The organism is Kitasatospora sp. NPDC059827 (genome assembly GCF_042731675.1).
Classification (GTDB): Bacteria; Actinomycetota; Actinomycetes; order Streptomycetales; family Streptomycetaceae; genus Kitasatospora.
The window spans coordinates 57,672-104,806 of sequence record NZ_JBHWIV010000026.1 but is presented as its reverse complement, the minus strand read 5'-3'; the positions used below and the strand labels follow the sequence as shown (position 1 = coordinate 104,806).

The following is a 47,135-nucleotide window of genomic DNA, read 5'->3' as shown; positions in this document are numbered from 1 at the left end:
ATACACCACCTCTCTACTTTCTATATTTATATCAACTGTATTTTTTTTCACTACCTATAAACACCCGGTGCTGGGGGGGGGGGGGGGGCGGGGGGGGGGGGGGCCGGGGGGGGGCGGCCGGCCCGCCCACGCCGTATCACCGCGTCACTGTCCGCCGCCTGCCGGGCGTACTCGCCGGCCGGCGTGATCCTCCCGTCCTGCACCGCCCGGTCGAAGTTCCGCTGGAAACCAGGGGTTTCGGCGATGTCGTCGAGCGTCCGGCGGGTGAGGGCGATGGTGGCGCCATCGGCCACCACCTGGTGTGGCTCGCCGAGGTCCTACGCGCCATCGGCCTGGAGTACCCGGCGTAGCCCCTCAGCCCTCAGCCCTCAACCCCGGCGACGGCGGGCGAGGGTGGCGAGGCCGAACAGCAGCCCGCCGGCCAGGAAGAAGGGCTCGTAGAGCAGCGTCGCGAACCGCCCCATCGCATCGAAGTCACCCGTCGTCCGGGAGCCGGTGGCCAGGGCGAACCAGTCCGGCACGGACGGCAGCGAGTGCACCAGCAGGACGGCGGTGATGCCCCAGAGCGCGATCCCGAGCAGCTTGGCGGGCAGCTGCCCGCCCCACGGCCGGACGATCGCCAGCGCGAGCACCGCCGCCACGGCACACCCCGGGATCGCGAGGATGTCGATGATCAGCAGCGGGGTGTTCCCGGTGACGGACAGCCCGTCCGGCAGGCCGATCCGGCCACCGAACAGCCAGTAGAGGTGGACGAGGGAGAACGCGGCGGCCCACACGGCGGCGGCGTAGGCGGCGGGGCGCAGGACGGTCGTCTTCATGCCTCCACGGTCCCGGCACGCGCCCGGTCGGCGCATCGTCCCGACGGCCCGGCCCCCTCCCCCCGGCAGGGGAGGGGGCCGCACCCCGCTCGTCCGTCAGGAGCAGTCGAAGCAGTGCGCGAGGGGCCGGTCCGGGCAGTCCGGGCACTCGAACAGGTAGACGCCGCCCATGTCGCCGATCGTGAGGTCCGGCGCGCACTGGACCGACTTCCGCTCCTCGTACGGGACGTCCCAGATCTCGCCCTCCGTCGGGGTGTCCTCGACGGCCAGCCAGGTGCGCCATCCCTCACCGTCGAACTCGCGGCTGTTGACGGTCAGGAGGTGCCGCATGGTGCGGTCGCACGACGGGCAGTCGGGCCAGTCCGGTTCCTGCGTCCAGGTCGGATAGCCGCCGACCTTGATCCCGCTGGACACCGAGAGGTGGTACCAGTACGACCAACCGGTCTCCTCCTCCACCTGCTCGAACCTGGCCCTCAGCGCGTCGGCGACCTCCTCCGGCAGGTCCCGGTTCGGGTAGTCGGTGACGACCTCCGGGTGCAGGACGCACGGATCCGGCAGGTAGTCGTCGTCCGCACCCTCCGGGCGGGAGGGCGCCACCGGTGCGAGGTCCGGGCGGGCACTGTCCCACCGGAACACCTCCGGGCGGGGCACAAAGTCCGGATCGTGTTCCAAGGGGCACCACAGCAGCTGCAACAGGTCGGTGCCGGGCGGCAGTTCGAGCCCGGGCACATCGGCGGCGAACAACTGCAGGACGGGCACCAGCGGGACCGGGCCCTCCGTGGTCCTCGGCGGGGAGTACGCCGTCCGCGGATGCTCGTCCGCGCAGTGCGGCCACGGCTCGGAGGACGGCCACAGCACCGGCCCGCCCATCGAGCTCTCCCGGGGCCCCGGCGCGCCGGGCCGCGGATGCAGCCGGGTGGCCGGCCGCCGGAACGCGGCCACCTCGGGGAACAGCGCCTCCACGTCGAGCGGACGCGGCGGGGTCGTACGAGCCATCGAACGGCCTGTCTACGGGGGAACAAGATCCACCCGTGTCTACCGCCGCCCCTCACCCGACGCAAGGGCCACCTGCCGCGAGCACGGTGAGGTGGGGGCCGACCCGATCGGGGTCAGCGCAGGACGTTGCCCGGGTCGTCCAGCCACGGGCGGTGTTCGCCGGCGACGGTCACGGTCATACCGAGCCGGGTGAAACCGGGCTTGCCGCTCCGGACCCACCAACCGTGCGCCGCCGTCACCTCGTCCCACAGGCTGCGCGGGCCGGACTGCGACACGGCGTGCGGCCCGTCCCGGTCGGCGAAGCGGCAGTGGGCGTAGGAGGTGCCGTCCCAGACCTCGGCCCGGCCGGTGCCGAACCGGTCGTAGTCGGCCCACACGCTCCGCCGGAACAGACCGGGCAGCCGCAGCCCGACGGCGAAGGCGCAGTCGGTCCGTTCGGCCACCTCGTCCGGGTCGATGCCGGAGGGCCCGTGCCGGACGTCCTCGATGCCGAACTCACCGCAGTCCGGGCGCTGGTCGCGCACCCACATGAACGACACGTCCTCGACGAACGGGCCGCTCGCCGACCGCCCGTCCTCGGCGACGGTGAGCCGCAACAGCGCCCCGTTGCAGAACGGCGTGCCGTACGGCACCAGGATGACCCCGCCGGGCGCCGTCTGTTCGATGATCGCCGCCGGGAGCCGCTGGACGGCGGCCGTGAACTGCACCCGGTCGTACGGGGCGCCCCCGGGGTGCCCGAGGGTGCCGTCACCGGCCAGCACGGTGGGCCGCAGGCCCGCCGCGTGCAGCCGCTGCCGCGCCCGGCCCGCCAGTTCGGGGTCCAGCTCGACGCTGGTCACCCGCTCCGCGCCGAGCCGGGCGGCCAGCAGGCCCGCCGTCCACCCGGTGCCGGTGCCCAGCTCCAGCACCCGCATGCCCTCGGCCACGTCCAGGTGCCGGAGCATCTGCGTGACCACCGTGGGCATGGAGCTGGACGACGACGGCGTGTCCGTCCCCTCGTAGACCTGCGTCACCAGGGCGAGGTCGGAGGCGACCAACTCGGCCCAGCGGTGCGGCTGTTCCGCGCGATCGAGCCACTCGCCCTCGTCCAGGATCCGGTCCGGGGTGAACAACTCGCGCGGGGTGGCCCGGAACGCCTTCTCCCAGTCCGCCGACAGCGCGCCGGACTCCCGGAGCGCATCGGCCAGTTCGTACCACGTCATGACGCCCCCTACGGCTTCGACGGCTTGGGCAGGTTCTTGGGCGGCGCGTCCCGCTGCCCGTCGTGCGGCGCTGTATCCGGCTTCCCGGAGTGCCCGCCCCCACTACCCCCATCGGCCTTACCGGGACCGTCCCCACCCGATCCGCCGCGGTGCTTTCCCATGTGCGTTTCCTCCTGCGGATGAGATATCCAACCAGCGAGGAGCACATTACGAGAATTCCGGGCAGCCACTCACCGATATTCCTGACATCGACTAAAGATCTCAGGATGTCCCTCGACAGCGCTCCGCCCATTCGCACAGCCGGACGCGGGCAGCCTCACCGAACAGTGCACAGCCCTCGAACGCCGCGAAGATCTCACGATAGTGCAGGAGATCCCGCGGATCCCGGAACACCATCCGCCCGGTGAACGACTCCATGGTGACGAGGCGGTCGTCATACATCGTGAACGTGTTCATCGGGCCACGGGTGAGAAGTGTGCCGTACGGGATCACGCCGATCCGAACAGCCGGAAGATGGGAAAGCGACACCAGGTGGTCCATTTGGACCGCCATCGCCGGAGGTGGAATCAGCGCCCAGTTCGCCGCCTGCTCCGTCAAGAGGAAAGTGAACGACTTCGATTCGTCGTGGAGCACCACCTGGCGCTCCAGCTTGCGGCTCGTGACAGCCGCCCTGTCGCCCGGAGAATGACTCAGGCTGGCCCGGATGTACTCGGGCGTCGCCAGCAAACCGGTGATCATCGCCGGCAGGAAGTACCGCAGCTCTGTCGCGTCCCTCTCCAGCGACACCAGCTCGGCCTGGCGCTTCTCGACGCCCCGCCGCCAGGAAGCGCGCTTGTCCTGCCATTCGGTGTTCGCGATCCGCGCCAGCGCGGAAACCTCCTGGAGGACGGCGGCAGGCACATCGAGCGCCCTGAGGATGAGCTCAACGTCGACCAGGGTCGGGGTCACTCGTCCGGTCTCGATCTTGCTGATCTTGCTCTGTGACATGCCACAACGCACCGAAAGCCGGTCTCCTGTGAGACCGGCCTCCAGTCGGAGCCTTCGCAGCGTTTCAGCCAGATCCGACCTCGATCTGCCGAGCTGATCGGGATCGAGGGTCACCCATGCTCTTTCAGGTACTCGGCGAAGGAAAGGGAATGCTCGATGGCGAGTCCCTTCCACTCCTGGTACCGACGCATGTCACCGGTGACCAGCTCCCGATTGATCTGGGTTCCATCCGGGCGGAAATTGAGGTGGACCGCCGAGGAGTCGTCGAACAGCCACCAGTCCTGGTTCGGCAGCCCGAAATCCCGGTCCGTTGCGTCCAGGATTCGAATGTCCTCCCCCGCTGCGATGTTCCCGGGGATTCCCCAGGCGAATTGGTACCGCTGGTAATCCGTCAGAGGCCGACGGACCACCCGGACCCGCCCGATCGCACGACCCGCAGAGACGAAACCGCGCACGCGCTGGTGCCACGCGGTGTTGTGCTCGACCGGCTTCGGCTCCCCGCGCAGGAAGCGCGAGAGGCTCTCGGCTTCCTTGGGCATCGTGTAGGTCGGCTGCATTTCGAGGCGGAACGCCTCACGCCGGTAGCCGTCGAAGTGCGCCCGCCACTGCTCACCATCCAAGAGCACGGACGGCCTCCTCCAGGACGTGCCGCGGGATCTCGACGGCGGACTCCCCCGCCGGCACGTTCAGGCCCACGAAGTGGTCGCCCTGGACGACGAAGGTCTCACGGTCGGTGGCGTACACATTCGGGCAGTCGTCGTCGTCACAGGTCGGGCCGTCGAACTTGCCCGTGAGCCTGGTGAGTTGCGGTCGCTCGGCCATGCTGACCCCTCTCAGGTCGGGTACTTCCCAACCTGCTGCCGCCGAGGCTAGAGCGGCCCGCCGAGCCCTGTCCACGCCGCGCTGCGGATATTCCCGACCTGGAATTGAGGATCTTGCCCCACGGTCAATGCATTCGAGTATCGAGTGGGTGTCGGTCGGCTCAGTCGCCGTGCTCGGCCCACCAGTCCGCGAACGGGACGGCGTTGGCCATCGCGAGGTCGCGGTAGGCCTTGAACTCGGCGATCCGGTTGTTGTCGGTGTGGAACTCGGAGCCGAGGTACCGACCGTTGGCGTCGTAGCTCATCTCGGCGGCGGTCGCGTCGTCGAAGAGCCAGAAGTCCGGTGCCTTGGGGACGGGGTTGATCCGGTAGGTGGTGTCGAGGATGAAGAACTCCTCGCCGGCCGCCATGTTCCGCACGTACCCCCAGCCGAGCTCGAAACGGAGATAGTCCGTGAGCGGACGCGAAAGGATGTGCACCCGGTACATGCGCTTGCCGGCCCGGGCTGCGTTGCCCACAGTCCCGACCCAGCCGGAGTTCTTGAAGTCTTCCGGCTGCTCCTCGCCTGCGAGAAAGGCTTGATAGGCAGCAACTCCGCCGGACCGGCTGTAGTCGTCCAGGGTTTCAAGCCGGAACGCCTCCCACTCGAACTCCGAGAGCCAGTCTCCAAGGGTCCTGGATGAGGTTGTCACGGTTGTCTCCTCGCTCGCCCGGTCCTACGGCGATGCTCCCGAGTCGAGCCGGGTGGAGGCAAGAGGCGGGCGAAAGCTCGGCGGCGGCTGGGTAGTGTGCGGGGGATGTGGAGAGAAGCGGCTCTTGGGGCCTATTCCGAGGTGGGGTTCCGGGAACCCGTGCAGGTGGCGGCGCTGGCTGAGGCGGAGCGGCGGCTCGGGTTCGGGCTGCCCGGTGAGTTGGGGGAGTTGTTGCTGGAGAGCGACGGGGTTGTCGGGCGCACCTGGGTGGACACCGTCTGGTCGGTCGAGCAGATCGTCGAGCAGAACCTGCTGTTCCGGTCCGACCGTTCTTTCGCCGAGTTGTACATGCCCTTCGACGCCCTGCTGTTCTTCGGGGACAACGGCGGCGGGGACCAGTTCGCCTTCGTGCGGACTCCGGTGCGTCCGGACATCTTCGTCTGGGAGCACGAGTCTGACAGCCGCCGGTGGGTGGCACGGGACTTGCGGGACTACCTGGGCCGCTCGCTCGCCCAGGGCGGCGACGACTGGTACCAGTAGCGCCAACAGCGGTGCGGCACAGGAAGTCGGTCGGGCCGACTTCCTGTGCCGCGGGGTGCTGCCGCGATCGGGGTCACGGCTTGGGGATGGCGGTGGTGACGGCCTTGGTGCGGGTGAGGAAGGCGATCGGCAGGACCGCGAGGGCGGACAGGCCCTGGAGGACGGCGTACCAGGGCGGGCAGATCCCGGGGATCAGGTCCACGGCGATGACGGCGATCGGCATCACGGTGGCGACCGTCCGGATCCGGTCCAGGGCCTTGTAGTCGCCACCGGCGGCCCGGGCGGTGATCCGCAGGAGCACCGGGGCGAGGGCGGGGAAGATGATCCCGCGGATCCACATGAAGGGCGTGCTCGCATGCCCGGTGGCCGCCATCACGACCACGACCGCGAGGGTGATCACACCGATCGCGCCGAACAGCGTGATGCACTTCTTCGCGATCGAGAAAGCCTCGTCGGTGCGGGAGTTGCCGAGGTTCGCGGTCGTCGTGGTCGCCATTGTTCCGTCCTCCGTGTCGTGGTGAGAACGAATCTACGGAGACGGCGGAGGACGGAACACGGGTCTGGCCCCACACCTGGGGTGGGGCCAGACCCACCCCAGGTCAGTCGAGCGGGCCGAGCGGGATGTCGAGGTAGGACTCGGCGCCCTCGGGGGAGGTGATCTCAAGGCTGGTCGGGACGGAGTTGGCGTCCGCGAAGAACTGGTCGTGGGTGTCGATGACCAGCTGGAGCACCCGGCCCTCGGCCAGGACGTAGTGGGCGGGCTGGAGCGGGAAGGTCACCGTGGTGACCTGGCCGGCCTGCTGGTCGGTGAGGGTGTACGGGGCGTTGCTGATGATCTGGGCCTTGCCGGTGACCGGGTCGCAGTCCAGCAGGTAGGCCACGATCGTGGCGTCCATGGCCCGCGGCTTCACGGTCACCCGCAGCTCCAGGTCGCCCTGGACGCGCATCCGCCGGGTCAGCGGCGCGGTGGTCCAGATCGCGGCGAGCTCGCGGTCGATCCCGTCGGTCTTGTAGACGTGCGGCAGGCCCATGCGCTCGGCCAGGCCGGTCTGGACCAGCTTCGGGGCGACGACGACCTCGGTGTCCCGGCCGGTGGCCTTGACGGCGCGGCTCCAGCCCGACTGCGGCTGCCCCTCGGCGAGTTGGGCGTCCCGCCGGCCGGCGACCGGGCCGGTGAGGTGGAAGCGCCTGCGGGGCAGGACGTAGTCCTCCCAGCTGTCGTGGAAGAGGTCGGACAGGAGGTTGTGCATGTACTCCGAGCGGACGCCGAACCGGGGCTCGCGACCGTCACCGGCGTGGCCGCCGAGGTGGTAGTCCAGCCAGCGGTAGGCCATCTCGGTGGGCTTGGCGAAGAGGCCGGCCAGACCGGCCAGTTCGCCGTTGCCGTGGTCGCCGACCTGGACGAGCAGCGACTTGGGGCTCGTCAGCTTGGTGAAGAGGTCGACGACGGCGGGCACCGAGAAGATCGTCTCGTGCCAGGCGGTGGTCAGCAGGATCGGCGTACCGGCATCGTTGTACGACCGCAGGTACTCCCGAGGCGAACGCACCCGGGCGAACTCCCGGACCTCGTCGTCGATGGTGTTGTTGCGGATCTTCTCGATGACGCCGCGGAACTCCTTCGAGCAGCGCTCCTCCTTGAAGAGCTCCACCAGCGCCTCGAAGGCCTTGAGGTGGCGGGTGCCGTTCTCGTACAACGAGGCGAACAGGTCGCCCCACGCGCTGGTGCCGGCCACGACCTTGATCCGCTGGTCGTTGGCGGCCGCCAGCAGGCTCGTCCCCGCACCGTAGGAGGAGCCGAAGAACCCGATCCGGTTGGAGTCGACGCCCTCGTTCTGGACCAGCCAGTTGGTGAGCTCGGTGGCATCGGCGACGTCCTGCGGCCCGGCGACGTGGATTTCGCCTCCGGAGGCGGCCAGGCCGCGCTGGCTGTAGGCGAGGACGATGTATCCGCCCTGGAGCAGCCGCGGGAACATGCCGAGGTAGGCGCGGTGCCCGATGTTGATCAGCGGGGCGGGCAGGACGACCGCCGGACACGTCTGCCCGGGCGCGAGGTTGCGCGGGACGCTGAGGGACGCGTCGATCATCGTCCCGTCCGACATGGCGATCGACAGTTCCCGGTACTCGGCGATCTCGGCGCTGGTCTCGTAGGTGTCGGCCAGACCCCACTGGTCCAGGCGTCCGATCCGGCGCGGCGACGGGTCGAGAAGTGCCTCGCGGATCGCGTCCAGCCTCGCGAGGTCGTCGGCGTTGAGGACGAACGGGTTCTCCGGGAAATCGGAAACGGGCATAGCTGTAACCGCCTTTGGTGGCAAGGGTGGTGACGAACTGTCGTAGCCATGCTCGCTTCGCGGCGATCATCCGGGGCGGGGGTTCGAGGGCAGCCACTCGAACGGGTGAACGGCGCGTTCTAAACCTCCGGGATCGGAGGAGGGCGGAGCCCGTCACACGCCGGCGGCCTCCTGCGGGGAGCAGGAGGCCGCCGGAACGATTCGCTCAGGGGTTGGTAATGAGGTGGTCGAACTCGCCCGCCTTGGCGCCTCGGAGGAGTGCAGCGAACTTCGGGGCGGTGGTGCGGACGATGACATCGCCCTCATCGGATTCGCGAAGTTCGATCAGCCCGTCGACAGTGCGAACCTCAACGCAGTCAGCATTGGAACCTGAGTAACTGGACTTCTGCCAAACAGAGTTAGACATACTTGCTTTCCATGTCTTTCTTGATGGATCGAATGAAATCTCGCGACTCGCCTACCGTGAGGGCAGCCGAGTCAATCTGGGCAAGTAGCGACCGGAACCGAGCTGTGTGAGCTGGTGCATCAAAGAGAAAGTTACCGACGCCCGAGTCCGCCTGGACCGTGTCGAGTTCCTGCACCGGTCCTTCGGCGTAGGTGAAGTTCTCATTCGGGAGCGGGATCGTATCGGCGTCGAACAGGACGACTCGAACTGAGATATTGGACTGACCGGAAACATCCACCAAAGCACCGAGTTGCTCGGCATGGATCCTGGCTCCGCCGAACTGCATGCGCAGCGCCGCCTCATGGATGTACGCGGTGAACGGGGTCGCTTCGGACCGGACGATGTGCTGACGCCGCAGGCGGAAGGCCGCTCTCAGATCGACCTCGTGACTCGGAAGCGGCGGATAGGAGCGGGCGAAGACGGCCGAGGCATAGTCGTTCGTCTGGAGCAGCCCGTGGATGAAGGCCATCGTGTAGGCCGAGAGCCCCCGTGCGTGGCCTTCGATCTCGGCGACCTCAAGGAAGTCCTGTGACAGGCGACCGCGGTACTCCTCCCACCAGCCACCTTTATCCCGGTCCGTAATGATGCCTGCCAAGGCTTCGATCAGAGGCTCGTTGACGCACATGCACAGCGCGGCGATCGTGCGCAGGCGTTCGACGCTGACACCGGTCTTGCCGCTCTCCATCTGCGTCACATGAGCGGGATTGATGCCCAGCGCACGGGCGAGTTGACTGCCGCCAAGCCCCGCTTGCTCCCGCATCCTACGCAGCTCTGCGCCCAGGCGGAGTTGACGGAGAGTTGGGTTCGGTCGAAGCACCATGGAGTCTCCTCTGCAGGTCGTGGGACCAGTCTGCCTCAGAGGCGCTGCCACGTTAGAGGGAACTTCTAGCACTCCGGCACAAATCTGTACCGGGGCGCGCTATCGTCGTTCACAGCTCGATCCGACGGATCGTCAGTAATGCCTGCATCAAGGGCAGTAGGCGCCTGCTGCCCTCCCGCGCGCCGCAGAGCAGCCGCCGCCCCGGCCTGGCTCACGGCGACGTATCCGCCGTCTCCCCTCTCCCACACCACAGCCTCCCGGAGGTTCCCGTGTGCACCCGTAACACCCCCGCCCCCTCGCTCGCCCTCGCCCTCGCCAGGCAGGCCCTGCGGGACGCCCTGGCCCGCAGCGGCTGGAACCCGGACACCATCCACGACGCCGAACTCGCGCTCACCGAGCTGATCGTCAACGCCTGGCGCCACGGCGCCACCCCCGCGCCCGTCGTCTGGTTCTCCCTCCTCGGCCCCACCCTCCACGTCGCCGTCTCCGACGAGAACGACGCCCTCCCCCAGCCCCGCACCCCCACCCAGCTCGCCGAGACCGGCCGGGGCCTCCAGCTGGTCGAGGGCCTCACCCACCGCTGGGGCGTCGACCCCCAGAAGCACGGCAAGACCACCTGGTACGAACTGGACGCCGCCTCGTGACCCGCGACCCCATCGCGCCCGACGACCCCCGCATGCGCGACTACACCCAACCCCAGATCACCACCCTCCTCGGCGAGTTGCACCGCCGCGGCCTCCCCCACGGCCTCCTCTGGGGCTCCGCCTCGCCCGGCGAGACCACCCTCGACGGCCGCATCCTCATCGACTTCGGCAACGCGCCCGTCAGCACCCTCCTCAACCTCCTCCATCTGCTCCGCGACCTGGAGCGCGACGAGGCCTGGCACCGGTGAACTACTTCATCGGCGCGATCCTCCTCGCCCTCCTCGCCCTCGCCCTCACCACCGTCGCCCTCGGCGTCATCACCACCCTCAAGATCCAGCCCCCCGAGGACCGCGACTGAAACACGCGAAGGCCCCCGCCTGGGAAGGCGGGGGCCTCGCGGGCGACCGCCGTCAGCCGAGGTAGGGGACCGCCCTGCACTCCAGGAAGTGTTGAAGTCGGAGACGCTGGGTGTGGTGCAGCGGCAACCCCTCGATGTCGCTCGGGGCGACGAACCGCAGGTCGGTGGACTCGTCCGAGATCCGCAGCTCACCGCCCGTGATGCGCGCGGTGAAGCACACGTTGAACTGCTGCCGGACCTCGCCGTCCGAGTACGCGATCACATGCCGGGGATCGGTGTACGTGCCGACGAGCCCAGTGATCTCGACGTCGAGGCCGGTCTCCTCGCGGACCTCCCGGACGGCCGTGGCCGGCAGTGATTCGCCGAGATCCATGGTTCCGCCCGGCAGCGCGTACAGACCGTTGTCGGTGCGCCGCTGGAGCAGGATGCGCCCTTCGGGATCCGTCACAACGGCAGACGCCGCCACGACGAGCCGGTTCGGCTCGGGGGCGTCGGGATCGTCGTAGTACTCGGTCCGTGCCACGCGATCACCTCCCTTCAACTGGTAGTGACGAATCAATCAAGGTGGGCCAAGGCGCCCGCAACAAGGGAACGCACTGCCGCGCCTCGCGCGGCCCCCTGTGAGAGCCGATCGAAGGCGCGGGCATAGAGCTCGACCTGGCTGGGCTCCGTAAGCGTCGAGGCGGCGTCCAGTGTGTCCGCGTGGACCCTGGTGTCATCGAAGATGGTGAAGGTCGGCATGGGCCAGACACTCCGTCGACCCGCGAACGGGATGATGCCGACGGCGACGTTCGGAAGGTCCATGACCCCGAGCAGGTGGCCTAGTTGCGCCGCCATGGCCTCGGCGCTGCACACGCGGTACCGCAGCACGGACTCCTCCAGCACGAACGAGAACCGGTGAGCGCCATGGCTCAGCACCGTATTGCGCTTCATGCGGGCCGCCACGGCGTCACGCACGTCATTCGGGGTTCCCCGGAAGGCAGCGATGGAGGAGAGCAGGGCGGTGGCGTATCCAGGTGTCTGGAGAAACCCCGGGATCACGTCGGAGACGTAGACCCGGAACACCTTGGTCTGCCGGTACAGGTCCCCAGTGGACTCCTGTAGGCGACGCAGCCCGCTCCGCTGGAGTCGCTTCCACTGCGCATGAGCTTCATCGGACGGCCTGTTGGCGGCGATCAGGTCAAGGACTTGACCGCCGGCGTCGCAGGCTCGGCACCACGCCATGATGTCTGCGTCGGAGGGAGGGGTCTTGGCGTTCTCGATCCGGGACGACTTCGATTCCGACCAGCCGCACCTGACTGCCAGCTCTCGCCCGCTGATCCCCGCATCCTTCCGGATCTCGCTCAGCCGACCGGCGAGGGCTTCGCGAGCCTTCTGAACCTTCGGAGAGGGACGCAGAGTCATGGAGCTGGCCTTCGTAGTGGTGCATCCGGATCAGCGCACCGTCGATCTTGCCAGGAGCCGAAAGCGGACTTCCCGCACTGCAGGGTCCACCACATGCTGGGGCGGTGGTCCCGGCTGGTTTCGGAACCGATGTCAACGAAACTCTACGGCCACGGTCGGTTCGCTGCTCCAAAGCTTGCTCGGACTTGCACAAGCTCTCCGCACGGGTGATAAGCGTTCAATATTGCTGCCTGGAAGCTTAGTTGGCATGCAAGTTCGTGCAAGTTCATGGAGGCCGACACCTCACCCTCCGTAACGTCACCTGTGCCGATAAAGGCAGATGGCAGAGGGAATCACCTCGGCCGAACTGACAGCGGAAGGGGAATCACATGGGCAAGCGCGGAGGCGGGTCCGGCGACGGCAAGGGTGGCGGGCAGCAGGACGACAGCAACAAGGGCGCCGGGCACGGCGGCGGTGGGTCCGACGAGGGTGGTAACACCTCCGACGGCTCCTCCCCCGCGGGTGGCGGCGGCAAGTGACCGGCGAAACGCACGAGGAGGCGGGCCCTGCGGGGCTCGCCTCCGCGCTGGTGGCCGGCGGCGCGCTCTCCTCGGACTGGCTCCCCTCCTTCCGGGCCGTACCCCGCCAGCTGTTCGTCCCGGATCGCATCTGGCCGGGCATCGCGGACGGCACTCGACAAAACCCCGTGGTGTACCGGTCGCAGGACCCCGACGCGTGGCGGCGGGCGGTCTACTCCGACATCCCGCTGACCACGCAGTGGGACGACGGGCAGCACCACGGGGACGGACTCGGAACCACCCCGACCTCGTCCAACTCCATGCCCACCATGGTGTTCTCGATGCTCCAGGACCTCGACGTGCGCCCGGGAAACAGGGTGCTGGAGGTCGGCGCCGGCACCGGCTGGAACGCGGGCCTGCTGGCCCACCGCCTGGGGAATCCCAACGTGGTGACCGTCGAGTACGACCCAGACGTCGCCCGGGGAGCCCGCGCGAACCTCCGCCTCGCCGGACTCGCACCCACCGTCGTCGAGGGCGACGGACGGCACGGTTGGCCGGACGGCGCCCCCTACGACCGGATCATCGCCACCTGCTCGCTGCTGGAGATCCCCGGGGCGTGGCTGGCCCAGTCCGCGCCCGGCGGGATCATCGTGGCACCGTTCGGCACCGAGTACGGCGGCGAGCAGATCGTCCGGCTGACCGTGAACGAGGACGGCACCAGCGCCAGCGGCCGGTTCACCCGGAGCTCCGCGTTCATGCGGCTGCGCCAACAGCGCACCGACCGGCCGCCGTTCGAGGACTACCTGCACGGGAAGCCGTGGCCCGCCGATGCGGTGGGGAGCACCACGACCCTCGCCCCTCCCGACACCGGCGGGTGGTTCGAGCAGTTCGTGATCGGGTCGGCCGTGCCCGGCGCCTTCTGGCGGGCCGAGCGCTACGACGACGGGGCGTACACCCTCTGGCTCTACAGCCGGGACACCCGGTCATGGGCATCCGCGGACCACCGGCGGGGCCGCACCGAGTACGAGGTGTACCAGTCCGGCCCTCGCAACCTCTGGGACGAGGTGGAGGCCGCCTGGCGCTGGTGGGACGACCAGGGCCGGCCGGGCCTCGACCGCTTCGGCCTCACGGTCGCCCCGGTCGCCCCGGACGCCCCGGCCGCCCCGGGCACCCACACCGTCTGGCTCGACTCCCCGGAGAACCCGGTGCCGCTCCGGGGCTGACGTCCGCCACGGCAGGCCCGCCCACAGCCGGACCGGACCGGTCACCTCGCACAGGAAGTCGGGTGGGCCGACTTCCTGCGCATCCACGCGTGTTCAGGTGGTGCCAGTGGCCGCCACAAGGCAGGACCCCGGGCAGCACTTCGCCCCGCTGGATGAGTCCAGCGGGGCGAAGTGGCCTCCGGCGGTACCGGGTCAGCCGCCGGACGGGCTCTTGGGGGCACCTCCGCCGAAGCCGCCTCCGGCACCGGCACCGGCGGCGCCCTCGACGAGCTGGGTGGCGTTGTAGCCGCCGCTGGAGTCGGGCGTGCCGACGACGGTCACGCTCTGGCCGGGCTGGAGGTCGGCGACCTTGCCCTGCTTGTTGAGCTGGACCTTGGTCGAGTCCCCCGTCGTCACCTTGATCGTGTTGCCGTTGGCGTCGGTCAGGTACACCGTCGAGCCGTCGACGGCCTTGACGGTGCCGCGCGCGAAGCCGCCCTGGCCACCGCCCTGGCCGCCCGGGCCCTGACCGCCCCGGCGCCCACCGCCCTGAGCGCCACCCTGTCCGTACCCGCCCGCCGCCTGGCCGCCCGCCGCGGCGGCCCGGGGAGCGGAGGACTTGCCGCCGGAGGAGGTCCCGCCCTGCCCCTGCTGGTACCAGACCCCGCCCGCGAACGCCCCGGTGGCGATCACGCCACCGGCCAGCACCAGCGACAGCCACGGCAGCTTCCGCCGCGGCGGCGCCGCCAGCTCCGCGCTCACGTCGCGCGCGTCGGGCGCGGTGGCCAGCAGGGCGACCTGTTCGTCGTGCTCCATCGAAGAAGTGCTCCTACTCGTGCCGGAGGGCGTCGATCGGCCGCAGTGAGGCGGCCCGGTTGGCGGGGTAGCTGCCGAAGAACAGTCCGATGGCGACGGCGATGCCGAAGGCGCCCAGGACGGACTCGGGGATGACCACCGGCTTGATGCCGACGATGCTGAAGTGCGAGCCGACGATCCCCGCCGCCACGCCCAGCCCGGCCCCGATCACCGACAGCAGTGTCGATTCGGTCAGGAACTGCCCGAGGATGACGGCCCGGGGCGCGCCGAGCGCCTTGCGGATGCCGATCTCGCGCGTCCGCTCGGTGACCGTCACCAGCATGATGTTGGTGATCCCGATCCCGCCGACCAGCAGCGAGATCGCGGCCACCGCGCCGAGCAGCACGGTGAAGGTCTTGGTCGTGCTCTCCCGGGCCGTCAGCAGCGAGGCCTGGTTGGTGATCCGGAAGTCGGCCTTGGTCGGGTCGGTGATCGCGTGCGTCCCGAGCAGCACCCGGGTGATCTCCGACTGAGCCGCCGTGGTCGTGTCGGCGGACGACGCCTGGACCAGGATCTGGTTGACCGCCCCGAAGCCGGTGAAGGCGTTCTGCACGGTCGGCAGCGGCGCGATCACCACGTCGTCCGGGTCGGTGAACCCGCTGCCGCCCTTGGCGGCCAGCACGCCCACCACCGTGAACGGCGTCCCGCCGAGCACGATCTTCTTCCCGACCGGGTCCTCGGCGTCGAACAGCTGCTTGGCCGTCGTGGCGCCGAGCACCGCGACCTTGCGCGAGCCGAGCACGTCGTCCTCGGTGAAGTAGTCGCCGTGCGCGACCTTCTGGTTGGAGGTCTCGAAGTACGCGGGGTAGGTGCCCACGACCGAGCCCGGGCTGTACGAGATGTTCCCGTACAGCGCCGTCGTGCTCGTCGTCACCACCGGCGCGACGGACTTGATCGCCGACGAGTCCGTGTCGCTCGCCAGCGCCTTGGCGTCGGCGACCGTCAGCTTCTTCACCGAGGAGGTGGCCCGCGAGCCACCGGCCGCCGAACCGGCGCTGACCGTGAGGGAGTTGGTGCCGAGCGAGGTGATCGAGTCCTTCACCGCCTGGGAGGAGCCGTTGCCGACCGCCAGCAGCAGGATCACCGAGGCGACACCGATCAGCACCCCGAGCATGGTGAGCGCGGAGCGCACCTTGTTGGCGGCCAGGCCGCCGACCGCGAAGCGGAGCGTCTGCCAGAGGATCACGCCGACACCCCCTGTCGGCGCAGGGCGGGCGGGGGCCCGTCGACCGGCGCCTGCCGGACGTCGCTGACGATCTGCCCGTCGACCAGGCGCAGCACCCGCTTGGCGTGCAGGGCGACCTCGTCCTCGTGGGTGATCAGCACGACGGTGCGGCCGGTGGCGTTGAGCCCGTCGATCAGGCCCAGCACCTCCTCCGTCGAGCGGCTGTCCAGGTTGCCGGTCGGCTCGTCGGCGAGCAGCATGGCGGGCGCCGTGACCAGCGCCCGGGCCACCGCGACGCGCTGCTGCTGGCCGCCGGAGAGCTGGTTGGGCTTGTGCCCGGCCCGCTCGCCGAGGCCGACCAGGGACAGCGCGGCCATCGCCCGCCGCCGGCGCTCCGCCGACCGGACGCCCGCGTAGGCGAGCGGCAGCTCGACCTGGGCGAGGGCGGTGGTGCGCGGCACCAGGTTGAAGGACTGGAAGACGAAGCCGATCTTGCGGTTGCGGACCAGGGCGAGCTGCTGCTCGTCGAGGTGGCCGACGTCGGTGCCGTCCAGCAGGTAGCGGCCGGAGGTGGGGATGTCGAGGCAGCCGAGGATGTTCATCAGGGTGGACTTGCCGGAGCCCGAACTGCCCATCACGGCGACGTAGTCGCCCTGTTCGATGTCCAGGTCGACGCCGGCCGGTTCGTCCGTCCCGGGCCGGGACGGGCCGCGCAGGGCGTGCACGGTGGCGTCGCCGTGCCCGTACGACTTGGTGAGCCGGCTGATCCGGATCACCGGCACGGGTTGCGCGGGGACGCGCTTGTCGATGACGTGCTGCATGCTCAGCCCTTACCGCCGCGGCCGCCGCCACCGGCGCCACCGGCACCGCCGCCGCCGCCCGGGATGCCGACCGCACCGCCGTTGCCGCCCCGGCCACCGCCGCCGCCACCGCCGCCCAGGCCCGGGAACGAGCCGTTCGGGAAGCCGTTGGTGCCGCTGGTGGTGGGGAGTTGGACCTTGTCGCCCTCCTGGAGACCGGAGGTCACCTGCACGGTGCTGTCGCCCTCGACGCCCACCCCGACATCGACCCGCTCGGTGGCCCCGCCCTCGTGCACCACCGTGGCGGTCCGCGAGGTGCCGGTGCCGGACAGCGCCGAGGTCGGCAGCGAGAGCGCGTTGTCCGCCTCGCCGGTGATCACCTGGACGGTCGCGCTGAGGCCGGTGCGCAGCGTGCTGGTGTCCCCGCTGAGCTGCAGGGTGGCCGCGTACTGGACGGCGGAGGAGCCGGCCGCGCCGCTGCCGCTGCCGCTGCTCGACGGCAGCGAACTGACGGACAGGACGGTCGCGTTGAGCTTGGTGTCGGACTGGGCGTTCAGCGTGACGGTGGCGGCCTCGCCCTTCTTCAACTTGAGCGAGTCCAGCTCGGAGAAGTTGGCGGTGACCTGCATCCCGGTCGGGTTGGTCAGCACGATGAAGCCGCTGGGTGATCCCGAACTCGCGCTGCTGCCGCTGGACTTGGTGGCCGAGGAGGAGGAAGTGCCGGAGGCCGTGGCGCCCACCGTGTCCCCGACCTTGGCCGAGACCGAGGCGACCGTGCCGTCCACCGAGGCGGTGAGCGTCGTCCCGGTCAGTGCCGCCTGGGCGTTGGTGAGGGTGGTCTGCGCGGTGGCGACCTGCTGCTGGGCCTGGGCCACGGCCGCGTCGTCGACCTTGGTGGTGGTGATGGTGGTGGTCTGCGGGGCGGGCGTACTGCTCCCGCCCGCCCCGCGACCCCCACCGGAGCCGCTGCCGCCGCTCGCCGGGGGTGTGGCCCCGGGCAGCGGCTCGGTGGTCGTGGTGGTGACGCCTGCCTGGGCCTTGGTGAGGTTGGCGTTCGCCGTGGTGAGCGCGGACTGGGCGGCGTCCACCTGCTGCTGGGCCGCCGTGGTGTCGACCGTCGCCAGCACCTGGCCCTTCTTGACGGCGTCGCCGACCGCGACCTTGACCGCGGTGAGCCGCCCGCCCGTGGCGAAGTCCTGGGCGGCGTCGGTCGGGGAGGCCAGGGTGCCGGTTCCAGACACCGTGGCCAGGACCGTTCCCTTGGTGACGGTCGCGGTACGGGCGACCGGCTTGGCGGCGGCCGTGCCACCGCTGCCGTCGAGCGTGGCGTACACCAGGGCCGCACCGCCCAGCAGGGCCACGCCGAGCGCGGAGTTGACGAGGACGGCACCGCGCCGCCGTGGGAGCACCTTCATGGCGGACAGCTTCGCCGGGCGCTCTTGCGCTGCCCTGGGCGGCGGCTGGGAGAAGACTGACCGGCCGGATCCGGACATCCCTCCCATATCCACCGGCCCGCGCGGGCGGCTTGGGCGGGGCGTGGGCGATCGTTGGCCGAACTCCCAGCGCCCTCCCAGCAATCCCCGGCCATCCGGGAGGGCTTCCTCAGACGGCCCTCAGAAGACGGCCCTCAGACCGGACTGGCCCACACCCGGCCTCGGAACGCGCCCCCGCGCCCCGGGACGCCGCAGGGGCGCACCCCGACCGGAGTGCGCCCCTGCGGGCGGGACGGCGACCGGCCTCAGCCGTCGATCTCCTTGCGGAAGCCCTCCGCCACCGCCAGGAAGATCGAGTTGCCCTCGGTCTCGCCGATCGAGATCCGCACGCCCTCCGGGAACGGCCGGACCATCACCCCGGCCGCCGCGCAGGCCGCCGCGAAGTCCTGCGAGCGCTCGCCGAGCCCGAGCCAGACGAAGTTGGCCTGCGAGTCCGGGACGTCCCAGCCCTGGGCGCGCAGCCCGGCGACGACCCGGGTGCGCTCGGCGACCAGTGCCTCGACCCGCTCCAGCAGCGCCTCCTCGGCGCGCAGCGAGGCGACGGCGGCGTCCTGGGCGAGCTGGCTGACGCCGAACGGGACGGCGGTCTTGCGCAGCGCGTTCGCGACCGGCTCGTGGGCGATCGCGAAGCCGACCCGCAGGCCCGCCAGGCCGTACGCCTTGGAGAAGGTGCGCAGCACGCAGACGTTGGGGCGGTCGCGGTAGAGGTCGATGCCGTTGGGCACCTCGGCGTCGCGGATGAACTCGATGTACGCCTCGTCGACGACGACCAGGACGTCGCCGGGGACGGCGTCCAGGAAGCGCTCCAGCTCGGCGCGGTGGATCACGTTGCCGGTGGGGTTGTTGGGGTTGCAGACGAAGACCAGCCGGGTGGCCGGGGTGACGGCGGCGAGCATCGCGTCCAGGTCGTGGTCGCCGTTGTCCTTGAGCGGGACCGGGACGGGCGTGGCGCCGGCGATCTGGGTGATGATCGGGTAGGCCTCGAAGGACCGCCAGGCGAAGATCACCTCCTCGCCCGGGCCGGCGGTGGCGAGCACCAGCGACTGGGCGACGCCGACCGAGCCGGTGCCGAGGGCGATGTGCTCGGCGGGCACGCCGAAGCGCTCGGCGAGGACGGCGGTCAGCTCGCTGACACCCATGTCCGGGTAGCGGTTGAAGGAGCCGGCCGCCGCGACCGCCGCCTCCAGGACGCCGGGCAGCGGGTCGTTCGGGTTCTCGTTCGAGGACAGCTTGTAGGCGTCGGCGCCGGCCGGCTTGCCGGGCTTGTAGGTGGGGATGCCGTCCAGGCTCGGGCGCAGGCGCGGGCCCGGCGCTGAGGTACCACTGCTCACGGTCGTACTCCTTCGTCTTCTCTGCCGGTCCGCCCGCCCTCGCACGGTCGGGATCGCCGCCGTGCCGCGGAACCTGGCCACGCCCCCGGGAATCCCGGAACGCGCCCGGACCAACCCCGGTCGGGTGCCTTGCACGATACCGACCGCCCTCACCCGTAGGAGTGAGATGCCCGGACGGGTGACAGGCGCAGATCAGCCATTCTGCCCGGTTCCTTTGGCACATGTCAGAGGTAAGACGGCTGGATTCGGGAGGGGATCGAAGGGGTGAACCCCGGCTCACTCATGGAGAAACGTATCTCCAAAGGCTCCCGATGCGCCGGTCACAGACCCTTGTCAGGAGCCATACGATCGGTCCGCCATGACAGCAGCAGCCAACCAGAGCGGTCGGCGTCCCACCACCTCACGGCGTCTGGAGCGGGCCGGCATCCGGGATGTGGCAGCAGCCGCCGGAGTGTCGATCACCACCGTCTCCGATGCGCTGAACGGAAAGGGCCGCCTGCCCGACGAGACCCGCAGCCGGGTGCGCGAGGTCGCCGAGCGCCTCGGCTACCGCCCCTCGGCCGCAGCCCGCACCCTGCGCACCGGACGGTCCGGCCTGATCGGGCTGACCGTCACGACGTACGGCGAAGAACCCTTCACCTTCACCGAGTTCGCCTACTTCGCCGAGATGGCCCGGGCCGCCACCAGCGCCGCCCTCGGCCGCGGCTACGCGCTGGTCGTGCTGCCCGCCTCCTCCCGCCACGACGTCTGGGGCAACATCGCCCTGGACGGCACCGTGGTGATCGACCCGCCCGACCAGGACCCGCTGGTCAGCGAGCTGTACCGGTCCGGCGTGCCGGTGGTCAGCGACGGCAAGCCCGGCAACTGCCCGGTCACCGCCTGGGTCGACAACGACCACGAGGCCGCCGTGCTCGGCATCCTCGACCACCTCTCCGAGGCCGGCGCCCGCCGGATCGGCCTGCTCACCGGCACCAGCACCGACACCTACACCCGGCTCTCCACCGAGGCCTACCTCGGCTGGTGCGCCAAGGTCGGCCAGGAGCCGGTGTACGAGGCCTACCCCGCGCACGACCCGGCCGCCGGCGCCGTCGCCGCCGACCGGCTGCTCGCCCGCCCGGACCGCCCGGACGCGGTGTACGGCCTGTTCGACCCCAACGGCACCGACCTGCTGGCCGCCGCCCGCCGGTACGGCCTGCGGGTCCCGGACGACCTGCTGCTGGTCACCTGCAGCGAGAGCGACGTCTACGCGGCCACCGAACCGCCGATCACCACCCTCTCGCTCAAACCGCGCAAGATCGGCACCACCGTGGTCAACCTCCTCATCGACGCCATCGAGGGGGTCGACTCCGGGACGGGCGTGGACATCGCCCGGCTCTTCCCGCCCCGCTTCCGCACGGCCGGCAACGGCCCGCCCCCCGGCACCCTGATGCCGACCGAACTGATCGTCCGCGCCTCCTCCCAGCGCCGGAGCCCGCGCACCACCGTCAGCCCGCCGCGCGCCCCGGGCGAGGTGTAGCGCAGCGGGCGGGAAGGCGGCGAACAACCGCCGGTACGCCCACGAAAAACCCACGAGACCCTACCGAGCCGGGGCAAAACGGACCCTGCGGGACCGCCCGGCTGACGCTCCGGAGGATTGGATACCCACCAGGTGACGACGGCGGGAGAGTGGTCTTCCTATGATGGGCGAATGACACCCGAGGACCGCTTCCCCGGACCTGAGCACCCCCACTCAGGCCCCCGCCACCAGCCGGACCTCGACGTGCTGCCGTACGGCACCTACTACGAACCCGAACCCGCCCAGGGCTACCAGGACACCCCGTACGAAGCGGAGACCTACAGCGGCTACGGCGGCGCCCGCTACCTGGAACAGCACTGGCACGACGGCCAGGGGCACGGCCACACCGTGCACGCCCAGGTCGGCTACGAAGGCGGTTACGAACCCCAGGAGCGCGGCGGTTACGGGCAGCAGGACCACACCGGCTACGAGCCCACCCTGCCCGACCAGCCCTCCCCGGCCCTCCAGCTCGCGGACCAGCTCGGCGACCAGCTGCCCGACCAGCTCGGCGACCAGCTCACCGACCGCGACGACCCGCCGACCATCGAGCTCGGCCCGCCGCTGCCCGACCCCTCCGCGCCGACCTACCCGTACCCGGCCCCTGGCCCCGGCGAGCCCCCCGGCCCGGTCTACGTCGTCGGCGACGTGCACGGCTACCTGGAAGAGCTGCGCGCCGAACTCCACCACCAGGGCCTGATCGACGACGGCGGCCACTGGTCCGCCGGCCGCGCCCGGATCTGGTTCCTCGGCGACTTCACCGACCGCGGCCCGGACGGCATCGGCGTCATCGACCTGGTCATGCAGCTCGCCGCGGAGGCCGCCGCGGCCGGCGGCTACTGCCGCGCCCTGATGGGCAATCACGAACTGCTCTTCCTCGGCGCCGCCAAGTACGGCGACGAGCCCGTCCAGTCCACCGCCGGCACCGCCTCCTTCCTCGCCGCCTGGCGGCTCAACGGCGGCCAGCAGAACGACCTGGACCGGCTGGAGGCCCACCACATCAGCTGGCTCTCCCGGCTGCCCGCCATGGGCCTGGAGGACGGCCACCTGCTGCTGCACTCCGACACCACGGCGTACCTGGAGTACGGCGAGTCCATCCCGGACGTCAACGACGCGGTGCACAGCCTGCTCGCCGACGGCGGCGTGGACGAGTGGTGGGACTGCTTCCGCCGGTTCACCAAGCGCTTCGCCTTCCGCGGCGACGCCGGGCCGATGGCCGTCCACGAGCTGCTCGACACCTTCGGCGGCAGCCGGGTCGTGCACGGGCACAGCCCGATCCCGTACCTCACCGGCGCCGTGCACGCGGACGACGGGCAGCCGCCGCACATCCCGGGGCCGTACGTGTACGCGGACGACCTGGCGGTGGCGATGGACGGCGGGGTCACCATGGAGGGCCGGCTGCTGGTCGCACGGCTGCCGATCTGACGACCTGACAGCACGACAGCACGACAGTCATCGGCACCACTGGAACAGTTGTTCCCGGCGCTCGCGCCCCCACGCGCGCGCGGGCCGGGGCGCGAAATTCCGGAAACCGACTGTCAGCACGGGCACACCCGCCCCTACCATGAGGCACACCACACCCGGCCGCCCGTCCGGCGGCCCGCCTCCGCGCCCGCCCCGGCGCCCTGAGGGTGTCCCGCGTCCTCGATGCGGTCCCGCGTCCTCGCCGCCGGGCCGGGGGTCCGCATGAACGGGGTCCCCATGTCCAACCCCCCGCCGCTGCTAGCCGAGGACCGCCCGGAGTACGAGCGCCTCCTCGCCGAAGCCCTGCGCGACCGCACCGTCCTCACCGCCCTGCGCGCCCCCGGCGCACTCGGCACCGACCAGCTCCGCCTCCTCGCCCTGCGCGACGCCGATGCCATCAACACCGCCGCCGCCACCGAGTACGCCCACTACACCGCGCTGCGCGAGACCCTGCGGGCCACACCCCCGCCGCCTGCCGACGTCGAACCGTACGCCCCCGGCCTGCTCAGTCAGCTGCGCTCCGCCGACGGCGGCGCCGGGCTGTTCCCCGTCCTCACCGTGCTCACCCCGATCCTCGCCTGGGCCGCCGCCCTCGTCCTGCTGCTGGTCGGCTACCTGATGCGCGCCGCCGACTCCGGCCTCGCGCTCGCCCGTGCGATGGTCACCGCCGGCTGGGTGGCGCTCGCCGCCGGGGTCGCCGCCATGGCCGTCGGCGTCATCGGCCTGCTGCTCACCGCCCTACGGGACGGCGCCGCCGCCGTCCCGGCCGGCACCGACCCCGAGCTGGCCGCCGAACTCGGCGCCGCCCGCGCGGAGTGGCGCACCGCCCTGCGCGAACGCGGCCTGCTGCCCTACCTCCACGGCCACCTGCCCGCCGTCGCCGGCCGCCCGGCCCCCGGCTACACCAGCCCGGACTTCACCAGCCCGGACTTCACCGGCCCCGACGCCACCGGCCCGGAACCCACCCGCCCCGACTTCACCAGCCCCGGCTACAGCCCGCCGGCCTTCACCAGCCCCAGTCCCGACGGCATCACCGACCCCCAGGGCCGCAGCCCCCGCCCGGCCGCCTTCACCCCGCCCGACTTCACCGGCCCGGGGTACACCCCGCCGGACTTCACCGGCCCGGACGAGGTCGGCTGACCGGGCTCGGAAGCCGTCGGCAGCCGCGCCGGGCGCCCTACCTCCCTGCCGCGGCGGCCACCTCGGCCACCTCGGCCGCCGCCCGGACGAACGCGCGCACGCGCTCGGTGGTGTTGCCCGGGAGCCAGACCGGGCCGCGTTCGATCGGCGGGGCGTCGTGGATGGGCACGTAGGCGAGGTCGGGGCGCGGGTAGTACCGGCGGCAGTGCTCGCCGACCGGTAGGACGCCCCGGCCCAGGGCGACCAGGCTGAGCATCTCGGAGAAGGTGCTGCCGGACGGGCCCTTGGGCACGGCACGGCCGGACGGCGTGCGGTCGGGGGTGCGGTCCCGCTTGAAGCCGACCGAGGTGACCGCCGGGTACTGCACCACCGGGTGGTCCCCGAGGACTTCGAGCGACACCGAGGCCTCGGCGGCCAGCGGGTGCCCGGCCGGCACCGCCAGGAGCCGCCGCTCGCTGAGCAGGACCGGACCGACGGCCATGCCGCCGAAGGGGTAGGAGGCCAGCAGGATGTCGATCGAGCCGTCCTCCAGGCTGGCACGGGAGTTGGAGAGCTGCACCTCCCGCACGTCCACCCGGCACTCGGGGTGCCGCTCGCCGAACAGCGCCACCGCCCTGAACAGCACCGGCGCCGTCCACTCGCCCAGGAACGCGACCCTCAGCCCACCCGTCACCCCCCGCCCGGCATCCACCGCCCGGCGCACCGCCTCCTCCATCGCGGCCACCACCGGGGCGAGGTCCGCGGCCAGTTGCCGCCCGACCGGGGTGAGCCGGACGGACCGGCTGGAGCGGTCGAACAACGGCACGCCGATCCGGCGTTCCAGCGCCTTGACCACCTGGCTGACCCGCCCGGTGCTGAGCCGCAGCCGCTCGGCGGTCCGCCCGAAGTGCAGCTCCTCGGTCAGTGCGAGGAAGACCTCGGTCTCCAGCCGTTCCAGCATGCCGCCCCACCCCTTCGACCCGGCATCGTTTAATCGGGCTCAACGATCGTACGGTGATCCGCCATTGATGATCGCCCCGGGCCGGAGGATCGTTGACCCCGTCACCGCACGAGAACCCACACCACCGGAGCCGATCACCATGCGCGTCGTCGCCCTCGACCACCTGGTCCTCAACGTCGCCGACATCGAGCGGTCGCTCGCCTTCTACACCGGCCTGCTCGGCCTGGCGCCCGTCCGGGTCGACGAATGGCGCGCCGGGAAGGTCTCCTTCCCCTCCGTCCGGGTCAGCGGTGAGACGATCATCGACCTCTTCCACCGCCCCCGCCACGAGTCCAACGTCGACCACATCTGCCTCACCGTCGAGCCCCTCGACTGGCAGGAGGTCGTCGACTCCGGCGTCTTCACCGTCCTCGACGGCCCCGGCCCCCGCTACGGTGCCCGCGGCACCGCCACCTCCCTCTACGTCCAGGACCCGGACGGCAACACCGTCGAACTCCGCTGGTACCCGCAGGACGCCACCAGTTGAAAGAGCAGGGTGCCGCCCCGGACCCTCGGGGGAGGACCGGGTCGGCACCCGCAGTACGCCTCAGAACCGCTCGCCCGGACCGCTCGTCCGGGCAGGTCGTCCGAGCCGCTCGTCCGGGCAGGTCGTCCGAGCCGCTCGTCCGGGCCGCTCAGACGACCTTCAGATGGGGCAGCCAGTCCACCTGGACGATGACGCACACCACGCCCCCGGACCCGTCGAGGCCCAGCCACACCGGGTGGGTGCCGTCGCTGTCGGTGGCGAACGCGAGCAGGTCCGCGCCCGACTCCTCGTCCACGGTGCGCAGGAAGAAGCCGGAGTCGGAGTCGAGGTCCTCACCGGCCTCCTCGTCCCGGTCCACCAGGGCTCGCCGGAACCGCTCCTGGAGGACCGGCCAGGCCCCGGCGTCCGCGAAGCACCCCGTCGCGCCGTCCGTGCTGAACCCGTACGCCTCGCCGTCCCGCAGCAGCCTGAGGTCGTGCCCCTCCCCGAGGGCCATCGTCCAGGAGTCGACGGGTCCGTCGCCCACCCGCAGCCGGAGCGCTGGTGTCTCAGTGCGCTCGACCCAGGCACCCTCGAACTCGCAGTGGTACCCGAAGCCGATCCTCGCCACCTCGGTCGGGTAGCTGCCGGGCGGGACCTCGACCGTGATGTCCGGCCGCCCGGTGTCGAGCGGATCGGCCACCGCCAGCCGGCCGCTGGGGACCCGCAGGCGTGGGCCGGCCGTCGGCTCCAGCACCACCATGTTCTCCCGGTGATCGCTGGTGGTGAGCCGGGTGCCGGGCACGAACAGGGCGGGGAGGTCCCCCGGCCCGCCCGGGCGCGGCGGGAGCCACGGCTCCGCCGCGGCTGCGGACACCGGCTCCGTGAGCGACGCCGCGGTGGGCCGGGCCGTGCCGTCGAGCCCCCACCGGTCGGCCGAGAGGAGCGGCCAGTCGTCGAAGTCCGGCCGCCGGAGCCAACGTTCCTCCTCGGAGGCCCCCGGCACGGTCACCGTCCTGGGCCCGGCGTCCCCTCGGGGCCGGTGCGACACCCGGCCCCGTCCGCCCGGGAACAGCTCGACCGCCATCCGGTCGGCGGTCCGGTCGAACTCCGGTGCCTCCGGGCCCGAGTAGCCCCAGCGCTCGTGGTACCTCCGCAGCAGCCGGCCCTCCTCCAGCAGCCGCAGCTCCAGGTGCTCCACCCGTCGCCCGTGCTCGTCGTACACCCACACACCCGCGTAGTGGTCCCGCCACGACACCAGCCGCACTTCGAGGGGCACCGAGCGACCCGCGCTCCGGTACACCACGACGTACGGCAGGCCCGCCGCGTCCCGGGCCCGCGCCTCCTGCGGCCGCAACGCGCCCACCGCGGCACCCGCCGCGAAGTCCCACCCCTCGGCATGACCCAACTCGACCACCGGACTGCTCACCCGCACGCCTCCTCGCTCATCCTTCCGAGCAAGTTACCGAAGCCCACGGACAGCCCGGTTCAGTGCAGGAGTTCCGCGGCCGGGGTGTGGTTCCCGGTCGCCGAGGCGCCGGCCATCGCGGAGGCGGCCGTCGCCGGCGTGGTGCCGGGCGGCACCACCAGCAGCAGGAAGTGGTCCTGGAGGCCCCGGGTGACGCTGATCGTCGCGTCGCTGCCGGTGAACCAGTTGATCTTGATCGTCACACCGTTCGCCGCGACCGACCGGGGCACGCCGTCCCAGGCCGAGGTGTCGAGGCCGACCCGGACGATGCGCCCGTAGTGGGCGCCGAGCGCGGTGATCAGGTCCGGCAGTTCCGCGAGGACGTGGTTCGAGCGGGGCCACCAAGCTCCGTCGAACACGCCCTCCCGCGACATCGTCGGCTCGAGTTCGAGCCGTGGCAGCAGCGGGACACCAGGCACCGACCACGGCCCTGGAGAGGCTGAGATGGGGAGAGGAATCGGCATCATAGGGAGCCGCCCGTCCGGTCCACGAGGGACCCTTCACGACCCAGGGCGACGTCGGCGCTGATGCCGGTGTTCGGAATGTCCTCGGTTACCCCCCACGCTACTCCGCCGCAGCCTCCCCCGGAGCGGGGCCGACCACGCCGGCCCGCGTCCTCCCCTCCGGGACGCGGGCCGGCGCGGTCGCCGCGTCAGTCGACCAGGGGGAGGTACACCTTGTTGCCCTGGGCGGCGAACTCGGCGGACTTCTCGGCCATGCCGGCCAGCGCCTCGGCGTCGAAGTCGGTGGTGACGGCGGTGGAGCCGTCCCCGTGCTCGTCGCGGATCTTCTGGGAGATCTTCATCGAGCAGAACTTCGGGCCGCACATGGAGCAGAAGTGCGCGGTCTTGGCCGGCTCGGCGGGGAGGGTCTCGTCGTGGAAGTCGCGGGCGGTCTCCGGGTCGAGGGCCAGGTTGAACTGGTCCTCCCAGCGGAACTCGAAGCGGGCGTCGGAGAGGGCGTCGTCCCAGGCCTGGGCGCCGGGGTGGCCCTTGGCGAGGTCGGCGGCGTGGGCGGCGATCTTGTAGGTGATCACGCCGGTCTTGACGTCGTCCCGGTTGGGCAGGCCCAGGTGCTCCTTGGGCGTGACGTAGCAGAGCATCGCGGTGCCCCACCAGGCGATCATCGCGGCGCCGATGCCCGAGGTGATGTGGTCGTAGCCGGGGGCGACGTCGGTGGTGAGGGGGCCGAGGGTGTAGAACGGCGCCTCGTCGCAGATCTCCTTCTGGAGATCCATGTTCTCCTTGATCTTGTTCATCGGGACGTGGCCCGGGCCCTCGATCATCACCTGGACGTCGCGCTCGCGGGCGATCCGGCCGAGCTCGCCGAGGGTCTGCAGTTCGGCGAACTGGGCCTCGTCGTTGGCGTCGGCGATGGAGCCGGGCCGCAGGCCGTCACCGAGCGAGAAGGTGACGTCGTAGGCGGCCAGGATGTCGCAGAGTTCCTCGAAGTTGGTGTAGAGGAAGTTCTCCTGGTGGTGCGCCAGGCACCAGGCCGCCATGATCGAGCCGCCGCGGGAGACGATGCCGGTCTTGCGGCGCGCGGTGAGCGGGACGTACCGCAGCAACACGCCCGCGTGGACGGTCATGTAGTCGACGCCCTGCTCGCACTGCTCGATGATGGTGTCGCGGTAGACCTCCCAACTGAGCTCCTCGGCCCTGCCGTCGACCTTCTCCAGCGCCTGGTAGAGCGGCACGGTGCCGATCGGCACGGGGGAGTTGCGCAGGATCCACTCGCGGGTGGTGTGGATGTTGCGGCCGGTGGAGAGGTCCATGACGGTGTCGGCGCCCCAGCGGGTGGCCCAGGTCATCTTCTCCACCTCCTCCTCGATCGAGGAGGTGACGGCGGAGTTGCCGATGTTGGCGTTGATCTTCACCAGGAAGTTGGTGCCGATGACGGCCGGCTCCACCTCGGGGTGGTTCACGTTCACCGGGATGACGGCGCGGCCGCGGGCCACCTCGTCCCGCACGAACTCCGGCTCCAGGCCCTCGCGCAGCGCCACGAACTCCATCTCCGGCGTCACCACGCCCCGCTTGGCGTAGGCGAGTTGGGTGACGGCGACGCCGCCGCGGCCACGCAGCGGGCGGCGCGGGCGGCCGGGGAAGACCGCGTCCAGGTTGCGCAGGTTTCCGCCGCGCGGGGAGGTGTGCTTGATCCCGTCGTCCTCGGGGCGCGCCTCGCGGCCGTCGTACTCCTCGACGTCGCCGCGCTGGCGGATCCAGGCGTCACGCAGGGCGGGCAGCCCGCGCCGCACGTCGGGCTCGTACGCCGGGTCGGTGTACGGGCCGGAGGTGTCGTACAGCGGCACGGTCCGGCCGTTGGTGAGCTGCACCTCGCGGTACGGGGCCCGCAGGTCGGGGCGGGATCCGTCGCGGTAGGCCTTGCGCCAGGCCGGGGTGGGGTAACCGGTGCGCTCGCTGCTGGGGGTGCTGCGGGCAGGCTGCGGCTGTGCTTCGAACGTGGTCATCTGACCTTCACTCCCTACGCCGGCATTACCCGGTCCAGGTTCCTGCGGTCGACGCAGCCGTCGGTCCGTCCGTCGACGGTCCGGTCAGCGTCCTCTCAGCCCGGTGCTCCGAGCTCCCGCGTCGCAGGCGGTGTTGCCTGCACATGACGCCAACACGGTAGCGAGCCGATCGCCGCAGGTCCAGACGGTCCCCGAAACGGATCCGCGGGGGGAAAGGCCGAGGCCCGGCCCCCGCGAACGGGGTGCCGGGCCTCCGGAGGTGCTCCGCGCGGTGCGCGGAGCGGGGTCAGTTCCTGGCGGCCTTCTTGACCAGGATCACCACGGCGGCGGCGATGCCGACGACCACCAGCAGCTTGATCACGATGCTCAGCAGGGCGCCGACCACGCCGAACACGAAGGCGATGACGTTCCAGGCCAGCACCAGGACCAGCACCGGGATGACGATGTTGCGCACCCAGGAGGGCAGCGACTTCCAGAGCTCAGCCATGTCGGTTCCTCTTCTCCCCTCGGGTCGGCCGCCGTCCGGTAACCGCATCCCGCTTGCTTTCGATGCTTCGAGCTTACGGCGGCGGAAGCGGCGGAACGAGGGCCTTCGGCCCGGAGAGAACCCCTAGATCACCCCGATCCCACCCCCCGGGGGGACCCCCGAGAAACGGCGGGGGACGGGTCAGACCGGCCAGCGCTCGCCGCGCCAGGCGGCGTCCCAGAACATCCACTCGTAGCGCGAGGTGGTCGTGAAGTGCTCGACCACCCGGCGGCGTTCGGCCGCCGAGAGCTCCTCGCCGAGCCGGTCGGTGAGCGCCAGCACCCGGCGGACCACGGACTGGAAGGCCTCGTCGCCGTAGGTGGCGATCCACTTGGCGTACAGCGGGTCCGGGGAGCCCTGGGCGAGCAGCGCCTCGCCGACCCGGGCGTAGATCCAGTAGCAGGGCAGCACCGCGCCGAGCGCCTCGGCGAAGGACCCGCCGTACACGGTGGCCAGCAGGTAGCTGGTGTAGGCGCGGGTGGTCGGCAGCACCGGTGCGGCGGCGGCCTCCTCGGCGGTGCCGCCGAAGGCGGTCAGGAACTCGGCGTGCATACCCTGCTCGGCGGCGAGCGCGCCGACCGCGTCGTCGGCGAAGGCCCGCACGTCGGCCTCACCGGGGGCCTTGGCGGCGCAGACGGCGAGGGCGCGGGCGTAGTCGCGCAGGTAGTGCGAGTCCTGGACGACGAAGTGGCGGAAGGCCTCGCGCGGCAGGGTGCCGTCGGTGAGGCCGCCGATGAAGGGGTGGGCGAGGATCTCGGCGTAGATCGGCTCGATCGACGCCCAGAGCTCTTCGCTGAGGCTACGGGTCATGCCCACGACCCTACGACGGCTCCGCCCCCGCCCTTCGGCTCCGTCGCGTCCGCCTCCGGGACCAGGGGTGTTCGGCACCAACTCGTCCGGTGGGAGCTTCCCCCGGAGCGGGCCGCCTGTCAGGCTTGGGCGGCATGAAGGGTTTCGTCATCAAGACACTGATCAACGCGGCGGCCATCTGGGTCGCCGCCTGGATCGTCAGCGGCATCCAACTCGCCGAGGGCAAGGCCGACTGGCAGCACAAGGCGCTGACGGTGCTCGGCGTCGCCGTCGTCTTCGGCCTCATCAACTGGCTGATCAAGCCGGTCGTGAAGCTGTTCTCGTTCCCGTTGTTCATCCTCACGCTGGGCCTGATCACCTTCGTGATCAACGCCCTGATGCTGCTGCTCACCTCGTGGGCGTCCACCAAGCTGGAGTTGGACTTCCACGTGTCCACCTTCGGCTCCGCGCTGGTCGGTTCACTGATCATCAGCCTGGTCTCCTGGGGTCTGCACCTGGCCCTGGACGACGACTGATCCGTCGTGCGCGGTGTCGCACGCGGCCGCGGAAGGGGCCCGTGCCCGGGTGGGTGGTCCACCGGGTACGGGCCCCTTCGTCGTCCCCGGGTCGCGCCGAGCACCCGGCGCGACCGGCACGACCGGCGCGACCGGCGCGACCGGCGCGACCGGCGCACCCGGGGCGACCCGCTCACCCCGCCTCGCACCCCCGCAGGATGTCCGCGAGCTCGGCGTCCAGCTCCCTCCCGATGGACTCCCCGCCCACCGGCACCAGCCGGTCGGCCCGCGCCAGGAAGGCGGTCAGCGGCGCCGCCGGGGCGTGCAGCACGGCGTGCCCGTTGGGGGAGCACAGCGCGATGCGGACCTCGGCGGACTCCCCGCCGAGCGGCCGGACGCGTACGTCGCCCTCGCCGGACGGGCCGACGAGGCCGTCCAGCAGCAGCTCGCGCGCGAACACCCAGGTGACCGGGGCGTCACCGGGCAGGTGGAAGGTGAACCGGACCGCGTAGGGATCGCCCGCCTCGTACGCGAGGTCCACCACGGTGCGGAAGGACAGCTCGGGCGAGACCACGAGGTTCATCGCCAGGTGCCCCTGGACAGTGCTGTGCTGCATGGCGCCGGTACCTCTCTTCTGCTCTTCTGCCGGTGTTTCGACCCTTTCCCGGGGTTTCGACCGTTTCCCTCCGCGGGGAGACTCACGCACAACGCTCCAGCCCCGGAGGTCACCATGGGCCCCGACAACCGAACCCCGCCGCCGCGCCCGGTGGTCAAACGGACCGCGCGGGCGATCCTGCTGGAGCTGGACCCGGACGATCCGCACGGTCCGGCCTCGATCGTGCTGATCCGGCGGGTCCGGCCCGGGGCGCCGCACCCGTACTGGATCACCCCGGGCGGCGGCGTCGAACGCGAGGACCGCACCGTGGTCGAGGCGCTGCACCGCGAGGTGGACGAGGAACTGGGCGGCAAGGTCGTGGACGTGGTGCCCGCCTTCGTCGACACCATCAGCCACACCCTCCCCCAGCCTCCGGCCGGGGGGACCCCCATCGACGACGGCACCCCGCTGCACCCGCACGGGGTCAAGGTGCAGCACTTCTTCGTCTGCCGGCTGGCCTCGATGGACCTCAGCCGACGGCACGGTCCCGAGGTGACGGACCCGAACGGTGAGTACGAGGTGGTCCGGCTGCCGTTCACCCGCGAGGGCGTGACCTCGGTGAACGTCGTTCCGCCCCGGCTCCGGGCGTACCTCGCGGCCAACATCGAGGGCATCCGCGCGCTCCTCGCGCCCGACCTCGGCTGAGCCCCGAGGCCGGTCGCCGGGGCTGGTCCCCGACACCGGCCCGGCGCTATCCGGCCGCCAGTTCGCCGACCAGGTCGTGCCGGATCCGCTCGGCCGGCAGCCCCGCCCGCAGCAGCACCCCGACCCCGCGCCGGACCATCGCGGGCGGGCCGCTGAGCACCGCCTCCCGACCGTCCCACGGGCCGAACCGGCCCACCACCTCGGGAAGTTCACCGGTCAGCGCGCCCCCGGCCGGGCCGGTACCGGACAGCACCGGCCGCACCGTCAGCCAGGGCAGCCGCCCGGCCAGCTCGCGCAGCCCGTCCAGGTCGTACAACTCGGCGGCGCTGCGGGCCCCGTAGAACACCTCGACGCTGCGGCCGGAGGCGCCGTGCTCGGCCGCCTCCTCGACCAGGGCGCGGATCGGCGCGATGCCGGTGCCGCCGCCGAGGCAGAGCAGATCGGCACCGGAGGCGTGGTCCACGGTCATCCCGCCGGTCGCCGGGCCCAGCCGCAGCACGTCCCCGGGGGCGGCCCGGCGCACCAGCGCGTTGCTCACCCAGCCCGCCTGGACGGCCTTGACGTGGAAGACCAGCAGCCCGTCCGGCCGGGGGGCGGAGGCGAAGGAGTAGTGCCGCCAGACCCGCGGCCACCAGGGCGTCTCCAGACTGCAGTACTGGCCGGCCCGGAACGGGTACGCCTGGTCGGGGCGGACGGTGAGCACCGCGACGTCCCGGGTGCGCTGCTCGTGCCGCACCACCTCGCCCTGCCACCACGGCGGCGAGGTGCGGGCGGCCTCCTCGGCGGCCTCGATCATGATCGTGGAGATCAGCCGGTAGGCGCGGCGCCAGGCCAGTTCCGTCGCCGCGTCCCAGCGGCCGCCCGCGTACCGGGCCAGCGCCTGCACCAGGCACTCCCCCACCGGGGCGTAGTGGCCGGTCAGGGTGCCGTAGCGGCGGTGGCCGCGGCCCAGTTCGCTCAGCCTGGTGCGCAGCGCGACCGGGTCCTCGGCGCCGCGGGCGGCGGCCAGCAGGGCGCGGAACAGCCGGTCGCGCTGGACGTCCATGGCGGCGGGGAAGAGCGGGCGGACCTCGGGGTGCTGCAGGAAGAGCAGGGCGTAGAAGTGCGCGGTGGCCCGGTCGGCGACCGGTTCGACGAGCGCGAGGCTGTCCCGGATCAGTGCGATGTCCTGGGTGGTGAGCGGGAGTTCGGTCGGGTCGACACCGACACCGACACCGACGGCGGGGGCGGGCGCGGCGGTGGTCGGAGCCTGCGGCTGGGGCTGGTGCTGGGGCTGGGACGGAGGCTGGTGCTGGACCGCCCAGGCGTCGCTCCAACTGTCGCCCGGTCCGGCCCAGTTGAGACTGGGAGCGTCGACGAACAGGGACTGGAAGGCGGGGGCGGTGCCGGTGGTCGACGACGTCTCCGGGTAGCTCGGCGCGGGGACGATCGGCGGCTCGGTGGGCGGCGGCGGCACGACGACCGGCCCGGTCCGCACCGGGGCCGCCACCGACACGGGCCCCAACGCCGGTACCGGCTCCACCCGCGGCACGGGCTCTGCCACCGACGCGGGCGGCAGGTCGGGCGGGTCCAGCGGCATCGGCGGCCGCGCGGGCTCCGCCTCCGGCAGACCCGGGACGGAGGCGGCCCCCGCCGAGCCGTGCCCGGTGCGGATCAGAAGTGTTCTGCGGGACTTCACCGCTACGTTTCGAGTAACCAAGAGAATCGTTTCGCCTCCGGCCGGCCTGCGCCACCACCTGGCTTGTCTCTGCTGACGCCTAGGCAGCGTGGCACGCCCGAACTGCTCATCCGACAAATCGCGGGAAGCCCGGACACCCGGCCGGGGAACGCGCTACTCTCACACGATCGGTGGTCGCCCTGAGTGCCGAGCAGCACACCCAGGGCGACCCCGCCCTGCTCACAGCTGCCGCAGCAGCATCCCGGGTTGCTCGACGCAGTCCGCCACGAACCGCAGGAACCCGCCCGCCGTCCCGCCGTCGCAGACCCGGTGGTCGAAGGTGAAGGACAGCTGCGTCACCTCGCGCACCGCCAACTCCCCGCCGTGGACCCAGGGTTTGGCCACGATCCGACCGACCCCGAGCATCGCCGCCTCCGGGTGGTTGAGGATCGGGGTGGACCCGTCCACACCGAACACCCCGTAGTTGTTCAACGTGAAGGTGCCGCCGGTCAGTTCGGCCAAGGTCAGCGATCCGGCGCGCGCCGCCCCGGTCAACCGGCCCAGCTCCTCAGCGAGTTGTTCGGTGCTGCGGGTGTGCGCGTCCCGGACCACCGGGACGACCAGTCCGCGCTCGCCCTGGGCGGCGAAGCCCAGGTGCACCGCCGAGTGCCGCACGATGCCCGAACCGTCCTCCGTCACGCTGGAGTTGAGCTCGGGGAAGCGGGCCAGCGCGACCGTGCAGATCCGGGCCAGCAGCGCCAGCACGCTCACCTTCGGGCCCGGGGTGGTGTTCAACTGCCGCCGCAGTGCCATCAGTTCGGTGGCATCCGCATCCACCCAGCAGGTCGCGGCCGGAATCTCCCGGTGGCTGCGGCCGAGCTTCTCGGCCACCGCCTTGCGCAGCCCGCGCAGCGGGACGACCGTGTCCGGCCCGGCCGGTGCGGGCGCGTCGGCCGCCGCAGCGGCCACCGGGCCGGCCGCCTTGGCCGCGACCGCGCGTTCGACGTCCGCCCGCATGATCAGCCCGTCCGGCCCGCTCCCGGCGAGCGCGGTCAGATCGACCCCCTGCTCCCGGGCCAGCCGCCGCACCAACGGCGAGATCACCGGCACCACGACCGGAGCCACCGGCACCACCGCGGCCGCAACAGCCGCAGCCGGAGCCGCAACAACGGAAGCAGCGGGAGCAGCGGGAGCAACCGCACCGACCCGGCGCCGCCGCCCGCCCTTGCTCTCGAGCACCCCGTACCCGACCAACGGCCGCTCGACCTCGGCGACAGCGGCAACGACACCGGCAGCGGCGAGCTCCTCGCCCACACCCGCCGGCGACGCCACCGCGACCGTCACCAGCGGCGCGCCCACGGCGATCTCCTCGCCCTCCGCGCCGTACCGCGCGGTGACCACGCCGCCGTACGGGCAGGGCACCTCCACCACGGCCTTGGCCGTCTCCACCTCCACCACCGGCTGGTCGACGGCGATCACCTCGCCGACCTCGACCATCCAGCGCACCACCTCAGCCCCGGTGAGTCCCTCACCGAGGTCGGGCAGCCGGAACTCCCGTACGACGGGCATCATCCTCGGTCCTCCCACTGCAGCCGGGCGACCGCGTCCAGGATCCGGTCCACCCCGGGCAGGTGGTGGTGCTCCAGCATCGGCGGCGGGTACGGGATGTCGAAGCCGGTGACCCGCAGCACGGGCGCGGCCAGGTGGTGGAAGCAGCGCTCGGTGACCCGGGCGGCGATCTCCGCGCCGGTGCCGCCGAAGCCGCTGGCCTCGTGCACCACCACGGCCCGGCCGATCGAGCGCACCACCCGGGTGACCGTCTCGTCGTCGAAGGGCACCAGGGTGCGCAGGTCGAGCACCGCGAGGTCCCACCCCTCCGCCTGCGCGGCCTCGGCCGCCTCCAGGCAGACCGGCAGCGAGGGCCCGTAGGTGATCAGCACGGCGGAGGTGCCGGTGCGGCGCAGCGCGGCCCGGCCGATCGGCTCGACCGGCGCGGCCGGGTCGAACCCGTCCTTGCCCCAGTAGAGCCGCTTGGGCTCCAGGAAGACCACCGGGTCGTCGGAGGCGATCGAGGCGCGCAGCAGCCCGTAGGCGTCGGCGACCGTCCCGGGGGTGACCACGTGCAGGCCGGGGGTGCTGGTGTAGTACGCCTCGGAGGCATCGCTGTGGTGCTCGACGCCGCCGATGCCGCCGCCGTACGGGATGCGTACGGTGATCGGCAGCGGGAGCTTGCCGCCGGTGCGGTTGCGCATCTTGGCGACGTGCGAGAACAGCTGCTCCAGCGCCGGGTAGGCGAAGGCGTCGAACTGCATCTCGACCACCGGGCGCAGCCCGTACATCGCCATGCCGATCGCGGTGCCGAGGATGCCGGCCTCGGCGAGCGGGGTGTCCAGGCAGCGGTCGGGGCCGAACTCGGCGGTGAGCCCGTCGGTGATCCGGAAGACCCCGCCGAGCGCGCCGACGTCCTCGCCGAGCACGTGGACGGTGGGGTCCTCGCGCAGGGCGTCCCGCAGCGCGGAGTTGAGCGCCTGCGCCATCGACGCGGTGCGGGCGGTACCGGCGGTACGGGCGGAAACAGCGGTGGACATCAGTGCTGCACCTCGGCTTCGGCGGCCAGCTCGGCGGCCAACTGGGCTGCCTGCTCCCGCAGTTGCGGGGTCGGCTCGGCGTAGACATGGGTGAACAGGGCCATCGGGTCGAGCTCCGGGTCGGCGTGGAACTCGGCGCGCATCCGGGCCGCCAGGGCCTCCGCCTCGTCGGCGGCGTCCTGCACCAGCCCGTCGTCCAGGACGCCGAGTCCGCGCAGTGCGCGGTCCATCAGCAGGATCGGGTCGTACTCCCGCCAGGCCTCCACCTCGGGTTCGGTGCGGTAGCGGGTGGCGTCGTCGGCGTTGGTGTGGGCCTCGATCCGGTAGGTGAGGGCCTCGATCAGGGTCGGGCCCTCGCCGGCCCGGGCCCGCTCGACGGCCTCGCCGAGCACCGCGTGCACGGCGGGCGCGTCGTTGCCGTCGACCAGCCGCCCTGGCATGCCGTAGCCGACCGCCTTGTGGGCGAGGGTGGGTGCGGCGGACTGCGCGCTGAGCGGGACGGAGATCGCGTAGCCGTTGTTCTGCACCAGGAAGACGACCGGCGCCCGCAGCACGGCGGCGAAGTTCAGCGCCTCGTGGAAGTCGCCCTCGCTGGTGCCGCCGTCGCCGAGCATGGCCAGGGCGACCACCGGTTCGCCGCGCAGCCGGGCGGCGTGCGCCAGTCCGACGGCGTGCGGGGCCTGGGTGCCGAGCGGGGTGCAGAGCGGGGCGGTCCGGCTGGCGCGGGGGTCGTAGCCGGTGTGGGCGTTGCCGCGCAGCAGGGTCAGCGCCTCCAGCGGGTCGACCCCGCGGGAGACCACGGCGAGGGTGTCGCGGTAGCTGGGGAACAGCCAGTCGCGTTCGCCGAGCACCAGGGCGGCGGCGACCTGGCAGGCCTCCTGCCCGGTGGAGGCCGGGTAGACGGCGAGGCGGCCCTGCTTGGTCAGGGTGGTGGCCTGCTGGTTGTAGCGCCGGCCGACGACGAGTCGCCGGTAGAGCTCGCGCAGCAGCGCCGGGTCCTGCTTCTCCAACGCGGGGGTGCCGAGCACCCGGACGGGGGAGACGTCCGGGAGAAGGGGGGCCGGATCCGTGCGCGGAGCGGTGGCCCCGGGCATCCAGCCGGGCACACCGGTGTGGTGTCTGTGGTCGAGAACGGTCATCTCGGGGCACCTCCAGGGGTGGCGGGGGCTCCCTACCGATTGTTCGGTCGTCTGTTCATCTTGACCAGAAGCGTGACAAGGTGGTGGACATTCGGCCCGAGCGGCGGTCGACTGGTGGCAGTGTGTCCAATCGGCGAGGGTGGGGGGTCATGTCGGCTGAACAGATGTCCAGACTCGACCGGGTCGACCGGGCGATCCTGCGGCTGCTGCAGCAGGACGGTCGAGCCTCGATCCGCTCGGTGGCCGAGCGGGTGCACGTGTCCCGGGCGAACGCCTACGCCCGGATCTCCAGGATGGTCGAGGACGGCATCATCCGCGGCTTCACCGCCCGGGTGGACCACGAACGGGCAGGTCAGGGCGCGTCCGCGTACATCACCCTGAAAATCGTCCAGAACTCCTGGCGCACCGTGCGCGAGCAGTTGCTGGCGCTGCCCGGGGTCGCCCACATCGCCCTGGTCGGCGGGGACTTCGACGTCCTGCTGCTGGTGCACACCGCCGACAACCACGCCCTGCGGGACTTGGTCCTCAACCGGATCCAGTCCATCCCACAGGTGCTCGGTACACAAACCATGCTGGTGTTCGAGGAGACCGACCAGGTGCCCCCGGACTAGGAAGTGCCCCCCGACCAGGAAACGCCTACCGGGCCCGCAGCCCGTCGAAGGCCAGGTGCACCACGGCGTCCGCGACCCCGTCGGCCGCCTTCAACCCGGGCCGGTACCACTCCACGATCGAGTTGATCATCCCGAACAGCAGCCGGGTGGCCAGCCGCGGCTCCACGTCCCCGCGCAGCGAGCCGTCCGCGACGGCCGCCCGCACCAGCTCCGCCACCTGGTGGTCGAAGTCCCGCCGCCGCTCCAGCGCCCACAGCTCGGTGGCCGTGTTGCCGCGCACCCGCAGCAGCAGCGTCACGTACGGCAGCTCCGCCAGCAGCACCTCCGCGGTGCGCCGCACCACGTGCTCCAGCCGCTCCACCGCCGGGCCCGCCACCGCTTCCGGCTCGGCCAGGATCGCGAACAGCCCGTCCAGCGCCCGCCCGACGGCCAGCCGCAGCAGCTCCTCCTTGCCGCGGACGTGGTGGTAGATCGAGGACTTGGAGATCCCGGCGGCCCGGGAGAGGTCCTCCATCGACGTGCCGTCGTATCCGCGCTCGTTGAACACGTCGACGGTCACCGCGAGCAGTGACTCGACGGTGTAGGCGGTGCGCGTGGTGTGATCGGCCATCCTCCGAGTATCCCCGGCCGCCGAGCGGGGTACGCGATCGGGTCCGGCCGGTTCCGCACCGGAGCGGGCCGGTCCACACCAGCCGGAGCTGGTCCACACCATCCGGAGGGGGGACCGCCTAGAATCTGCGGACGATCGTCCACGTCCAGCAGGCTGGGGTCCGCAGCTGATGAACGCAATACCGGCAGTCTCCTCCGACCTGCCCGAGGACGTGCCCGACCAACGCGGCGAGGACCCGGCGGGCGTCACCCGCACCTGGCAGGACCGCGCCCGGGCCCTGGTGGTGCGGTTCGGACCGGCCGTGTGGTGCTACGCCGTGCTCAAGCTGGTCGGCTTCACCGTCTTCATGAAGCTGCTCTCCTTCTCCGGCGACTACGCGAAGAAGCCGGCCCGTTTCGGCGGCGGCACCAACCCCTGGGACGTGCTGGCCAGCTGGGACGGCTGGTGGTACCAGCAGGTCGCCCAGTTCGGCTACCACCCGGCGCTGGTCCCGATCCCGGGCGGCCAGCCGGGCTTCACCATCGAGCAGAACTCGGCCGCCTTCTTCCCGCTCTACCCCGGCCTGATGCGGCTCACCTCGGACGTCACCGGCCTCGGCCTGTACGGCGCCGGGATGCTGGTCTCGGTGCTGGCCTCGCTGTTCGCGGCGGCCGGGATCTACGCCGTGGTGGAGAAGCTGTCCGGCCCCCGGGCGGGCGTGATCGCGGCCGGGATCTGGGCGATCGCCCCCGGCTCGGGCGCCGAGTGGGCCGTCTACTCGGACTCGCTGTTCGTCGCGCTGGCCGCCTGGGCCTGCTACTTCACGATGACCAAGCAGTGGGTCGCGGCCGGGGCGGTCACCCTGGTCGCCGGGCTCAACCGGCCGACCTCGGCGGCGCTGATCGGCGCCGTCGGCCTGGCCGCGCTGGTCGAGCTGTACCGCCGGGAGAGCGGGGTGCTGCGCCCGCTGGCGGCGATGCTGCTGGCCCCGCTGGGCCTGCTCGGCTACGTGGCCTGGGTGGGCTGGCGGACCGGCGAGTGGGGCGGCTACTTCCGGATCCAGCACGACGCGTGGCTGCACTACTTCGACGGCGGCCAGGGCACCTGGCAGGCGATCCGCGGCGTGCTGCTGGGGCGGGGCGACTACCCCTTCGCGTTCCCGGTGCCGGACCTCCTGGCCACCCTGATCGTGTTCAGCCTGCCGGTGCTGATCGTGCTGCTGGTCCGGCTGCGCCCGCCGCTGGTGCTGACCGCCTACACCCTGGCCACGATCGTCTCGGTGCTCGGCAGCCTGGGCATCTTCGGCAACGTCTCGCGCTACCTGCTGCCGGCGTTCCCGCTGTTCATCGCGCTGGCGGTGGGGATGCGCAAACTCAGCTGGCCGGTGCTGGCGACGGTCCTGGGGACGGGTGCGATCGCCTCGGGCTGGTACGCCGGGTTCGTGATCTTCGAGCTGGGCGTGCCGTAGACCGGTCCGCCCGGTCGCACGACCGGTCCACCCGCGCGCACGGGGGCGGTGTCCTACGGGACCCGCCCCTTCCCCGTTCCCGGCGGAATCCGTCCCCCACGCCCTCTTGAGCCGACCGATCGTTCGGTTACCCTGTGACGTGTCCCGTCCTCCCCTCTGAGGAGCGCACAGATGCCCGCAGCGGTCACCCACCCCCTCGTCGGCGAGCTGGTCGAGCGCCACCAGGCCACCCTGGACGCCGCGCTCGCCGCCGCCGCGACGCGCGACTACTGGTCCGCCTACCCCGAGTTCCCGAAGGCCTACGGCGAGAGCGGCCCGGCCGACGGCAAGGCCGCCTTCGACGCCCTCCTCGGCCGGCCCTTCGTCCTCGACGGCCACCCCGGCGACGGCGACCAGGTCGGCGGCGAGGTCTCGCCGTACGGCATCGAGCTGGGCATCACCTACCCGCACGCCGGCCCGGACGCCCTGGTCGCCGCGCTCGACGCCGCCCGGCCCGGGTGGGCCGCCGCCTCCCCGCTGGAGCGCGCCGCCGTCTGCCTGGAGATCCTGCGGCGGATCAACGCCCGCTCCCACGAGTTCGCCCAGGCCGTCATGCACACCACCGGCCAGGCCTACGGGATGGCCTTCCAGGCCGGCGGGCCGCACGCCCAGGACCGCGGCCTGGAGGCCGTCGCCTACGCGTACGCCGAGCAGACCCGGCTGCCGCGGCAGGCCGGCTGGACCAAGCCCCAGGGCAAGCGCGAGCCGCTGGTGATGACCAAGGACTTCACCGTCGTCCCGCGCGGCCTCGCGCTGCTGATCGGCTGCAACACCTTCCCCACCTGGAACGGCTACCCGGGCCTGTTCGCCTCGCTGGCCACCGGCAACCCGGTGCTGGTCAAGCCGCACCCGCGGGCCGTGCTGCCGCTCGCGCTGACCGTCGCGATCGCCCGCGAGGTGCTCGCTGAGGCCGGCTTCGACGCCAACCTGGTCTGCCTGGCCGCCGAGCACGAGGGCGGCACCGTCGCCGCGACCCTCGCGGTCCGCCCCGAGATCCGGATGATCGACTACACCGGTTCCACCGCCTTCGGCGACTGGCTGGAGGAGAACGCCAAGCAGGCCCAGGTCTACACCGAGAAGGCCGGCGTCAACGCGGTCGTCATCGACTCCACCGACGACTACAAGGGCATGCTGGGCAACCTGGCCTTCGCCCTCTCGCTGTACAGCGGCCAGATGTGCACCACCCCGCAGAACGTGCTGATCCCGCGCGGCGGCATCGGCACCGACCAGGGCGACAAGTCCTACGACCAGGTCGTCACCGACCTCGCCGCCGCCATCGAGGGCCTGCTCTCCGACGACGCCCGCGCCGCCGCCATCCTCGGCGCCGTGGTCAACCCGGGCGTGCTCCAGCGCTCGGCCGCCGCGGCCGGCGGCGAGTACGGCGAACTCGCCCTCGCCCCGCGCGCGGTGGTCTCGCCCGACTTCCCCGGCGCGACCGTCCGCACCCCGGCGCTGGTCAAGCTCGACGCCGACAAGCCGGACGACCGCGCGGTGTTCCGCACCGAGTGCTTCGGCCCGGTCTCCTTCGCCGTCGCCGTCGAATCCACCCCCGCCGCCGTGGAGTTGCTGCGCACCACGGTCCGCGAGAAGGGCGCCATGACGGCCTCCGGCTACACCACCTCGCCCGAGGTGGAGGCCCTGCTGGTCGAGGCCGCGCTGGACTCCGGCGTCTCGCTCTCGCTCAACCTCACCGGCGGCGTCTACCCCAACCAGACCGCCGCCTTCTCCGACCTCCACGGCACCGGCGCCAACCCGGCCGCGAACTCCGCGTACTGCGACGGCGCCTTCGTGGCCAACCGGTTCCGCACGGTGGAGATCCGCCGCCACAGCTGAGCCGGCGGGGCCCACCGCCCCCGCCCGGACCCCGGTCCCCCGGTCGGCCACCCGCCACCGGGGGACCGGCGGTTCACAGCTCCACCGGCGCCCGCGATGATGGAGGCTGGGAGAACGCCGGGGACGGCGTAACCGCCCTCCGAACAACGGGAGCTGATACATGGCCGTGAAGCCGACCGAAACCGACGTCGTCATCGTCGGCGCCGGACCGACCGGACTACTGCTGGCCGGCGACCTCGCCGCCGCCGGGGTCGGCGTCACCGTCCTGGAGAAGCGCGGCACGGAGTCCAACCTCACCCGGGCCTTCGCCGTGCACGCCCGCACCCTGGAGCTGCTGGACGCCCGGGGCCTGGCCGACGAGCTGATCGCCACCGGCCGCCCGCTCAGCGGGCTCAGAATGCTGAACAAGGTCGGCATCGACCTCAGCACGCTGCCCAGCCGCTTCCCCTTCGTCCTGATCACCCCGCAGTACAACGTCGAGCGGGTGCTCCAGGAGCGCGCCGAACGGGCCGGCGCCGTGATCCTGCGCGGCGCCGAGGTCACCGGGCTGCGCCAGGACGCCGAGGCCGTCACCCTGGAGACGGCCGACGGGCAGAGCCACCGGGCCCGCTACGCGGTCGGCACCGACGGCGTCCGCTCCGCCGTGCGCGAGCTGCTCGGCATCGAGTTCCCCGGCGAGTCCGTGGTCGACTCCGTGATGCTCGCCGACGTCCGGCTGGAGCGCGAGCCCGCCGACGCGATCGCCGTCGGCGCCAACAAGGCCGGCTTCTCCTTCGTCGCCCCGTTCGGCGACGGCTGGTACCGGGTCATCGCCTGGGACCGCAACGAGCAGCAGGCCGACGGCGCCACCCCCACCCCCGAGCAGCTCACCGCGATCGTCCAGGCCACCCAGGGCGAGGACTACGGCCTGCACGACGTGCGCTGGAGCTCCACCTTCCACAGCGACGAGCGCCAGGCCCCCCACTACCGCTCCGGCCGGGTCTTCCTGGCCGGAGACGCCGCCCACTGCCACTCCCCGGCCGGCGGCCAGGGCATGAACACCGGCCTCCAGGACGCCGCCAACCTCTCCTGGAAGCTCGCCGCCGCCGTCCGCGGCCGGGCCACCGACGCGCTGCTGGACACCTACCAGGCCGAGCGGCACCCGGTCGGCAGGACGGTGCTGCGCACCTCCGGCGCGCTGATCCGGATCGCCCTCGCCGAGTCCGCCCCCACCCGCGCCCTGCGCGGGGCGCTCACCGCGATCGGCGGCCACCTCGACCTGCTCACCGAGCGCGGCGCCCGGATGGTCTCCGGCATCGAGATCGCCTACCCCGCCCCCAAGGGCGCCCACCCCCAGGTCGGCAAGCGCGTCCCCGACCTCAGGCTGACCTCCCTCAGCAAGCCCTCCGACGGCGAGCCGGCCGGGCCCGAGCGGCTCTACGAGGCGCTGCGCGCCGGGAAGTTCGTCCTGGTCAGCAATGACGAGCTGGCCGACACCGCGCCCTGGGCGGACCGCCTGGTCTGCGCCGCCCCGGCCGACCCGCACGGCAAGCTGGCCGACACCGTGCTGCTGATCCGCCCGGACGGCTACGTCGCCTGGGGTGCCGTGGACCCCGGCCAGGCCGAGCTCCGCGAGGCCCTCGCGGACTGGCTGGGCGCCCCCGCCGAGGACTGACCGGGGCACCGCGACGAAGGGTCGGCGGGTGCGGCACGGACGCCGCCCCCGCCGACCCTTCGTTCGGTCGTCGGTTAACCCCGCGCCTTCACGTAGTGCCGCGCCGCCTTCGCCCGGTTCCCGCAGACCGCCATCCGGCACCACCGCCGGCGCCCGTTCTGCGAGGCGTCGAAGAAATGCAGAATGCACGCCTCGTGTGCGCACTGCTTCACCCGGTGGGCGCCCTGCCCGAGCAGCGCGAGGAAGTCGTCGGCCGCCAGCCAGGGTGCCAGCCACTCCGGCCGGTCGGCCTCGACCCGCTCCTCGGCCCCGCCCGGCCCGGCCGTCCGCCGGATCCGTCCGTGCGCCAGCACCGCGTCCAGCCCGGCCCGCGCCCGCTCGCCCAACTCGCCCTGCTCGCGGGCGTCCTGGGCCGCGAGCAGGATCGCCTCGCGGGTCCGCCGGATCGCCGCCAGCCCGGCCGCGTCGGCCGGGCAGCGCTCGGTCAGCCCGTTGGAGGAGAGCCAGATCCCGTACTGCTCCACGTCGGTGAGCGCGTCGTTGACGGGCGTTCCGGACCAGCGGGTGTTGAGCAGGTCGAGGGCGAGCGGCTCGCCGGTCAGCGGTCGGTGGTCCCTCGGATCCGGCATCAGGTCAGTCATCGCTCTCCCTCGGCTCGGCCCGATTCTACGTCCGCCCCCGCACCGGGAATTGGTGTGGACCGCCTCCGGAATTCCGGTCATTCACTGTATGGAACACCCGGATTTCCGGCCCTCCACAGTTGACTGTTTTTTAGCAACGAATTGCCGGACCATGATCCACCGCACCGATCCGCTCTGACATGTTCTAGCCAGCGTTCCTGAACCCCTCGGGACGCCTTGCCCCTTGCCGGCTCCCCACAGCCGGCCGGAGGAGGATCCGTTGCGTCACCGTTCCCTCGCCATCGCCGCGGCGATAGCCGTCCTGCCGCTGACCGCCGTCTCGCTCGGCGTCGCCACCGCACAGGCCGCCACCCCGCACGCCGCCCCGCGCGTCGCCCTGCCGAACACCGTGAACCCCGCGGTGGCCCACTCGGAGAAGAAGGGTGACGTCCCGGCCGAGCAGCAGATCTCGGTGGCCGTCAGCCTCAAGCTGCGCGACTCCGCCGGGCTCGACCGCTTCCTCGCCGCCGTCGCCACCCCCGGCACGCCGGAGTACGGCACGTACCTGACGCCGGAGCAGTTCAGCGCGCGGTACGCGCCCACCCAGCAGGCCGTCGACCAGGTCAAGGCCTACCTGACCGCCCAGGGCCTGACCGTCGGCGACGTCAGCGCCAACCGCCAGGTGGTCAACGCCCACGGCACCGCCGCGCAGGTCTCCCAGGCCTTCGGCACCCACGAGAGCTCCTACCTCGACCCGCAGCAGCAGCGCACCTTCTTCGCCAACGACGGCGCCGCCTCGATCCCCGCCGAACTGGCCTCCGTGGTCCAGGGCCTGAGCGGCCTGGACAACCACGCGGTGCGCAAGGGTCGGATCGCCGCCCCGCACTCGGTGACCCCGAACGCCGCCACCGCCACCCCGAAGGGCATGGCCCCGGCCCAGTACCGGGGCGCGTACAACCTGGACAAGACCGGCGCCGACGGCACCGGCACCACGGTCGCCCTCTGGGAGTTCGACGGCTACAAGTCCTCGGACCTGACCACCTACGACTCCCAGTACGGCCTGACCGGCCCGGCCGTCACCACCGTTTCGGTGGACGGCGCGAACTACGACTCCTCGCCCGGCCAGGGCGAGGGCGAGGTCGAGCTGGACAGCGAGATCGTCCGCGGCGCGGCCCCCAAGGCCACCCAGCTGCTCTACGAGGCCCCGAACAGCGACCAGGGCGAGATCGACATGGCCAACAAGATCGTGGCCGACAACAAGGTCTCGGTCATCTCGATCTCCTGGGGCACCTGCGAGCCGGACACCACCGCCTCCTCGATGACCGCCGTCGACAACGCCTTCAAGCAGGCCGCCGCCCAGGGCATCTCGGTCTTCTCCGCCTCCGGCGACGACGGCTCCAAGGACTGCACCCGCTCCGCCAGCGGCGCGAGCGTCACCTCGGTCGACTTCCCGGCCTCCAGCCCGCACCAGACCGGCGTCGGCGGCACCAACCTCCAGGTCACCGGCGGCAACGGCTACTCCTCGGAGAGCGCCTGGAGCACCGCCGGCGGCGGCGTCTCCACCGTGTTCGGCAAGCCGAGCTGGCAGACCGGCACCGGCATCGGCGGCAGCATGCGCACCGTCCCGGACGTCGCCTCCAACGCCGACCCGCAGAGCGGCTTCGCGATCTACACCGGCGGCGGCTGGAACGTCTACGGCGGCACCAGCGCGGCCGCGCCGCTGTGGGCCGGCTACGCCGCCCAGGTCAACCAGAAGGCCAAGGCCGCCGGGCAGCCCGCCCTCGGCGAGGCGAACCCCAAGCTGTACGCGGTCGCCAACAGCAGCAGCTACGGCAGCACCTTCCACGACGTGACCACCGGCGCCAACCAGGACTTCTCGGCCGGCACCGGCTACGACCAGGTCACCGGCTGGGGCACCCCGGTCGCCGACGCCCTGACCACCGCCCTGCTCGGCGGCGGCAGCACCGGCGGCACCACCCCGCCGACCGGCGGGGGCTGCACCGCCGCCCAGCTGATCGGCAACGGCGGCTTCGAGACCGGCACCGCCGCCCCGTGGACCACCTCCTCGGGCGTCGTCGACAACGGCACCTCCGAGCCGGCCCACTCCGGCAGCTGGAAGGCCTGGCTGGACGGCTACGGCAGCGCCCACACCGACACCCTGTCGCAGACCGTCACCGTCCCGGCCGGCTGCGCCTCGGCGACCCTCACCTTCGCGCTGCACATCGACACCGCGGAGACCGGCTCCACCCCGTACGACACGCTGACCCTCCAGGCGAACGGCACCACCGTGAAGACCTGGTCCAACGTGGACGCGGCCGCCGGCTACGTGCAGCAGACCGTGGACCTGACCTCCTTCGCCGGCAAGAGCGTGACGCTCAAGTTCACCGGCACCGAGGACGGCTCCAACCAGACCAGCTTCGTGCTCGACGACGTCGCCCTGAACGTCAAGTGATCACCGGCCGGTAGCACCACGCAGACCCCCGCCGGGGCGGCGCCGTCAGGGCCCGCCCCGGCGGTGTCCGTTTGCGCCCGGTTACGCACCGTTCCCGGCGCAGCGTTCCGGCCGTGTTTCCGGACTGTTTCAAGATCGCTAACCATCCGGTCCACCTGCTGTGACCACTGTCATCCGCACGACTGATGACGTAGCCTCTCGACGGTGCATAGGGTTCCCCAAAGCTCGGTGAAGCCGCTCACAGCGCGCCCCGGCGCCGATCCGGTGCCACCGAATCCACCTGGTGGGGAGGTTCACCGCATGGCCGCACAGCAGCCTCAGGACGCCGCGCGGCTGCGGCTGGTCGGATCGCGTACGGAGCGCCCCGACCCGCCCGTCCAGGCTCCCGCCCCGGCCCCGACCCCGGGCCCCCCGGCGCCGTCCGCCGGCCGCCCGGCCCCGGCCGGCGGCTTCGCGGACGC

General features: G+C 71.9%; 48 protein-coding genes and 1 riboswitch (1 of these 49 only partly in view). Of the genes, 17 read left to right on the top strand and 31 right to left on the bottom strand.

From position 1 onward, the window contains the following. Positions 1-368 precede the first annotated feature (368 nt). From ACFV8H_RS18750 to ACFV8H_RS18720, 7 genes are all read right to left on the bottom strand, one after another. Positions 369-818: a DUF3995 domain-containing protein gene (locus tag ACFV8H_RS18750; RefSeq protein WP_380401040.1), complete on the bottom strand. Its 450-nt coding sequence runs from the start codon at positions 816-818 to the stop codon at positions 369-371. A 96-nt stretch (positions 819-914) separates the two neighbouring features. Further along, positions 915-1,814, bottom strand: a complete 900-nt coding sequence (locus ACFV8H_RS18745) for a DUF1963 domain-containing protein (RefSeq protein WP_380401038.1) — start codon at positions 1,812-1,814, stop codon at positions 915-917. A 113-nt stretch (positions 1,815-1,927) separates the two neighbouring features. Then, positions 1,928-3,016 carry a methyltransferase domain-containing protein gene (locus ACFV8H_RS18740; protein WP_380401036.1) on the bottom strand — a complete coding sequence of 363 codons (1,089 nt, stop codon included), beginning with the start codon at positions 3,014-3,016 and terminating at the stop codon, positions 1,928-1,930. A 261-nt stretch (positions 3,017-3,277) separates the two neighbouring features. Continuing rightward, entirely contained in the window at positions 3,278-4,117 is an 840-nt protein-coding gene (locus ACFV8H_RS18735) for a helix-turn-helix domain-containing protein (RefSeq protein WP_380401034.1), read from the bottom strand. Then, complete coding sequence (locus ACFV8H_RS18730; protein ID WP_380401032.1) at positions 4,114-4,629, bottom strand: DUF6879 family protein; 516 nt, start codon at positions 4,627-4,629, stop codon at positions 4,114-4,116. Before ACFV8H_RS18730 ends, ACFV8H_RS18735 begins: the two co-directional genes overlap by 4 nt. After that, complete coding sequence (locus tag ACFV8H_RS18725) at positions 4,613-4,825, bottom strand: hypothetical protein (protein ID WP_380401030.1); 213 nt, start codon at positions 4,823-4,825, stop codon at positions 4,613-4,615. Before ACFV8H_RS18725 ends, ACFV8H_RS18730 begins: the two co-directional genes overlap by 17 nt. Positions 4,826-4,985: 160 nt before the next feature. Further along, positions 4,986-5,516, bottom strand: a complete 531-nt coding sequence (locus ACFV8H_RS18720; RefSeq protein ID WP_380401028.1) for a DUF6879 family protein — start codon at positions 5,514-5,516, stop codon at positions 4,986-4,988. Positions 5,517-5,681: 165 nt separating this feature from the next. Here ACFV8H_RS18720 and ACFV8H_RS18715 point away from each other — a divergent pair, with 165 nt between their 5' ends. Further along, complete coding sequence (locus tag ACFV8H_RS18715) at positions 5,682-6,056, top strand: SMI1/KNR4 family protein (RefSeq protein WP_380401026.1); 375 nt, start codon at positions 5,682-5,684, stop codon at positions 6,054-6,056. Positions 6,057-6,129: 73 nt separating this feature from the next. Here the strand turns inward: ACFV8H_RS18715 and ACFV8H_RS18710 are convergent, their stop codons facing one another. The 4 genes from ACFV8H_RS18710 to ACFV8H_RS18695 form a co-directional block, all read right to left on the bottom strand. Continuing rightward, a complete protein-coding gene (locus tag ACFV8H_RS18710) occupies positions 6,130-6,552 on the bottom strand; it encodes a hypothetical protein (RefSeq protein WP_380401024.1) in 423 nt (140 codons plus the stop codon). A gap of 103 nt (positions 6,553-6,655) precedes the next feature. Beyond that, positions 6,656-8,344 carry a CocE/NonD family hydrolase gene (locus tag ACFV8H_RS18705; protein ID WP_380401022.1) on the bottom strand — a complete coding sequence of 563 codons (1,689 nt, stop codon included), beginning with the start codon at positions 8,342-8,344 and terminating at the stop codon, positions 6,656-6,658. 205 nt (positions 8,345-8,549) lie between these two features. Continuing rightward, positions 8,550-8,750, bottom strand: a complete 201-nt coding sequence (locus tag ACFV8H_RS18700) for a DUF397 domain-containing protein (RefSeq protein ID WP_380401020.1) — start codon at positions 8,748-8,750, stop codon at positions 8,550-8,552. Next, positions 8,743-9,609 carry a helix-turn-helix domain-containing protein gene (locus ACFV8H_RS18695; RefSeq protein ID WP_380401018.1) on the bottom strand — a complete coding sequence of 289 codons (867 nt, stop codon included), beginning with the start codon at positions 9,607-9,609 and terminating at the stop codon, positions 8,743-8,745. Before ACFV8H_RS18695 ends, ACFV8H_RS18700 begins: the two co-directional genes overlap by 8 nt. Positions 9,610-9,878: 269 nt before the next feature. Here ACFV8H_RS18695 and ACFV8H_RS18690 point away from each other — a divergent pair, with 269 nt between their 5' ends. Both ACFV8H_RS18690 and ACFV8H_RS18685 read left to right on the top strand, forming a co-directional pair. Next, entirely contained in the window at positions 9,879-10,253 is a 375-nt protein-coding gene (locus ACFV8H_RS18690) for an ATP-binding protein (RefSeq protein WP_380401016.1), read from the top strand. Further along, positions 10,250-10,501: a hypothetical protein gene (locus ACFV8H_RS18685; RefSeq protein ID WP_380401014.1), complete on the top strand. Its 252-nt coding sequence runs from the start codon at positions 10,250-10,252 to the stop codon at positions 10,499-10,501. Before ACFV8H_RS18690 ends, ACFV8H_RS18685 begins: the two co-directional genes overlap by 4 nt. A gap of 162 nt (positions 10,502-10,663) precedes the next feature. Here the strand turns inward: ACFV8H_RS18685 and ACFV8H_RS18680 are convergent, their stop codons facing one another. Both ACFV8H_RS18680 and ACFV8H_RS18675 read right to left on the bottom strand, forming a co-directional pair. Then, entirely contained in the window at positions 10,664-11,134 is a 471-nt protein-coding gene (locus ACFV8H_RS18680) for an NUDIX domain-containing protein (protein ID WP_380401012.1), read from the bottom strand. 32 nt (positions 11,135-11,166) lie between these two features. Further along, complete coding sequence (locus ACFV8H_RS18675; protein WP_380401011.1) at positions 11,167-12,015, bottom strand: helix-turn-helix domain-containing protein; 849 nt, start codon at positions 12,013-12,015, stop codon at positions 11,167-11,169. A gap of 368 nt (positions 12,016-12,383) precedes the next feature. Here ACFV8H_RS18675 and ACFV8H_RS18670 point away from each other — a divergent pair, with 368 nt between their 5' ends. Together ACFV8H_RS18670 and ACFV8H_RS18665 are read left to right on the top strand one after the other, a co-directional pair. After that, complete coding sequence (locus tag ACFV8H_RS18670) at positions 12,384-12,533, top strand: hypothetical protein (protein WP_207808876.1); 150 nt, start codon at positions 12,384-12,386, stop codon at positions 12,531-12,533. After that, complete coding sequence (locus ACFV8H_RS18665; RefSeq protein ID WP_380401009.1) at positions 12,530-13,735, top strand: methyltransferase domain-containing protein; 1,206 nt, start codon at positions 12,530-12,532, stop codon at positions 13,733-13,735. Before ACFV8H_RS18670 ends, ACFV8H_RS18665 begins: the two co-directional genes overlap by 4 nt. Positions 13,736-13,927: 192 nt before the next feature. Here the strand turns inward: ACFV8H_RS18665 and ACFV8H_RS18660 are convergent, their stop codons facing one another. The 5 genes from ACFV8H_RS18660 to hisC all read right to left on the bottom strand — a co-directional run bounded on the left by ACFV8H_RS18660 (position 13,928) and on the right by hisC (position 19,358). Next, positions 13,928-14,530, bottom strand: coding sequence for a hypothetical protein (locus ACFV8H_RS18660; protein ID WP_380401007.1), 603 nt, complete (start codon positions 14,528-14,530; stop codon positions 13,928-13,930). Between the two features lie 13 nt (positions 14,531-14,543). Then, on the bottom strand, positions 14,544-15,755 hold the full coding sequence (locus ACFV8H_RS18655; RefSeq protein ID WP_380401005.1) for an ABC transporter permease: 1,212 nt from the start codon (positions 15,753-15,755) through the stop codon (positions 14,544-14,546). Continuing rightward, a complete protein-coding gene (locus ACFV8H_RS18650; protein ID WP_375891938.1) occupies positions 15,752-16,555 on the bottom strand; it encodes an ABC transporter ATP-binding protein in 804 nt (267 codons plus the stop codon). Before ACFV8H_RS18650 ends, ACFV8H_RS18655 begins: the two co-directional genes overlap by 4 nt. A 2-nt stretch (positions 16,556-16,557) precedes the next feature. Continuing rightward, positions 16,558-17,949: an efflux RND transporter periplasmic adaptor subunit gene (locus ACFV8H_RS18645; RefSeq protein WP_380401003.1), complete on the bottom strand. Its 1,392-nt coding sequence runs from the start codon at positions 17,947-17,949 to the stop codon at positions 16,558-16,560. A 323-nt stretch (positions 17,950-18,272) separates the two neighbouring features. After that, positions 18,273-19,358, bottom strand: a complete 1,086-nt coding sequence (hisC, locus tag ACFV8H_RS18640; RefSeq protein WP_380401001.1) for a histidinol-phosphate transaminase — start codon at positions 19,356-19,358, stop codon at positions 18,273-18,275. A gap of 358 nt (positions 19,359-19,716) precedes the next feature. On the opposite strand from hisC, the gene ACFV8H_RS18635 reads away from it, so the two are divergent. From ACFV8H_RS18635 to ACFV8H_RS18625, 3 genes are all read left to right on the top strand, one after another. Then, a complete protein-coding gene (locus ACFV8H_RS18635) occupies positions 19,717-20,874 on the top strand; it encodes a LacI family DNA-binding transcriptional regulator (RefSeq protein ID WP_380400999.1) in 1,158 nt (385 codons plus the stop codon). 171 nt (positions 20,875-21,045) lie between these two features. After that, entirely contained in the window at positions 21,046-22,335 is a 1,290-nt protein-coding gene (locus ACFV8H_RS18630) for a metallophosphoesterase (RefSeq protein ID WP_380400997.1), read from the top strand. Positions 22,336-22,611: 276 nt separating this feature from the next. Continuing rightward, positions 22,612-23,514 carry a hypothetical protein gene (locus ACFV8H_RS18625; protein ID WP_380400995.1) on the top strand — a complete coding sequence of 301 codons (903 nt, stop codon included), beginning with the start codon at positions 22,612-22,614 and terminating at the stop codon, positions 23,512-23,514. 37 nt (positions 23,515-23,551) lie between these two features. Here the strand turns inward: ACFV8H_RS18625 and ACFV8H_RS18620 are convergent, their stop codons facing one another. Continuing rightward, positions 23,552-24,454, bottom strand: a complete 903-nt coding sequence (locus tag ACFV8H_RS18620) for a LysR family transcriptional regulator (RefSeq protein WP_380400993.1) — start codon at positions 24,452-24,454, stop codon at positions 23,552-23,554. A gap of 139 nt (positions 24,455-24,593) precedes the next feature. Here ACFV8H_RS18620 and ACFV8H_RS18615 point away from each other — a divergent pair, with 139 nt between their 5' ends. Further along, the gene (locus ACFV8H_RS18615) at positions 24,594-24,980 is read left to right on the top strand and encodes a VOC family protein (protein ID WP_380400991.1); all 387 of its coding nucleotides are present in this window, start codon (positions 24,594-24,596) and stop codon (positions 24,978-24,980) included. 148 nt (positions 24,981-25,128) lie between these two features. Here the strand turns inward: ACFV8H_RS18615 and ACFV8H_RS18610 are convergent, their stop codons facing one another. From ACFV8H_RS18610 to tenA, 5 genes are all read right to left on the bottom strand, one after another. After that, positions 25,129-26,388 carry a DUF4241 domain-containing protein gene (locus ACFV8H_RS18610; protein ID WP_380400989.1) on the bottom strand — a complete coding sequence of 420 codons (1,260 nt, stop codon included), beginning with the start codon at positions 26,386-26,388 and terminating at the stop codon, positions 25,129-25,131. A 59-nt stretch (positions 26,389-26,447) separates the two neighbouring features. Continuing rightward, entirely contained in the window at positions 26,448-26,891 is a 444-nt protein-coding gene (locus ACFV8H_RS18605; RefSeq protein ID WP_380400987.1) for a DUF5994 family protein, read from the bottom strand. 188 nt (positions 26,892-27,079) lie between these two features. Next, on the bottom strand, positions 27,080-28,894 hold the full coding sequence (gene thiC / locus ACFV8H_RS18600; protein ID WP_380400985.1) for a phosphomethylpyrimidine synthase ThiC: 1,815 nt from the start codon (positions 28,892-28,894) through the stop codon (positions 27,080-27,082). Next, a riboswitch (TPP riboswitch) is annotated at positions 28,889-29,024 on the bottom strand. (Overlaps the previous gene by 6 nt.) Positions 29,025-29,180: 156 nt before the next feature. Beyond that, positions 29,181-29,381: a DUF5326 family protein gene (locus ACFV8H_RS18595; protein ID WP_380400983.1), complete on the bottom strand. Its 201-nt coding sequence runs from the start codon at positions 29,379-29,381 to the stop codon at positions 29,181-29,183. A gap of 180 nt (positions 29,382-29,561) precedes the next feature. Further along, positions 29,562-30,230, bottom strand: a complete 669-nt coding sequence (gene tenA, locus ACFV8H_RS18590; protein WP_380400981.1) for a thiaminase II — start codon at positions 30,228-30,230, stop codon at positions 29,562-29,564. 134 nt (positions 30,231-30,364) lie between these two features. Between tenA and ACFV8H_RS18585 the strand changes: the two genes are divergently transcribed. Further along, positions 30,365-30,745 carry a phage holin family protein gene (locus ACFV8H_RS18585; RefSeq protein ID WP_380400979.1) on the top strand — a complete coding sequence of 127 codons (381 nt, stop codon included), beginning with the start codon at positions 30,365-30,367 and terminating at the stop codon, positions 30,743-30,745. Positions 30,746-30,917: 172 nt separating this feature from the next. Here the strand turns inward: ACFV8H_RS18585 and ACFV8H_RS18580 are convergent, their stop codons facing one another. Next, the gene (locus ACFV8H_RS18580; protein ID WP_380400977.1) at positions 30,918-31,340 is read right to left on the bottom strand and encodes an SsgA family sporulation/cell division regulator; all 423 of its coding nucleotides are present in this window, start codon (positions 31,338-31,340) and stop codon (positions 30,918-30,920) included. A gap of 114 nt (positions 31,341-31,454) precedes the next feature. On the opposite strand from ACFV8H_RS18580, the gene ACFV8H_RS18575 reads away from it, so the two are divergent. Further along, positions 31,455-32,024, top strand: a complete 570-nt coding sequence (locus tag ACFV8H_RS18575; protein WP_380400976.1) for an NUDIX domain-containing protein — start codon at positions 31,455-31,457, stop codon at positions 32,022-32,024. A 46-nt stretch (positions 32,025-32,070) separates the two neighbouring features. Here ACFV8H_RS18575 and ACFV8H_RS18570 read toward each other — a convergent pair whose 3' ends face one another. The 4 genes from ACFV8H_RS18570 to pdhA form a co-directional block, all read right to left on the bottom strand. After that, positions 32,071-33,702 carry a globin domain-containing protein gene (locus tag ACFV8H_RS18570; RefSeq protein WP_380400974.1) on the bottom strand — a complete coding sequence of 544 codons (1,632 nt, stop codon included), beginning with the start codon at positions 33,700-33,702 and terminating at the stop codon, positions 32,071-32,073. A gap of 219 nt (positions 33,703-33,921) precedes the next feature. Then, positions 33,922-35,250 carry a dihydrolipoamide acetyltransferase family protein gene (locus ACFV8H_RS18565; protein WP_380401044.1) on the bottom strand — a complete coding sequence of 443 codons (1,329 nt, stop codon included), beginning with the start codon at positions 35,248-35,250 and terminating at the stop codon, positions 33,922-33,924. After that, positions 35,250-36,269 (bottom strand): alpha-ketoacid dehydrogenase subunit beta, encoded by a 1,020-nt coding sequence (locus tag ACFV8H_RS18560; protein ID WP_380400972.1) that lies wholly within the window; start codon positions 36,267-36,269, stop codon positions 35,250-35,252. Before ACFV8H_RS18560 ends, ACFV8H_RS18565 begins: the two co-directional genes overlap by 1 nt. Further along, complete coding sequence (gene pdhA, locus ACFV8H_RS18555; protein WP_380400970.1) at positions 36,269-37,408, bottom strand: pyruvate dehydrogenase (acetyl-transferring) E1 component subunit alpha; 1,140 nt, start codon at positions 37,406-37,408, stop codon at positions 36,269-36,271. The genes ACFV8H_RS18560 and pdhA overlap by 1 nt, the downstream gene beginning before the upstream one ends. A 149-nt stretch (positions 37,409-37,557) precedes the next feature. Here pdhA and ACFV8H_RS18550 point away from each other — a divergent pair, with 149 nt between their 5' ends. Continuing rightward, the gene (locus tag ACFV8H_RS18550; protein ID WP_375891912.1) at positions 37,558-38,019 is read left to right on the top strand and encodes an Lrp/AsnC family transcriptional regulator; all 462 of its coding nucleotides are present in this window, start codon (positions 37,558-37,560) and stop codon (positions 38,017-38,019) included. 25 nt (positions 38,020-38,044) lie between these two features. Here the strand turns inward: ACFV8H_RS18550 and ACFV8H_RS18545 are convergent, their stop codons facing one another. Beyond that, the gene (locus ACFV8H_RS18545; protein ID WP_375891910.1) at positions 38,045-38,629 is read right to left on the bottom strand and encodes a TetR/AcrR family transcriptional regulator; all 585 of its coding nucleotides are present in this window, start codon (positions 38,627-38,629) and stop codon (positions 38,045-38,047) included. 169 nt (positions 38,630-38,798) lie between these two features. On the opposite strand from ACFV8H_RS18545, the gene ACFV8H_RS18540 reads away from it, so the two are divergent. The 3 genes from ACFV8H_RS18540 (at position 38,799) to ACFV8H_RS18530 (ending at position 43,602) form a co-directional block, all read left to right on the top strand. Next, on the top strand, positions 38,799-40,076 hold the full coding sequence (locus tag ACFV8H_RS18540; RefSeq protein WP_380400967.1) for a glycosyltransferase family 39 protein: 1,278 nt from the start codon (positions 38,799-38,801) through the stop codon (positions 40,074-40,076). A gap of 171 nt (positions 40,077-40,247) precedes the next feature. Beyond that, positions 40,248-41,948: a phenylacetic acid degradation protein PaaN gene (gene paaN, locus ACFV8H_RS18535; RefSeq protein ID WP_375891907.1), complete on the top strand. Its 1,701-nt coding sequence runs from the start codon at positions 40,248-40,250 to the stop codon at positions 41,946-41,948. 160 nt (positions 41,949-42,108) lie between these two features. Beyond that, positions 42,109-43,602, top strand: a complete 1,494-nt coding sequence (locus tag ACFV8H_RS18530) for an FAD-dependent monooxygenase (RefSeq protein ID WP_380400966.1) — start codon at positions 42,109-42,111, stop codon at positions 43,600-43,602. A 74-nt stretch (positions 43,603-43,676) separates the two neighbouring features. On the opposite strand, the gene ACFV8H_RS18525 is transcribed toward ACFV8H_RS18530, so the two are convergent. After that, positions 43,677-44,243 (bottom strand): CGNR zinc finger domain-containing protein, encoded by a 567-nt coding sequence (locus ACFV8H_RS18525; RefSeq protein ID WP_380400964.1) that lies wholly within the window; start codon positions 44,241-44,243, stop codon positions 43,677-43,679. 259 nt (positions 44,244-44,502) lie between these two features. Between ACFV8H_RS18525 and ACFV8H_RS18520 the strand changes: the two genes are divergently transcribed. After that, on the top strand, positions 44,503-46,674 hold the full coding sequence (locus ACFV8H_RS18520; protein WP_380400962.1) for a protease pro-enzyme activation domain-containing protein: 2,172 nt from the start codon (positions 44,503-44,505) through the stop codon (positions 46,672-46,674). A gap of 300 nt (positions 46,675-46,974) precedes the next feature. Then, positions 46,975-47,135, top strand: the 5' portion of a protein-coding gene (locus tag ACFV8H_RS18515) for an XRE family transcriptional regulator (protein ID WP_380400960.1). It continues 871 nt past the right edge of the window; 161 of the gene's 1,032 nt are visible here — the first part of the coding sequence; the start codon lies at positions 46,975-46,977; its stop codon lies beyond the right edge, outside the window.

What these genes read in the sequence shown, in the direction of transcription:
- ACFV8H_RS18750 (WP_380401040.1), bottom strand. Translation starts at nt 818, where the DNA reads ATGAAGACGACCGTCCTGCGCCCCGCCGCCTACGCCGCCGCCGTGTGG.
- ACFV8H_RS18745 (WP_380401038.1), bottom strand. Translation starts at nt 1,814, where the DNA reads ATGGCTCGTACGACCCCGCCGCGTCCGCTCGACGTGGAGGCGCTGTTC.
- ACFV8H_RS18740 (WP_380401036.1), bottom strand. Translation starts at nt 3,016, where the DNA reads ATGACGTGGTACGAACTGGCCGATGCGCTCCGGGAGTCCGGCGCGCTG.
- ACFV8H_RS18725 (WP_380401030.1), bottom strand. Translation starts at nt 4,825, where the DNA reads ATGGCCGAGCGACCGCAACTCACCAGGCTCACGGGCAAGTTCGACGGC.
- ACFV8H_RS18710 (WP_380401024.1), bottom strand. Translation starts at nt 6,552, where the DNA reads ATGGCGACCACGACGACCGCGAACCTCGGCAACTCCCGCACCGACGAG.
- ACFV8H_RS18705 (WP_380401022.1), bottom strand. Translation starts at nt 8,344, where the DNA reads ATGCCCGTTTCCGATTTCCCGGAGAACCCGTTCGTCCTCAACGCCGAC.
- ACFV8H_RS18700 (WP_380401020.1), bottom strand. Translation starts at nt 8,750, where the DNA reads ATGTCTAACTCTGTTTGGCAGAAGTCCAGTTACTCAGGTTCCAATGCT.
- ACFV8H_RS18695 (WP_380401018.1), bottom strand. Translation starts at nt 9,609, where the DNA reads ATGGTGCTTCGACCGAACCCAACTCTCCGTCAACTCCGCCTGGGCGCA.
- ACFV8H_RS18675 (WP_380401011.1), bottom strand. Translation starts at nt 12,015, where the DNA reads ATGACTCTGCGTCCCTCTCCGAAGGTTCAGAAGGCTCGCGAAGCCCTC.
- ACFV8H_RS18670 (WP_207808876.1), top strand. Translation starts at nt 12,384, where the DNA reads ATGGGCAAGCGCGGAGGCGGGTCCGGCGACGGCAAGGGTGGCGGGCAG.
- ACFV8H_RS18660 (WP_380401007.1), bottom strand. Translation starts at nt 14,530, where the DNA reads ATGGAGCACGACGAACAGGTCGCCCTGCTGGCCACCGCGCCCGACGCG.
- ACFV8H_RS18650 (WP_375891938.1), bottom strand. Translation starts at nt 16,555, where the DNA reads ATGCAGCACGTCATCGACAAGCGCGTCCCCGCGCAACCCGTGCCGGTG.
- ACFV8H_RS18645 (WP_380401003.1), bottom strand. Translation starts at nt 17,949, where the DNA reads ATGAAGGTGCTCCCACGGCGGCGCGGTGCCGTCCTCGTCAACTCCGCG.
- ACFV8H_RS18635 (WP_380400999.1), top strand. Translation starts at nt 19,717, where the DNA reads ATGACAGCAGCAGCCAACCAGAGCGGTCGGCGTCCCACCACCTCACGG.
- ACFV8H_RS18630 (WP_380400997.1), top strand. Translation starts at nt 21,046, where the DNA reads ATGACACCCGAGGACCGCTTCCCCGGACCTGAGCACCCCCACTCAGGC.
- ACFV8H_RS18625 (WP_380400995.1), top strand. Translation starts at nt 22,612, where the DNA reads ATGTCCAACCCCCCGCCGCTGCTAGCCGAGGACCGCCCGGAGTACGAG.
- ACFV8H_RS18620 (WP_380400993.1), bottom strand. Translation starts at nt 24,454, where the DNA reads ATGCTGGAACGGCTGGAGACCGAGGTCTTCCTCGCACTGACCGAGGAG.
- ACFV8H_RS18615 (WP_380400991.1), top strand. Translation starts at nt 24,594, where the DNA reads ATGCGCGTCGTCGCCCTCGACCACCTGGTCCTCAACGTCGCCGACATC.
- ACFV8H_RS18605 (WP_380400987.1), bottom strand. Translation starts at nt 26,891, where the DNA reads ATGCCGATTCCTCTCCCCATCTCAGCCTCTCCAGGGCCGTGGTCGGTG.
- thiC (WP_380400985.1), bottom strand. Translation starts at nt 28,894, where the DNA reads ATGACCACGTTCGAAGCACAGCCGCAGCCTGCCCGCAGCACCCCCAGC.
- ACFV8H_RS18595 (WP_380400983.1), bottom strand. Translation starts at nt 29,381, where the DNA reads ATGGCTGAGCTCTGGAAGTCGCTGCCCTCCTGGGTGCGCAACATCGTC.
- tenA (WP_380400981.1), bottom strand. Translation starts at nt 30,230, where the DNA reads ATGACCCGTAGCCTCAGCGAAGAGCTCTGGGCGTCGATCGAGCCGATC.
- ACFV8H_RS18585 (WP_380400979.1), top strand. Translation starts at nt 30,365, where the DNA reads ATGAAGGGTTTCGTCATCAAGACACTGATCAACGCGGCGGCCATCTGG.
- ACFV8H_RS18580 (WP_380400977.1), bottom strand. Translation starts at nt 31,340, where the DNA reads ATGCAGCACAGCACTGTCCAGGGGCACCTGGCGATGAACCTCGTGGTC.
- ACFV8H_RS18575 (WP_380400976.1), top strand. Translation starts at nt 31,455, where the DNA reads ATGGGCCCCGACAACCGAACCCCGCCGCCGCGCCCGGTGGTCAAACGG.
- ACFV8H_RS18565 (WP_380401044.1), bottom strand. Translation starts at nt 35,250, where the DNA reads ATGCCCGTCGTACGGGAGTTCCGGCTGCCCGACCTCGGTGAGGGACTC.
- ACFV8H_RS18560 (WP_380400972.1), bottom strand. Translation starts at nt 36,269, where the DNA reads ATGTCCACCGCTGTTTCCGCCCGTACCGCCGGTACCGCCCGCACCGCG.
- pdhA (WP_380400970.1), bottom strand. Translation starts at nt 37,408, where the DNA reads ATGACCGTTCTCGACCACAGACACCACACCGGTGTGCCCGGCTGGATG.
- ACFV8H_RS18550 (WP_375891912.1), top strand. Translation starts at nt 37,558, where the DNA reads ATGTCGGCTGAACAGATGTCCAGACTCGACCGGGTCGACCGGGCGATC.
- ACFV8H_RS18545 (WP_375891910.1), bottom strand. Translation starts at nt 38,629, where the DNA reads ATGGCCGATCACACCACGCGCACCGCCTACACCGTCGAGTCACTGCTC.
- ACFV8H_RS18540 (WP_380400967.1), top strand. Translation starts at nt 38,799, where the DNA reads ATGAACGCAATACCGGCAGTCTCCTCCGACCTGCCCGAGGACGTGCCC.
- paaN (WP_375891907.1), top strand. Translation starts at nt 40,248, where the DNA reads ATGCCCGCAGCGGTCACCCACCCCCTCGTCGGCGAGCTGGTCGAGCGC.
- ACFV8H_RS18530 (WP_380400966.1), top strand. Translation starts at nt 42,109, where the DNA reads ATGGCCGTGAAGCCGACCGAAACCGACGTCGTCATCGTCGGCGCCGGA.
- ACFV8H_RS18525 (WP_380400964.1), bottom strand. Translation starts at nt 44,243, where the DNA reads ATGACTGACCTGATGCCGGATCCGAGGGACCACCGACCGCTGACCGGC.